We start from the raw sequence: 40,900 nt of genomic DNA on the forward strand, positions 1-40,900 counted from the left end.
ACCCCGCTGCGGCTATGCCCGGCGGGGTTCTCTTGCCTCTGATGGTCGGCATCTTCAACGCCTGGTTGATCGGCATTTTCAGCGTCGCCTAACACACTGGTCGGCCTCATCTCCTCGTTCGCGCAGTCCACCCTCGAATCCCAACTGGGACTTCGGGTGCCATGGCTGCTCATCGCCGTGATCGTGCTCGCGCTCAATTCGGCGCTGGCCTATTTCGCGGTGGATCTGGCCGCGAAGGTGCTCGGCGTGCTGCTCGTCGGCGAGGTCGCCATCCTGATCGCCATGGCCGTCTCGGTGCTGGTGCACGGCGGCGGTCCGGACGGTATCCCGGCCGCTCCGATCAACCCCGTCAACGCCTTTCAGGGCGTCGACCCCGGATTCGGCCTGTTCTTCGCGTTCTGGTCCTGGGTGGGTTTCGAATCGACGGCCATGTACGGCGAGGAGTCCCGCGATCCCAAGCGAATCATCCCCATCGCCACCATCGTCTCGGTCGTGGGCATCGGCCTCCTCTACGTCTTTGTGTCGTGGATGGCAGTGTCCGGCAACGGATTACAGCAGTCGGTCGAGATCGCGCAGCACGATCCGTTCGGCCTGATATTCAACCCACTCGGGCAGTTCGTCGGGCAGTGGGCAGTGCACGTGGCCGCCTGGTTGATGATCACCGGCTCCTTCGCTTGCGGGTTGGCGTTCCACAACTGCGCGAGCCGCTACCTCTACGCGATCGGCCGCGAGGGTATCGTCGCGGTCCGGCTGGGCCGCACCCACCGAATCCACCGCTCGCCGTATATCGCCTCGCTGGTCCAGACCGGTTTCGCGGCAACGGTCGTGCTGCTGTTCGCCGCGTTCGGTCAGGATCCCTACTCGAGCCTGTACTCCCTGACCGCGGTGCTCGGCACGGGCATGATCCTGATCGTGCAGGTGGCATGCTCCTTCGCGGTGGTCGTCTACTTCCACCGGCGCCGCCCGGAGGCCCGGCATTGGTTCCGCACGCTGGTGGCGCCGCTGGTGGGCGGCGTCGCGATGACGGTCGTGGTCGCGCTGCTGTTCGTCAATCTCGGCGCGGCGGCGGGCGCGGCGGCGGGGACGCCGTTCTTCCGCGCGATTCCGTGGCTGATCGCCGGCACCGCCGCCCTCGGCGTACTGCTGGCGCTGTACCTGCGTGCCAGGCGGCCCGAGATCTATGCCCGGGTCGGCCGGATCGTCTTGGCGGACGCGGTCGAACGCGCCGGGCGGCCCGAGCCGGAGTCGCCCGCCGAGGCGCCCGTCGCCGACTAACTGCGCGGCGCTGCGTCAGCGACCCACTAACCGCAAACTCGTCGCTAACGCAGTGCCTCTCGTATTGTCGTCGACACTCACCCGGCCCACACAATTCGCGTTGCATCCATTCCAACCAGATTGGTGGGCCAATTTATCCCGGGTCACGGAGGCCCACCACAGTTGCGCTGAGCGGCATACCAATAGCCTATCGTCGAATAACCAAGGTCGTCCCACCAGGGCCCAGTTCGACGTCTCAGCACCTCGAGTCGACCAGATGGATCCATTCCGGATCCTCTTTCCGAGAGGACCATTCAGCATGTCTGGAACCTTAGTTGCTCCTATCGAAACCGGCGGCACGGAATTCGTCCCGGTGCCACCCGACGGACAGCACCGTCGAATTGCGAACATGCAACAGATGATTCATCGATATCTCGACGACATCGTGGACAGCGGAACATCCTTGCTCGGCGAGTACACCCACCGACTGGAGCGACAGCTCGGCACGCGCTGGGGCAATCGCTACGGGGTCGCCACCTCCTCGGGCACCGAGTCATTGCACTTCTCGCTGCGTATCGCGGGCGTCGGTCCCGGCGACGAGGTGATCGTGCCCAATATGACGTTCGTATCCACGGCCTTCGCGGTCAACGCCGCGCACGCCGTGCCGGTCTTCGTGGATGTCGAGCCCGGCTCCTGGCTCATCTCGCCCGAGGCGATCCGCAGGGCGATCACGCCGAGAACCAAGGCGATCATCCCGGTGCACCTGTACGGCCAGGTCGCCGACATGGACGACATCATGGCGCTGGCCGACGAACACGGTCTGGCGGTCATCGAGGACTGCGCTCAGGCGCACGACGCCACCTACCACGGCCGTCCGGCCGGCTCGTTCGGGGACTTCGGCTGTTTCTCCATGTGGGTCGGCAAGAATATCGGCGGCCTGGACGACGGCGGATTCGTCATCGTGCGCGACGAGCAGAATCTTGTTGCCATGCAACGCATGCACAATCTCGGCCGCGACCGCACCGTTCGCTATCTGCACCACTGCTGGGGCACCCGATCACGGCTCAGCGAACTCAACGCCGCGATCCTGGACTATCAGCTATCGATGCTCACACATTGGAACGTCCAGCGCCGGATGATCGCCAAAGCCTACGACAGGGCATTCGCCCAGCTTCCGCTCCAGACGCCGACCGTACTGCCGGGACGCGAACACGTCTATTACAAGTACGCCGTGCACACCGAGCACGCCGCCGAACTGGAGTCCTATCTGAAAGACCGCGGCATATCGACCGAGCGAATCTACCCGTACCTGCTCTCCGAACAACCCGCGTTCGCGGATCTTCCGCATCGTGTCGAGCCGACACCGGTCGCATGCGCGAACAATTCCAAGCTGCTGTGCCTGCCGATCTATCCCGAATTGACCTACGGCGAACAGCAATTGGTGATCGCCGGCGTCGTGTCCTTCTTCGGTAATCGCGTCTGATCGAATCCACCACCGACAGTCGAGGAGCAGATTCTTGCGAGAGACAATGACTTCCACGTTGCACCGCCTGGGCGACAATTCACCGAACCGACCGCTCATGCGCGCCGTTGTCGCGGATCGAGAAGGAGATCCCGATGTCCAGAAACTGGTCGAGATCGAGCGCCCCGAACCCGGGCTGACCGAGATCCTGGTGCGCGTCCGCGCGGCAGGCGTGAACCCGATCGACTGGAAGATCCGCGCCGGGAACGGGATGGAGCCTGTCGCGTTCCCGGCGATCATGGGCTATGACGTCGCCGGTGTCGTAGCGCAGTGCGGCACCGGCGTCACGCATTTCGAAGTCGGCGACGAAGTGCTCGGCATGCCGAAATTCCCGGTTCTGCCCGGCGCATACGCCGAGTATGTGACCGCACCGGCACGACAGTTCGTGCCCAAACCGGCCAATATGAGCTTCGACGAGGCCGGCGGGCTGCCACTCGCGGCGCTCACCGCCTGGCAGGGCCTGATCGACACCGGCAGGCTCACCGCCGGACAGCGAGTGCTCATCCACGCGGCCGCGGGCGGCGTCGGGCACCTGGCGGTTCAGATCGCGAAGAGCCGCGGCGCGTATGTGATCGGGACCGCGAGTGCGCCCAAGCACGACTTCGTGCGCGGTCTCGGTGCGGACGAGGTCATCGATTATCGCGGTGCCGACTTCGTGGAGGTGCTGGCCGGCAACCCGGTCGACATCGTGTTCGATCCGATCTCCGGCCCATACAGCGCGCGTTCACTGCGTGTGCTCGAGGACGGCGGCGCGCTCGTGTCGATTCTGGCCGTGGACGAGTTCGCGGCCGCCGAAGCGCAACGGCGCGGAATCTCGACCGGTTTCACCCTGGTCGAGCCCGATCGGCTCGCTCTCACCGCGATCACCGACCTGGTGATCGCGGGCAAGCTGAAGGTCGTGGTCGATTCGGTGTTCCCGCTGGCCGAGGCGGCGGCAGCGCATCGGCAAGCGGAACTGAGCCAGACGTCGGGCAAGATCGTGCTGCGCGTCGATTAGCGGCCATCCCGTCAGTCATCAGGCCACCTGGCTTCAGGGTGGCCTGATTTCTCCGGAGTGGTACTGCGCCAGAGCGCGTCGCGGCTCTCGCGTGTCGATAGCGATCGGGAATACTGGCCCGCATGGACCAGGTCGTGGTGGGCGGCGAAACGGTGTCGGCGGCGGGCATGCCTCCGCGGGACTCCTTCGCCGCGTGGGAGGCCGTGCTCGCCGATGACATGACCGCGTGCTCGCTACAACCGATCGGTACGGGCCCGTTCAACTGGTCGTTCACCCCGCTCTACACCTCGGAAATGTCGACCGTCGCGATCAGCAACGCCGCGCCCCAGCTTGCCCGGCGCACCGCACGCCACATCGCCCGTGGGGACCGGCCCCAAGTCGTCGCACTGCTACCACTCGCCGGATCGTGCGAGATCATGATCGACGACCAAAAGCTCTCGGCGCCGGTCGGATCGATGTACATCATCGACGACCTGCACCCACAGATGGAGCGCAATGGGGTGTTCCAGTCTCTGATGATCCGCGCCGACCGCGAGCTCGTTCTGGCCGCCTCCGGATTGGGCGAGGATCAGTTCCCTTCGGCCGTAGTGCTCGACGGAACCGCGCACGGAGCGCTGGTCGTCGACTATTTCCGGCGGCTGGCCACCTTGCCGCCGTCCGCGGAGGCAGCGCCGGCGCTGCTGCGCGCCGGAATCGATCTGCTCGGCGCAGGTTTGGCGCTGGGACGCATCAGCCGGCCGAGCGAGGACGCCATGCGGACCATGGAGCGCGAACGAGTGCTGTCGTTCCTGCATCGGCAACTCGGCAACGCGGCCTTGGATGTGGAAACCATCGCTGTCGCCTGCCGGCTCTCACGGCGCACAGTGCACCGGTTGCTCGCCGAGCCCTGGGGAGGCCCGATGCGCCTGCTTCGGCGGTTGCGGATCGAGCGTGCCTGCACGCTCCTCACGCAGTACCCGGACAAAACCGTGGCGTCGGTGGCGCATGTGTGCGGGTTCAGTAGCGATCGGCACTTCTATCGCGCGTTTCGCGCCGAGACCGGGATGAGTCCCGCCGAGTTCCGCCGGCAGGCCGTGTCCGGCGGCTAGACCGACCTCAGCTGCCATCTACCGACCGCGCGTGCCACGCGCGGTCGGTAGTCTGGTGCGTCCTCGCGCTCGACGTAGCGTCCGGCACGGTCGAATCGGCGTTCCAACGTGTTCACCGACTCGCTCGCGGACCCCGCGCCGGCGGTCACTAAACGAATTCGCCTGCACCCGAATGTCTTTCGGCTCATCGGCCGTACCGGCGCAGATCAGTCTCGCCGCCCGACCAGCAGCAGCTATGAACCAGTTATCAGACCTCGAATGAGGCATACCGGACGCGGATACCGCCGAAGTATTCGAATTCGCCTCTAACACAGCGGCAAACGAGACATCTCCACTCGACTCACCCGCACACACTTGCTCGACGTGAATAGTCCAGCAACGTTGTAGCATCTTGCCGGTTTCGGATTACACCCAGAAGATGCAGGAGGATTCGGTGAGTATCGACCACAGCGCGACCGACGTTCCGCCGGGCAGTCCAGCAATCGCTCCGATCACAGATCCGTCGGTCATCGCGGAGGGGATAGACCTGTACCGCACCGTGTTCCACGCGCCCGCGTCGGAATGCACGATGGCGCCGCGGCTGCTCGCCGCCATGGCCGGACAGGGTGGATTCGTCCTCGGCGCTCATATCGGGGATACCCTGGTCGGTTTCGCCTACGGCTTCACCGGCATCACCGGCCGGGCCACGGGCGCGCACCTATACCTGCAGCTCATCGTGGTGCACCCCGCGTATCAGAACCTCGGCATCGGACGACGTCTGATGGCGGCGATCGCCCACCATGCCCGCGTGATCGGCGTCCACCGCGTGCGCTGGGCTTTCGACCCGCGGAACGCACGAAATGCCCACTTCTATCTCGATGTCATCGGCGCGCAGGGGCGGTGGTTCGTCCCGAACATGTACGGCACGCGGCCCAGCCATCGCGTCATCGCCGAATGGGATGTCAGCCCGTCCCGGGCCCGGCTCGAGACCACCGACCGGTACGACGACTGTCTCGAACTCGTCGAATGCGGGACAGCGGGTCGACTTCCGAGCCGATCCAGCGAACTGTTCTACACCCGCCTGGGCGAATTGCTGTCCGCCGGATACGAGCTCGTCTCCTGCTCCGTCGAGCAGCGAACGCCGCGCTGGTATCTGCGACGCGTACCGCAGCTCGAATCGCTGAGTGCCTCATGACTTCCCGACCGCGTCGTCCGACCGGCTGAACGATCACGGGCAGGCGGTTCCAGGCTGATCACCGCATACTCGGGGTGCCGAGGTCGAGCGCCCGAGGAAGCCGCTCGGCCTAGGTATCCGACAGCTGGATGTGGACGTAGCGCAGGCCGGGGTCGCGTTCGTCGACGATCACGATCCGGGCGATCGACTTGCCGTCGGGTCGCTGATAGTCGTCCGCGACGCGCAGCAACATCGGCGAGGTTTCCAGGGGCGGGCCAGCGATCGTGGTTTCCCCGACCTCGAACGCGCGCTCCGGCGGCGCCGTGATCGTCGAAGCGGACAGCAGGTGCCGCACGCCCTCGGGGTCCGTCGAGAGCGTGAGCCGATAGAGGGTGGTGCGGTCCTCGTCCTTTCGCGTACCGAGGACCGTCGCGCCCTCGGGTAGCACGATGCCGCCGAATTCGCTTGCCTCCGCCGCGATCTCGGCAGGATCGGAATCGCCGCACGCCGTCGTCAGCCCCAGGGCCAGCGCGCCGGCGGTGAGGATGGTGACCGCGCTACGCGCCATTCGAGGACTCCCGATACTCATCCGAGCCGATCAATTCCGCTGCCGACCGGGATCTGTTCGTTCCCCGTCGCGGCTGTCCTTCGAGCCCGGCAATTTCATGGCACCATCGGAGGGGACCGGCCCCGAGTACTTACGCACGTCGCTGGTGCCCTCGATATCGTACTCACGCGCCAGACCCGCCGTGTGCAAGCCCGCCAGAGTCTCGTCGGAGACGGTGACGAAGAGGATTTCGGTCTCTTTACCGTCGTCCCAGTTGTACCGATCGTAGAGGTGGATCCGGTATTCCACCTCAACGTTCGGCGCGGCGCCCTCCGCCCCCTCACGTGTGATCACTACTCCGGTCGCCGACAGCCAGATGCCTCCCATGGCGAAGAACCAGTCGTCGTTCATGCTCTTCTTGATGTAGAAGTCGCCGTCCCATGGCGTCTCGAATGTGATCAGCCGGTCGTAGTCGGAGGCCGCGACCGCGGCCGCGGCGATTCTTCGGATCTCCTTCGCCGCAATCCCATTGGCGTAGGTATTGGCCTCCGGAACGTCGTGCAGCACCGAGTCGACATTGACATCCAGGGTGTCCCCGGTGTTGTCCAGGTAATGATCGAGATGCGCGGCCGCGTGCGTGTAGCCCAGCGCGTCGGCCGCGTCGACGACCGCGGCCGCGATCTTGGCGTACGCGATATCCTCGCCCCTGCTGTACCAGGGTTCCGAATCCCATTCGCCCGCACCGGCATCGGACTTCGGCTTGGCCGGCGCGCCGGGAATCGGCGCCGGAGGCGGCGGCGCCTGCGGAGGCGGCCCTGGTGCCGGATTCGGTGTGGGTGACGGAACCGCCGGTGCCTGCGGGGCGAGCCCGGGTGACGGCTTGGGCGTCGGACTGGTTACTACCATGTCGATCTACTCTTATCTGGCTGCTTCAGACGGCAAGTACGCCGTTGTCCGACACCGGCTTGTCCTGCCACCACATGTTGCTGCCGTACCCGTAGTTCAGGACGTGCGCACCGGGCGTGACTTTCGCCGGAACCTCGAAATCCGCGGCGGTGAACTTCGGCGCGTTCCGGTCGGGCGTATAGCTCAGCGCCGACGACACCTGATCGAGCAGGTCGGTCATCGTGTCGTGCCGCGCCTTCACCGATCGCTTCAACTCCTCGGCCGCCGTGACGATCTGTGATCGCTGCGAACCGCGCATGGGGAGATCGATCAGCTGAGCCCACACCCCCAGCGGCAGTGTGAATCGCAGAAAGGTCATCGGCCGGGTCAGCCCGCTGCTCAGCTCGACGGACTGGTTGTAGACCAGGCGTTCCAGACTGGCACCCGCGTGCCCGACGATCTTGGATACCGCGTCGAAATCCCAGCTGCGCCCGGCGATGGTCTCGCCGAGTGGATTCGCCTTGTCACCGAAGGCCTGTGAGCCGAGTCTGGTCCAGCCGGTTTGCAGCCAGTTCGTGCCGCCGACGATGTTCTCCGACGCCGTGTGGTCGTTGATGCCGAGCAGTTCGATCCGCTCCCCCACGGTTTGCAGGGCTTCCCAATCGCCGACCAGCGGGTCCAGGTAGTCCGCCGCGGGCTTGATACCGATGGTGCGGCTCAACGGTTCGTCGAACGGAGCGATCAGGTCGATCCCGGCGGTCACCACGTTGCGGACCTTCGCGGGCGCGTCCTCGACCGGGGCCAGATAGGGCAGATTCAAACCGCTGAACCGTTGCGGCTCAGCCGATTCGGCGGGCGCACCGGACAATCCGACGCTCTGGATCGCCGCGAGCGTGGCCGACGAGCCGGAGTCGGTGGTTCGGTATTCGCGTTTGGCGCCGCCGAGCCGCGCACCCAGGGTGGCGACCGTGGTCACATCTTGTTTGTGCGCGGTGGCCACCGCGTTCTGGAACTTCTCGAACGCCGGGGCCAGGGTGCGCATGAGTTCGGCCGCTCCGCTGGGCAGCACCACACCCGGCAACTGCCGCGAGGCGTTCGACGAGAACGTCGTCGCGACGTCGTGCAGATCCAGCGCGAAGCCGGTCAGCTGCTGGTGGATGACATTCAGATCATCCATGTGCCCCCCTCACCTCATGGCATTCCGCCCTGTACGAAACCAGAGCATAACTCGCTATGCTCTGGTTTCCAAGCCCGATTCAGATCCGTGCTGCGACGAATTCCGCTGCGGCAGTGGCATGTCGGGCATAGCGCGTGTGCACGTTCCAGTCGGTCCCCTTCGGGTCACACACCGGATCGTTGTCGTTGCAGACATCGAAGGTGCGCTCGGCGTAGGTGCCGGTGATCTCCTTGCCCAGCTCGCGAATCGGGTTGCCGAACAACAGCACCGCGGCGATCCGCGGCTCGAGCGCGTTCGGCACGGTCGCCACGATCGGGCCGCCGACCTTCGCGCCCTCGCTACTGAACCCCAGCGAGTTGTCCACCACATTCGCGCCCTGCGAATACCCGAGGAGGACGAAACGCTGATCCGGGCACGCGTCGGCCTGTGCCACGACATGCTCGACCAGATCACGATTTCCGGCCTGCACCGACGCGGGCTGATCGAAACTGGCCGGATAGTCGACCCGGTAGGCGTTGGTCGAGACGTCGAGCGTGTCGGCGATCGCCGAGTACACGGGATTGCCGACCACGGTGCCCAGCTTGAATTTGCTCCACGCGCCGCCGGGCTCATTGGTGCCGCGCGCCGCGACAACGTGGATGTCGGCGCATCCCGCCGCCGCGGCCGTCGGCGCACCCACGGTGGTCAGCGTGGTCGCGGCGAGCATCGCCAGCGCCGCGATCAGCGTCGCCGACAGCAGGGGCCCACGCGGTCGGATGATTACCATGCCTTTGCCTTTCGTCGAACTGTCGGCAAACGGTAGGCCGGACCGGGCCACCGAACGGCGTCCGAGCACCGGCGCTGGGTAATTCATCATCCGCCCGTCGATGGATTACTCAACCCACACAAAACGGCGCGAGACCGCGCATCGCGACCGCGCCACCCGCCTAGGTTGAGCCGATGTTCACGCTACGGTTCGGCGTTCGGACCAGGATCTCGGCGATCGCGCTGATCCCCAGCCTCACCCTGCTCGTCCTCGGCGCGCTCACCGCGGGCGATCTGCTCCGCGACAGCCACCGCATCCGCGACTGGGCCGAGGACATCGAGCGGGTACGTCCGGTCGCGACCGAACTGCTCGCCGCGGTCCAGCACGAACGGCTGCTGTCGCTGCGCCGCTTGACCGGCGACGCCGAACTACCCGAGCTACCGACGGCACGACTACGCGTGGACCAGGGCTTCTACGCACTCGCCCAGGCAGACTCGTTGCGGCACGTGCAGGCGAACATCCCCGAACAGCACGCCAAGTTCGCGGGCGCGATCACCGCGGTGCGCGCGGCGGTCGACAGCCGCCGGATCTCACCCGCCGACGCCTACGCCTTCTTCAACGCCCCCTACTCGCTGTTCAACGACGGATTCCGCCGGGCACAGCAGGCGGCGCCGGACCCGATGCTGGCGACCATGGTGTCCGAAGCGGTGCGCCTGCTCAGCGCGACCGAGGCCATGTCGCGCGCCAACGCGGTGGCCGTCGCGCTGATCGGCTCGAACGGACGCGCCTTTCCGCTCGACGAATTCCACACCCGGGTCGGATTCTATCGGGCCGAGATCCGCAATCTGGCAACCGAATTCGGCGAGCCACGCAACGCCGCCCTGGTCGAGTTGACCGCCGGGGACGCCTGGCGGCGGCTCTCGGAGATGGAAACCGCCGTCCTGGAACGGATACACAGCAAATCCAGCACGACACCGGCCATCGCCTTCGACGACTGGCAGGCGGCGGCCACGGAGGTCGGCGATCGGCTACTGGCCGTCTACTCCGGTCAGCACCTGTACGCGAGCGACAGTGCCGCCGCGGCGGCACGCCGCGCCGAGCGGTCGGCCCTGCTGACCGCCGCCATCGTGGCGACCGGCAGCGTGGTGGCACTGTTGATCGCCGTATTGCTGGCCAATCGGATCATCCGGCGGCTGCGGCGATTGCGCGACGCGACCCTGGCCGTCGCCGACCGGCAGCTCCCGGCCGCCATGCGGCACGCGAAGACCGGAGCGGGCTCCGAACTCGACGCGGCCGCACCCAAGTTGAACTTCGGCCGCGACGAAATCGGCGACGTGGCCAAGGCTTTCGAGTACGCGGCGTCCGCGGCGCTGAAATCCGCGGTCGACGAAGCACGCACCCGCGAAGGCGTGCAGGCGGTCTTCGTCAATATCGCCCGGCGCAGTCAACTGGTGGTGCACCGCCAGCTCGAGATACTCGACGATGCCGAACGCGGACAGGCGGATCCGGCGCTGCTGGACATGCTGTTCAAACTCGATCACCTGGCGACCCGGGAGCGCCGCAATGCCGAGAACCTCCTGATCCTGGGCGGCAGCCGACCGGATCGGCAGTGGCGCAACCCGGTTCCGATCATCGACATCCTGCACGGCGCGATCGGCGAGACCACCGACTTCACCCGCGTGCGTCTGGGCACCATCCCCGAGGTGTCGCTGATCGGCGCCGTCGTCGCCGATCTGGTGCATCTGATCGCCGAACTCGTCGACAATGCCACCGGCTTCTCCCCGCCCACCGCCCACGTCGAGGTCAGCGGCCGCTTCCACAGCAAAAGGCTCGTGCTCGAGATCTGCGACCGCGGCGTCGGCCTGAGCGCGGCCGATTTCCATCGCTACAACGAATTGCTCACCGAGCCGGCCGAATTCGGGCTGAGCCGGCTCTCCGAGGACTCCCGGATGGGACTGTTCGTGGTCGCCCGCCTGGCCAGCGCACACGGTGTCACGGTGCGGCTGACCGAGTCCGAATACGGCGGCGTCCGTACCGTCGTCCGCGTACCGTCCACTCTGCTCGTCCTCCCGCAGCGCCCAGCCGTCGCCTACTCCGGAAAGCACCGCCAATGACCGGCTTTCGACCGACGCTGCCGCGACGCACCCTGCTGGGCGCGGCCCTGGCCCTCGCGGCGACCGCCCGTACCCGGGCCCGCGCCGAACCACTCCCCAGGCTCGCCGGACCGGCCACACTGGCCGCCGATGTCGCGGCGATGGTCGATCTCGGCCCGCGCTACCCGGGCAGCGCCGCCCACGACGCGCTCGTCGATCACATGCACGCGACCTACCAGCGCCATGGGCTGCACGTGCAGCGCGACCGATTCACCTTCTCCCGCTGGACATCCGAAGCGCCGGCCCTGACAGTCACCAGCGGTGGCGCCCCCGGGTTGATCCCGGTCGCCGCTCCGTACCCGAATTCCGGTGCGACCGCACCCGGTGGTGTGTCGGGGCAGCTGATCTACCTGCCCGGCCTGACCGTGCCCGAACTCGTCCATCCGGGCAAGACCGAAAGCCTCTCCAGCGCACAGGGTCTGGTCGACCGACTGGTGCGGACGGCGCTCGTCGCGGTGGGGGACGTGCGCGGGAAGATCGTGGTGGTCGACAATCCGATCCCGCGATTGACGCTCGGCGTGTTCGACTCCGTCACCAGGTACCGGCACGATCCCGAAGGACTCTGGCGCCCCGGTGACGATTACGCCCGGGTCTGGCTCACCCTGCTCACCGCCACCTCGCTGACCGCGTTCCGCGAGGCCGGGGCGGTCGGCGCGGTGCTGATCCTCGACGCCGCACCCGAGAACGCCCTCGGCCAATACACTCCGTTCACGCGCGGGTACCAGGATCTGCCCGCGGTGATCGTCGACCGGGTGCAGGGCGCTCGCCTGCGCGGCGCGACGGGCGCGCATGCCGTCCTCGAATTACGGGCCGAACGGGCCGAGGCGAGCAGTGACAGTCTCGTCGCCGTACTGCCCGGGCGCGGTGGATCCGGCGAGGCGCTGATCGTGCACACGCACACCGACGGCATGAACGCGTTCGAGGAGAACGGCGCGCTGGCCCAGCTGCGCCTCGCCGAATACTTCGCCGGGCGGGGCACCGACCGGGATCTCGTATTCAGCTCGGTCACCGGTCATTTCGGGCCCGGACTACCGGAGACCGCCGGATTCGTCGAACGGCATCCGGACCTGCTCGGCCGGGCCGTCGCCTCGGTGACGATCGAACATTTCGGCGCGACCGAGTGGATCGACTCCCCCGCCGGCTACCTGCCGACCGGCCAGGTCGAACCGACCGTCGCCTTCCACAGCGATACCGGCATCCGTGCCGCCGCCATCGCCGCCACCGAGCAGACCGATCTGCGCCGCAGCGCCCTGCTGGCCCCGATCGGCCCGACCTTCTTCGGCGTCGGCGCCGGACTCCACACCACCGGACTCCCCGGTGTCTCCTATATCGGCGGCCCCAACTATCTCTGCGCCGATATCCCCGACGGCCACCTCGACAAATTCGACGAACACCGCATGGCGGCCGAACTCACCTGGACCGCCCGCCTGCTCGAACTCCTCGACCGAGCCCCCGCCACCGAGCTCCGCACCCGCGTCTAGTGGCTGACCACCGATGTGCCGAAGGAGCGCAGCACCGGCGCGTCCGCCTCCCGCACCGGCCAGCCCGGGTCGCCGTCGGTGGCGAAAGAGACCCAGGCGCTGTGGATTTCGTCGGCCAGGTGTTGGGGTGGGTGGTCGCCGGTGAGCTGGTGGGATACGGCGAGGGTGTCGAAGACGAACGGCAGTTCCAGGGCGTGGCAGGAGCCCAGTTGCAGGACCTCGGTGGGCCAGGTGAATTCGTAGCGGTAGCAGGTGTCGACGGCGGCGGCGAGGAGTCGCGCGGGTTCCCGGAAGAAGCGGTCGGTCAGGATCTCGCAGTACAGGTCGCCGGGTTTGGCCTCCGAGTGGCGGTATTTCGCGAGCACGCCCGGGCCGATACCGGCGCGGTCCAGCAGCAGGGGCAGGGTTTGCGCGTCGATCGCACCGGCGAGCCCCATCGGCACGGCGAACAGCCGGAATTCCTCGGCATTGGTCCCGACGAGCAGCGGCACACACCGACCGGGCGCCGCGGCGAGCACGTCGAGCGGGACACCGGACACGAGGTCGCCGTCGATCACCGGAAACATGCTCATGATCGCGGACCCGCCCGAGATCACCGAGGCGCCCCAGCGGGCCGGATCCGGATCGGCGGCCAGGTTCGCGCCGACCTCCGCCTGCGCGGCCAGCAGCCGTTCCGACGGCAGCGCGCCGAACTCCGCGGCGCCGGCGCGGACCCCGAGCAGTTGCGCAGCGGCCGCGGTCACCCGGGCCGAATCCGCCGTCGTCGCCACCGCGGAAGCGTTGCCGCTCTGCAGGATCGCGCGATGGAACAGACCGTGAGCGGACTCGGCCGCGAGCAGGCAGGCCACGCTGATCGCCCCGGCGGATTCGCCGAACACCGTGACATTGTCGGGGTCACCGCCGAAGGCGGCGATGTTCTCGCGCACCCAGCGCAGCGCGAACAGCTGGTCGTGCAATCCACGGTTGTGCGGCGCGTCGGGCAGCACGGCGAATCCCGGCATGCCCAGGCGGTAGTTGATCGAGACCAGGACCACGCCGTCGCGGGCGAAGGCGGTGCCGTCGTAGAGCGGATACGAGTTCGCGCCGCGGGTGAACGCGCCGCCGTGGATCCAGACCATGACCGGCAGTCCGGCACCGGACGGATCCGGGGTCCACACACTGAGGTTGAGACAGTCGTCGGCCTGGCGCTCCGGAACTCCCAGCAACGATTGCACCTGCCGGGGATAGGGCAGTTGCGGGGCGGCCGGGCCGTGTTCGGACGCGTCGCGAATGCCGGACCAGGGGGCGACCGGCTCCGGCAACCGGAATCGCGCCGGGCCCACTACCGGTGCGGCATAAGGGATTCCGAGGAAACGCGTCACTCCCCCGCTGGTCCGGCCGCGGATCCGCCCGCCGCCGACCGACACCACGGGCTCGTCGATTGCCATGCCGACCTACTCCCTACCGATCGATCGATCGGCTCCGGTGATCAGGGTCACAGATGCCGGGGTAGGCTGTCAACCCGACCGATCGCCACGAGGAGTGCAATGCCAGGGATCGACACGCGCGAGGTCGCGCTTCGGCAGCGCCGGCTCGCCGCCGTGAGCCCCGCCCTGCCCGAATCGGCCGTCCCCGCCGGAACCCGCGGCGCGATTCTGCGCGCCAGCCTGATCCTGTTCGCCGAGACCGGTTTTCACGGTACATCCATCCGGCAACTGGCCGCGAGCGTCGGGATCACCACCGCCACCCTGTACGCGCATTTCCCCTCCAAAGACGACGTACTGGCCGAGCTGATCACGGTGGGACACGAGCAGATGTGGCGCGCGCTCGAGGCCGCCGCGGCCGAGCACACCGACCCTGCCGACCGCCTGGTCGCCCTGGTCGGCGCCCATGCGCGCATGCACATCGATTACGCCGCCCTGGCCGTTGTCATCAACAACGAACTGCACGTCCTGCCCGCCGCCCGCGCGGAGGCCGCCCTCGCCCAGCGCGACAAGTGCTTCCACCTGCTGGCCGATACGATCCGCGCCGGCGCCGCCGACGGCCGGTTCGAGGTCGACGCCCCGCCCCTGGCGGCCGTCGCCATCGCCAGCATGTGCATGCGCATCGCCCACTGGTACAATCCCGCCCTGGCCTACACCCCGGACCAGATCGTCGACCAGTACACCGGCTACGCCCTGGACCTGCTCCGCGCCCGGCGCACTAGCCCCACAGCGCGGCCATGACCTCCGCCGGCGCGGCCGGCGGGCGCCCTGCGCGCCGGCCCAGAGCGGCCGCCCCGGCAACCAGGTGCTCGTTGGCGGGCCGCCCCGGTCCGGCGTAGTCCTCGAGGCCGACCCGCACGTGGCCGCCCGCGCGCACGGCAGCCTCGGCCAGACCCGATTCGACGACGTCACCCCCGGGAACCCCGACCATCCAGGGAAGTCCTGTCCCGCTGAGCATCTCGACGTATGCCCGCCAGCGCCGCCGGCGTCGGGGGAAGTCCGAACAGCGCGGCCGGTCCGCCGAAGTACAACTGGATCTTCGTGCGCTCGGGCAGGCGACCGGCGCGGCGATGGGCGAGCGTCAGCCGCAGGAATCCCGGCTCGAAGACCGAGACGTGTAGGGGGAGATCGACCTCGCGGCACCTGCCGAACACGTGCGCGGCACCGCTGGATTGGCCGCCTTGGAGGTCGACCCGTTGATCGCGGCCTCGATCACCAGCGGTCTGCCGGACCCCATCAGGCGGGGACGGCATCCCAGAGGACCGGCACCTGAAGTGCGGAGTTCACCGATGTGCAGTAGACGTAGGAGGTCGTACCCGGCGCCGCGGCGGCGCCGTTGAGCAGCTGGCCGTTGGCGCACTGCGCGATGGCGATGAATGCGCCGCCCGTACAGGTGATTCCGGCGGTGTTCTCGTCGTTCCAGGTCAGGGCGCAGTCCAGCCAGTCGGGGGCGACGCCGTCCAGTACGCCGTCGTCGGCGGTCGCGGCGCCGGGGGCGAGCAGGACCGCCGCGGCGGAAAGCGCAAAGGCGGCAAGGAATTTCGTCTGCTTCATGCGAAGCATATTATGCTTCAGCATAATCGGCGTCGACCCACCGAAACTCGGGGCAGCTCAGTTCAGGTCGACCACGACCTTGATGTCGTCGGGCTTCTTGTGCACCGCCTCGGCATAGTCGTCCATGGGCACCCGCCGGGTGATCAGCCGCTCCAGCCAGTCGCGAGCGGCGGCGGCAAGGGCATCCGCGGCCTGCTCGTAATGGCGGCGGGCGGCATTGACGCTGCCGAACACCACGGTGTTCTCCAGCACCATCTGCTTGTTGATGGCGTCGGTGGCGATGCTGTTGCTGCCGGTGCCGCTGGAGATCCCGGTCAGGCAGATGATCGCGTTGGAGGTGGTGACCTCACCGAGGTCGAACACCAGCGGTCCGTGACCGGTGCACTCGATGACCACCTCGGGCGCGATACCGACATCGGCGACATCCCCGATGTGGAAGGTGGCCCCGAGGTCGGCGACCAGTTCGGGTTTGCCGCCATCGCCGTTGCGGTCCAGCACGTGGACATCGAGCCCGCGCTGCACCCCCAGCAGCGCCGCCAGCAACCCGATCGGGCCGGCGCCGGTGATCAGCACGGTGCGGGGCGGCACGGGAATGCGGGTTGCGAATCGGTCGGTCTGCTCCCATGCCTTGGCCACGACCGAGGTGGGTTCCATGAGCACGCCGCAGTCACCCAGACCGGGGTCGAGCCGGATCGCGAACTCCGGTTCGACCCGCCAATACTGCGACCCGAAACCATTGCGCGCCTTGATCCCCCGCTCGGTGTACTGCCCATTGCTGCAAAAATCCCAGTTCCCCTGCGAGCAGGGCGGGCACGGGACCGGATCGGGATGGCGGACGATGCCCGCGACCAGATCGCCGGGCGCGAATCCGCTGCCCGGCGGCGCCTCGATCACCTCCCCGAGCGATTCGTGCCCGATCACCAGCCGATCGGAGCCGGGCGGCAGCCAGCCGTAGCCGTGGTCGACGATGTCGACATCGGTGCCGCAGATGCCGAGCAGTTTCCCGCGGACCAGCATCGCACCTTCCGCTGCAGTGGGTTCAGGAACCTCGCCGACGCGGAGCTCGTCGGGCTTTCCAGGTACCGCGGTGATCGCCTTCACGGTTGCCGCCTTTCTCATCGGGAGATCTACGGTTCGAAAATCGCTGCGGGACAGGGCGGTTCAGTGCGGGCGGCGGGGCGACTCGCACGTCGGTGTGCTGATCGCGCACGATCAGGTCGGCATCGCCTGGCCCGACGCCCAGGAAGACCAGGATGTCGAACAGCAGCAGTTCCACCGCGGGCCACCACGCCTGCGCCTCCGCGCCACGCCGGGCGAGCGCCGCGACCCGCTCGGCGGCATGCTGCCGCACCGCTCGGCGATCCAGATTCCCGACCAGGGAAGCCAGTATCTCCGACAGCTCACGCACATCCGCCGCGAACGCCTCCCGCGTGCCGGTGTCCATGGCGATGGCCGTCCGGGTGACGGTCAGGCAGCTGTTGCTCAGCAGATCCAACTGGGCCGCCGAATCGCATTCGCGGGCAATGGGTTCCCGTTGCCCCCACCAGACCGGCGCCCGCACCGCGGCGACGGTCGCGCGGTCGCGCGCCTCGCTCAACTCGGCCAGCTGGGCGTAGGCCGCGCGCAGCGGTCCACGCGCCCAGTCCAGCGAATCGCCCGGCCCGGCGGCCATGGCACGAGCGGTCCAGGCCAGGGCCGCGGACAGGTCGGCCAGAATCGCCGACTCCGCGCGGCGCAGCAGGGCCAGCGGATGCGCGGGGAACAGCACCTGGCTGAACACCAGCGCGACCGCCGCGCCGAACAGCGCGTCGATGACCCGCGCGAACCCGGCCTGCGTGCCGGTCACGACCGCGACGATCGCGTTCACGCCCGCCTGCGCCATGATGATGCGCTCGCCGCCGATGATCAGCGCGGCGAGCAACGACAGGGCCACCGCCAGCGCCACCGCCCGCACGCCGTGACCGAGCAGATCCGTTGCCCAGCTGGCGATCACGACGCCGAGGATGACCCCGATGACGAAACGGACCGCGTTGCTGCCGCGCCCGCCGCGGTCGGCGTTGAGCGCGACCAGGGTGGTGATCGGGGCGAAGATCGGCGCCTGATGCCCGGTGACCGCCGAGGCCAGCCCCCACGAGACGGCCGCCGCGGCGGTCTGCTGGGCCACCGGCCACAGCCCGCGGCCCACTCGCACGCCGGCCGCCGACAGGGCCGGGGTCAGTTTGTGCGCCAAGGTCATCCGGGCGAGCCCACGGCGCGGCCGGGACGTGGGCCGGTGTGGTGGGTGCTGGTGAAGCGCTCCCGCAGCGAATCATCGATCTGGTCGTAGTTGCGGTCTTTGGTCTCGGGCACGAACCGGGTGACGAACAGCAGACCCACCAGGCAGATGACGCCGAAGATGAGGAAGGTCTGCCCCTGTCCGAGGGCATTGGCCAACGGCAGGAACGCCTGGCTCACCACGAAGTTGGACAGCCAGTTGACGGTGGTCGCGGCGCTGGAGCCGGACGCGCGCAGATGCGGCGGGAAGATCTCGCCGACCAGCACCCAGAACACCGGCCCCAGACCGCCCGCGAAGGCGGCGATGTAGAGCACCATGAACACCAGCGACAGCTTGGGATTCGAGGCGAAGATGAAGGTGAGGCCGAGCAGCGTCACCGTGATCATCATGCCGAGCAGGGACATGATCAGCAGCGGGCGACGTCCGAACCGGTCCACCGCGCCGATCGAGACCACGGTCATGACCAGGTTGATGACACCGATGAACACCGAGTACAGAATCGCGTTGGAGGCGTTCAGCCCGGTCTGTTCGATGATCGTCGGCGCGAAATAGATGATGGTGTTGATCCCGCCGAACTGCTGGATCGCGGCCATCGCGAGGCCGACGATCAACGCCGGGCGCACCGCGGGCGCCAGCAGTGCGCGCATACCGGGGCGCTGCTTCTGCTCGGTGTGCTGCTGTTCGCGCTGCCGTTCCCGATACCGCTGCACCAGCTTCTCGGTCAGTTCCGGTCCGGCGACGCGGGTGACGATGTCGCGGGCCTGCTCGGGGCGACCGTGGGTGAGCAGCCAGGCGGGTGATTCCGGGAGCACGAACAGCGCGCCCAGGCACAGCACCGCCGCCGGGATCACGCCGACCGCGAACATCGACCGCCAGCTTCCGCTGCCGGAGAACCCGAGGTCCACCAGGTAGGACACCACGATGCCGACCGTGATCAACAGCTGGTTCATGGTCAGGATCCGGCCGCGGATCTCGGCCGGAGAGATCTCCGAGAGGTACACCGGTACCGTCGCCGAGGCGGCGCCGACCGCCAGGCCCAGCACGACACGGGCCAGCAGCAGGACCCAGTACCCGGGCGCGAGCACCGCGATCAGGGTTCCGATCATGAACAGCACACTCTCGCCCACGATGGTCCAGCGCCGGCCGAAGCGATCCGCGATCCGGCCCGCCGACAGCGCGCCGACCATCGCGCCGATCAGCAATACGCTGACGATGCTGCCCTGCTGCGCGGCGTTCAGGCCGAACTCGTCGCTGATGAAGAGCAGGGCGCCGGAGATGACACCGGTGTCGAAGCCGAAGAGAAACCCGCCGACCGCGATGATCGCGGCCCAGCGGACGACTTTACGCATTCCCGCGGACGGAATGTGCTCGAGCGGGCCACGTACTCCCGTACTTTCGGAGAACCCCTGCATCCGCTCACTCCCGTCACCGGCGAAAGCTGCTCGAGTACAACGCTGGGAAACTCTATTCCACGCCGCCGCGGCATTCCCAGGAAATGCTCAGACCGTTATCTGAACAATTGCCTGGGCATTGTTAGACTGCGCCGGGCGGAAGGAGACGAAATGCGCGATCGCGCTTATTTCGGCAGCTACACCACCGGCGCCGCGGGCGGGCGTGGAATCGCCACCGCCAGTATCGATCCCGGTACCGGGAGCCCGGTGATCGACGACATCGTCGCCGTCGCCGACCCGTCGTACCTGGCGATCTCGGCCGACCGCCGGTGTCTGTACGCGGTGAACGAAGGCGCCGGGCCCGGTTCGGTCACCGCCGTCGACCTGCGCGCCGACCCGCCCGTCGTCCTGAATTCCGTTGCGGTGCAAGGCATCGGCCCCACACACCTGTGTCTGAGCCCGGACGGACGGCATGTGCTCACCGCCAATTACATGTCCGGCAGCGTCAGTGTGGTGGCCGTGCACGAGGACGGCCGGCTCGGCGCGCTCACCGATGTCGTACCGCATCACGGCGCCGGGCCCGATCCGGATCGGCAGGCCGGACCTCATGTCCATCAGGTACTGATCGATCCGAGCGGGCACTGGGTAGTGGTAGTAGACCTCGGTGTCGACGCGGTGTATGTCTATCGGCTCGTCGACGGCACTTTGCACCAGCATGCGCGCGTCGCCATGACACCGGGCAGTGGTCCCCGGCATCTGGTGTGGCACCCGGACGGCCGCCGCGCATTTCTGGCCAATGAATTGAATTCCACGGTCACCGTCTGTGAATGGCGTGCCGAGACCGGCGAATTGCGCCCGGGAAAATCGATTCCGACCGACGCGGCCGATCACGGCGCTCCGTCGGAACCGGTACTCGCCCACGACGGTCGCCGCCTCTACCTCGCCAGCCGTGGCCCCGACACCATCGTCACCTTCGAGATCACCGGCGACGAGCTCACCCAGGTGCACAGCGTGCCCTGCGGCGGTGCCCTCCCCCGCGATCTGCACCTCGCCCCCGACGGCACCCGCCTCTACGTGGCCAATCAGACCTCCGGCACCGTCACCTGGCTGGACCTCGATCCGGTGACGGGTCTGCCCGCCGCGCCGAGCGGCGCACTGGATTTCCCGGCGGCCACGGCGGTGCTGTTCAGCGAGTGACGAGCGCCTGGCCGAGCCCGAGCGCACAGATCGCCGCCGCGAACACGAAGGGGAAGGCAGCGCTGGCACCTGCGTGCTGGGTCAGGGTGGCGCCGGCGACCGCCGCGGCCAACGTCGCCCCGACCTGGCGGGTCGCGTTGAGAATGCCGCCGACCGAGCCGACGGTCTCGGCCGCGGCGTGATCGACCGCGAAACCGACCAGGGCGGGCAGCGTCCAGGAGACGCCGAGGCCACACAGCAGTAAGCCGACGCCCAGTAACAGGGGCCGATCATGATCGGCCATGGCGACGGCGACCAGTCCCAGACCGGCCGGGAACGCGGTGAGCCCCATCCGGATCGGACGCAGCGACCCGAAGGCGGCCACGAGCCGCCCGGTAATCAGCGGATTCACCGCCACCAGCAGCGTCATCGGCAACAATGTCACCCCCGTGGCCGTGTCGAGCAGCAGTGGGAGGGCGAAGAGCACCGTCGTGAGGGCGTAGTTGACCGCCGCGCCCCAGCCGAACGCGGTCCACACGGCCCGATTACCGCGCAACGCGCCGGGGATCAGGGGCGCGCGCGAGGTCCGGTCGGCGGCGGCCGTGGCGTAACCCAGCCCCAGGGCGAGCAGACCGGACAGCACGGCCGGAATCCAGGATCGCTGCCCGGCTTGGGTGATCGCGAGTGTCGCGGCGGCCAGGGTGGCCGCCAGGCCGAGGTGCGGCAGCCAGGAGAGGGCGCGCGCTCGGCGCGGGATCGCGACGCGAGTTCGACAGAGCAGCAGCACGATCAGCGCCAGCGGGGCGTTGACGACGAATACCGCGGGCCAGCCGGCGACCGCGATCAGCCAGCCACCCAGGACCGGGCCGATCGCCATCGCGGCGCCGCTGATCGCCGCCCAGGCGCTGATGGCGCGGCCCCGGGCCCGGGGCTCCGGGTACAGCGCGGTGATCAGGCCCAGCGAACTCGGGACGATCCCGGCGGCGAAAAGTCCCAGCAGCGTTCGGAATACGAGCAGGACCACCAGGGTGGGCGCCAGCGCGCAGGCCAGCGATGCCGCGCCGAAGCCGAGCACTCCCCAGGCGAAGACCCGGTGGTGGCCGAAACGATCGGCGAGACTGCCGCCGAGGACCAGCGTCGAGGCCAGGGCCAGGGTGTAGGAGGTCGTGGCCCAGCCCACGCCCACCACCCCCGTGTGCAGGGTCGACATCAGGCTGGGACCGGCCACGGCGAGCGCGGTCGTGTCCAGCAGCACCATGAAGTAGGCGAGGGAGACGCCGACGAGTGACGCGCTGGTTCGGCGTCGATCGGCGACGGTTGCGAGCACGGACATGAATCTCCTTGGATGCGGCGGAATTACGCGGCATCAGCGTCCGCCCGCACCACCCGGAGCTCGACCGGTCACACCGCACGGGCATTCGGAATATCCGAATGCCCGGCTAGAGTGCGCGGGTGGACCTCGATCAACTGCGCACCGCGCTCGCGCTGTCGCGGCATCGCACCGTGAACAGGACGGCCGCCGCCCTGGGACTCGCACCGTCCTCGGTCTCGGACCGGATACGCCGGCTCGAGACCGAACTCGGCGCGCCGCTGTTCCTGCGGGACCATACCGGTATGCACCCGACCGGCATCGGCGCCGGCTATCTCCGCGCGGCGGCCGCCGCACTGGGCACTCTCGATCAGGCGGCCGAGATGGTGCGTGCCGCACCGGGATTCACCGTCGGAGCGCAGGCCTCGATCGCGAACGAACTGCTTCCTGCCATTCTGGACGAACTCCGCGTCGACCACCCCGACATCCAGGTGCGACTGCGGCCGGAGACCGACCGCGGCCGCCTCCTCGAGGCGCTCGAACGCGGTGACCTCGACGCGGTGGTACTGCTCGATACCGGTGCGCGCGTAGGCGATCTGGGGTTTCCGACACCGACCACGCCCCTGGAGTTCCTGGATGTGCGCGAGGTCGCCATGACCGTGGTCGTCGCGCCCGGCCATCCCCTGCTCGGACATCCGGTGTCCATGGACGAGATCCACCGCGCGGGCAGCCTGATCGGCCGGGAACCCCGCTGCGCCTTCTGGATGGCCACCCAGCACTGGCTGGGCCCCGATGTCGATCTCACGGCCGTCGGCGGCCTGGCTCAGGTCCGCGATTGGGTCGCCACGGGCCGCGGCATCGCCCTGCTCCCCACATTCGCCGTCCGATCCGACCTCGATTCCGACCGCCTCGCGGCCGTCGACATCCCTGCGCCACCGCTGGGGCTGCGGCTGGTCTGGCGCGAGAACCACGACACCCCGGACCGTCTGCGCCCCTTGCTGTACGCGCTCAGCAGGGCCTGAGCCGCCCTACTGCCGCAGGGGCACACCGACATCATGCAGGTGCCGCAGCGCTTCGCGATAGGAGGCGATGAGCCCCGTTTCGTGGTACGGCACACCGATTTCGGCGCAGTAGTCGCGCACGATCACCTGGGCGCGGCGCAGATTCGGGGTCGGCATGCTCGGGAAGAGATGGTGTTCGATCTGGTAGTTGAGGCCGCCGAGGGCGATATCGGTGAATGCGCCGCCGCGCACGTTCCGCGAGGTCAGGACCTGGCGGCGCAGATAGTCGGGGCGCTCGTCGCCGGTCAGGGTCGGCATGCCCTTGTGGTTCGGAGCGAAGATGCAGCCCATGTACACGCCGAACAGGCCCTGGTGAACGGCGATGAACGCCAGGGCTTTGTCCGCGGGCAGCACCGCGAACACGGCGGTCGCGTAGGTGGCGAAATGACCGAACAGCAGCGCCCCCTCCTGGATTCGATGCTTCAATGCGCGGTTCCGCAAGGCGCGCACACCCGCGAGATGCAGGTTCAGGCCCTCGAGGACGAGCAGCGGAAAGAACAGGTACGCCTGTGCGCGCCCGATCAGCCGGGGCAGGCCGCGACTGGCCCGCGCCTGCCGCTGGGACCAGAGGAGAACATCGGGCGCGACATCCGGATCGAGTTCCTCGTGGTTCGGATTCGCGTGATGACGCGTGTGCTTGTCCTGCCACCACCCATACCCCAGGCCGATTCCGGCATTGCCGACCAGCCGCCCCGTCAGCTCGGTCGGTCGGCGCAGCCGGAAGACCTGCCGGTGCGCGACATCGTGCATGACCAGTGCGACCTGGGCGAAGGCCACGGCCAGCGCGGCGGCGACCGCCAGCGTCCACCACGAGTCGCCGACCAGGACGAACGCGGTCCAGCCGCTCACGAACGCGAGTCCGACCAGTCCGAGCCGAACGGCGTAATACCAGGGTCGCCGTTGCATGAGTCCCGCCGCGGAGACGCGGCGCAGCAGGCGGGCGTAATCGCCGTCGGCGCCACCGCGCGGCGACCGTGAACGGGAGGCGGGAATCACCGCGGGTGTGCTCATGCCCCGACGCTATCGGCGGTCGTCTCGTTGCTCGTAATACCTTGGTATGGCCTGGAATCCGTCTGCGGTGCTAGTCGAGAACCCCCACACCGGCCGAATCATCGGTGACTTGGGTCACAACATCGCCCCTGCCGAGCGCGCGACAATGAAGGTTAGGCTAGCTTCGCCTGATGTGCAGACAACAGAGGAGCAGGGGTTGATCGTGCGTAAGCGGACATTCGCAGCTGTGGCCACGGCCGTCGCGGCCCTCGGCCTGAGCGCCCCCGGCGCGGCGAACGCCGACGTTTTCGTCCCCCTCCCCGACGGGCAGAAGGCCGCACCCGGCGGCCTCATCACCCGCACCGGCGAAAGCGCCCTGGTATCACCGTCATTGGCGGCCAACGGCGCCGGGCGCGTGGTGTGGGTGACGGGCATGGTGCAGGCGGAAGTCACCGACACCCCCAAGGGCAAGGTCGGACCGGACAGCGGGCCGAGCAACGATCCCGGCACCAACAACTCCGCCACGTTCGGTGCATCCCAGCTCAATACCGGCTACATCATCGGCTGCCAGGTCAGCATCTCCGATGACGCCGTCTCGGCGAGCGCGTCCGTCGGCGCGAACCTCAAGAGCGGCAAGGTCAATGGCGCCATCGGCGTCGAGCTCGCGCCCGGCGAGGTGAAGTGGGTGCAGCTCGAGCGGGCCGACATCACCGAGCCCGGAACGTATTTCGTGAACTACGCCGATGTGGAGATATCCATCGAAGGCTGCGCAGGCTACGCGCAGGCGCGCGCGTACACCAACCTCGAGATCATCGGCGACAGCCACACCAAGACCACCCTCTACGGGCAGCCGTTCAGCATCGGCTGAGCGCCTCGACGTCCACCCACCAATCCTTACCGAGGGGCTACCTCTTCATGATCAACCGCAGAAGTCGCGGGGCGCTCGCCGGACTCGCCGCCGCCACGACGATCGGGCTGCTGTCCGCCGGAGCCGCCGACGCCGACACCTTCGTGCCGCTGCCGGGCGGCGAACTCACTCGCGACCTGCCCAACGGCATGACCATCACGGTCCGGCTGGTGGGCGAATCCGCCACCATCAACCCGTCGCTGGGAAACACTCCCCTGCACCGGAATACATGGGTGTCCGGCAGCGCACAGGTGGAATTGACCGGTGGCGACCGATCCAGCGTCGGCGCGAAGATCGCACCGGGCTACATCGTGGGCTGCCAGGTCGATATCAGCGGCGGCGCCGCCAAGGGCTCGCTCAACGGACGCACCGATTGGGAGGGCCAGAACCCCTCGGTGTCCACCTCCGCGGGCGGCTCGCTCCGGCTGGGCCCCGGGCAGACCGGGCGGCACATGATCCTCGACCTGGAGGCGCCCGACGACTACGGCAACGAGGAGCACAGCAAGGCCAACTCCTTCCGCGGCCCGACCGGCAGCGTCTCCTGGGCCGACGCCACCATCGCACTCGAGGGCTGCGCCGGATACGCCCAGGCTCGCGCCTTCGTTATTGTCAAAGTCCGTGGCGCGCAGGGCGTCTCGGTGGTGACCCTGTGGGGTCAGCCGTTCAGCCTCGGCTGAGTTCCCTCGAAACGCTCAGGGCCCCGGAGTAATCCGGGGCCCTGACTGCGTCGACACCGGGTAGCCCATCACTGGCAGCGCCGACCCATACCGGAGATGAAGGATGAGGATCTTCCCCGGCCGTCCTCGATCATGCACGCACGCGCCGACCCGCGCCACCGCAATAGGGTTCAGATTCCGGCGGCCGCGGCGATGCGGTCGGCGGTGGCCACCAGACCGTCGATGGAGTCGACGGTCGGGGTGCCCGCCGCCGCGCGGTTGCGCGGGTCGTCCAGGGCGCGACGCAGGACACCCTCGGCGATGATGGCGAGTTTCCACAGCGCCAGTGCGTGCCAGTAGTCCAGCGCCCGGGGGTCGCGGTCGGTGACCGAGAGGTATTCGCCGACGAGCTCGGTGCGGGCAGGGAACCCCGGAAGCGTGGACATGGCGAGGTCGGCGACGGTGGGTTCGCCGGGTTCGGGCCAGTAGGCGAGCAGGCTGCCCAGGTCGGCCAGCGGGTCGCCGAGGGTGCACAGCTCCCAGTCCAGGACGGCGGCGATGGAACCGCTCTCCGGGTCGGTGATGACATTGCGCAGGTTGTAATCCCCGTGCACCAAGCTGAGTTCGTGCTGTTCGGGAACAGCCGCGTGCAGCCGCTCGGTGAGCCGGTCCAGCAGCGGCAGCTCGCGCGTTTTCGACCTCTCCCACTGCGCCGACCACCGTTTCAGCTGGCGTGGCGCGTACGGTTTGTGACTGGCCAGATCGATCAGTCCGGTCGCACCCAGGTCGACCGCGTGAATGCGAGCGAGGGTGCGCGCCAGATCGAGTCCGGCGGCGCGCCGCTGCTGCTCGGTCAGCTGTTCGGCGCTGTCCATCCGGTCGATGACCGAACCGTCCACGAATTCCATGAGCACCACGGCGACCCCGTCGTGGGTGCGGACATCGTGGACGTGCGGAACCGGAACCTCGGTGTCGGCCAAGGCATTCAGGATCCGTGCCTCGCGCGCCACGTCGTGCGCCGAGGCCAGCAGCTCACCGAGCGGCGGGCGGCGCAGCACCCAGCGCCGCTCGGCGGCATCGGTGACGCGGAAGGTCAGATTCGACTGGCCGACGCCGACCCGGGCGGGCCGGACCGGGAGTTCACACGGCTCTCCCAGGTCCGACAGCCAGCCCTGGAACGCGGCCCCCTCGATATCGAAGGCCGCGCCGTCGGCGCTCGGGCGAAGTAGTCCGGGGCTCATCGGCTTCCTCGTGCTCTCTGCCTACGCGCTCGTGGCGGACCGGTATTTTCCGAGTTCGGCGCGCGCGATCGTGCGTTTGTGTACTTCGTCGGGTCCGTCGACGATACGCAAGGTACGAAGATGCGCGTACATGCTCGCGAGCGGAACGTCGTCGCTGACACCGGCGGCGCCGTACACCTGAATGGCACGGTCCACGATGCGCAGCGCCATTTCCGGCGCGGCGACCTTGATGGCGGCGATCTCGGTGCGAGCCGCCTGGTTGCCGACGGTGTCCATCATCCGGGCCGCGTTCAAGGTGAGCAGGCGGGCCTGATCGATGGCGATGCGGGCCTCGGCGATCCAATCCTGGATATTGGCCCGGGCGCTGAGTTTCTCGCCGAAGGTGGTGCGGGATTCCGCACGGACACACAACAATTCGAGCGCCCGCTCGGCCATGCCGATGGCTCGCATACAGTGGTGGATGCGCCCGGGGCCCAGCCGCGCCTGACTGATCGCGAAGCCCTCCCCCTCGCCTTTGAGGACATCGGTCACCGGCACTCGCACGCCCGTGAACTCGATCTCCGCGTGCCCCTCGCGGTCGTGATAGCCGAACACCGGCATATTCCGCACCACGGTGATGCCCGGTGCGTCGATCGGCATGACCATCATCGACTGCTGGCGGTGCTTCGGCGCGTCCGGATCGGTCTTGCCCATGACGATCAGGACCTTGCAGTTGGCGTGCATGGCGTTGGAAGCGAACCACTTTCGGCCATCGAGCACGTAGTGGTCACCGTCGCGCCGCATGCGCAGTTCGATATTGGTGGCATCGGAGCTGGCGACGGCCGGTTCGGTCATGGCGAACGCGGACCGGATGGTGCCCGCGAGTAGCGGTTCGAGCCAGCGCTCCTTGTGTTCCTGGGTGCCGAACAAGGTCAGCACCTCCATGTTTCCGGTGTCGGGCGCGTTGCAGTTGCAGGCTTCCGGAGCGAGCATCGGACTGCGGCCCATGATTTCGGCGAGCGGCGCGTAGTCGAGATTGCTCAGGCCGGGGCCCCATTCCGGATGTGGGTGGAACAGATTCCACAGCCCGCGCCGGCGCGCCTCGATCTTGAGCTCGTCGAGGATCTTCGGATAGTGGTGTGGGTTTCCGGCTTCGAGCATCTGCTGCTCGTAGACCGGCTCGGCCGGATATATCAGTTCGTCCATGAACGCGAGCAGATCGCGCTGGTACCCGCGGGCGCGTACGGACATGTCGAAGATTGCCATCGGAGTTCTCCTCGTTGCTAGCACCAGGGCCACCAGTCCGGACAGGACCAGGTGGGGGTCGGTGGCTTCGTCGTGGTGATCGGAGGTTTCGTCGTCGCCGACGGCTTCGTAGTGGTAGCCGGCGGCGTAGCAGTAGGCGGCGTGGTCGTAGGCCGCGTGGTAGTCGAGGTCGGAGGCAGGGACGTGGCCGGCGGATTCGATCCGCCGACGGCTCTGCCCGCCCCCGCTCCGGCCGCCACGATGGCCGGCACCTGCGCGGTCGGATCGATCGTCCCGTGCAGGGTGGGGGCCCAGCCGACGTTCGTGCCCAGGACATAGTCCTTGCCGGTTTCCCGGTTCCCGTTGAACTCGGCGACCAGGTTCACGGGCTGGCCCGCGACCATCGAGCCGGATTCGTGAATGACTCCGGCCCCGTCCTTGCCACCCGCCTCCTGTCCCGCGAAGTTCCACAGGATGTCACGATTCTTCGGCATGCCGCCGGTGAAGGAATTGTTCTCGGCGTAGATCTTCGACTGGGTGCCGACACCCCACTGGTAGTACCAGCAACAGACCGACGGCGGCACCACGTGCGAATTGTTGTACAGGTGCACCTTGCCGTAGTACACCGACGGCGAACGCAGCACGGTTTTGTCGAACAGGTTGTGGTGCATGGTTACTCGGGTGTTGGCGACACTCGAGCCACCGTCGTTGAGTACACCGAGCATCACCGGTTTGAAATTGTCGTGCAGTCGCGTCCACGAGACCGTGATCAGGTCGCTGCCCTTCATGGCGGTGATCAGTTCGTCGTGGTGCAGGTAGGTCTTGCCGTCCTGTTTTGTTTCGGTGGCCAGCGTGCGGGTGCCGTCACCGAGGGTGAGGTGGTCGAGCCAGACATGACTGCTGGCCTCCATCCGAATATTCGAGAAGTACGTTTTCCAGTCGTAGCCGGACCAGCGTGGAAAGCAGCCGTACGCGTCCTGGATCGACAGATTGCGGATGATGACGTTCCGCTTGCCGGTCAGCCCGAGTTCCAGACCCGTGATCTGGGCTCCGGCCAGGCCCACGATCGTCGTGTTGGAACCCACCTCCATGGTGATATCCGCGGATTGGTTGTTCTCCGAGGTTTTCCGGAGTTTCTCGATGGCCTTGATCGGCGCCGGACTGTTGGCGTGGTCGGGGTCCAGGGTGGTGCCACGCACCGCGTCGAGGTACGCCTGCTCGGTGTACCCGGGCGCGTTGTACGACGCGCACTCGGCCAGGAACTGGATGTGCCCCCGCACATAGACGATCTTGGGCGTATCGCCCGCGACGGCTCGGCGCAGCTCTTCCTTGGTGTCCACGGTGAAGACCTGATCCGCGGTGGCGGCGGACCCGCCGGTGGTGCCGCCCTCGGCGGCGGCCCAGCCGTCGTTCGCGGCGATCCGCTCCCGGCCGAGGCCGAGTTCGCTCTGCGCGGCCACGGGGCCGGATCGCACCACCCAGGTCATCAGCAAGGCCGGTAGAAATGCCAGCGCCAGTGCGCCTTTCATTCGACGGTTCATGCTCGATTCCCGGTGAAGACGACGCGGCCCACGGTCTTACCGTCGGCGAGGCGCTGCAACCCCAGCGGCACCTCGTCCAACGACAGCCGCTCACCGATCAAGGGCCGCACCCGGCCGCTGTCGGCCAGCCGGGTGAGCTCGGTGTGACAGTCCCAGACCGCGTCCGCGTCGCGTTCGCGATACAGCCCCCAGTGCAGCCCGAGGATCGAATAGTTCTTCACCAGTGCGTGATTGAGCGCGGCGGTCTGGATCCGCCCGCCGGCGAACCCGACCACGAGGATGCGTCCTTCGAAAGCGACACACTTGGTGGATCGCTCGTACACGTCGCCGCCGACCGGGTCGTAGATCACGTCGGCGCCACGACCGTCGGTGAACGCGCGCACCGTCTCCACGAAATCCACAGTGCTGCGGTCGATCACCAGATCGGCGCCCAGCGCCCGCGCTACTTCGGCCTTCGCCGGGCTGCCGACGACTCCGATCACCCGTGCGCCCGCGGCTTTGCCCAATTGCACTGCTGCACTGCCGACTCCGCCCGCGGCGGCGTGCACCAGCAGTGTCTCACCGGGTCGCAGGCCCGCGCGCCGGTGCAGTCCGAACCAGCCCGTCTGATAGCCGATCGTCAGTATCGCGGCCTCGGCATCGTCCAGCGCTTCGGGCGCGGGGAACGTCTCGTCGACGTTCATGACGGCCAGTTCGGCGCAGCCACCCCACGGCAGCACCGCGGTGCCGACCACCCGATCACCGATCGCGAACGCCGTGACCCGAGCTCCGACCGCGACCACCTCGCCGCACAATTCGACGCCGGGGGTGAACGGCAATTCCGGCCTGATCTGGTATTCGCCCCGGCACAGCAGCACATCCGGGAAGTTGGCGGCCGCGGCCCGGGTCCGGACCACCAGTTGCCCGGGCCCGGGAGCCGGCTCGGCGGTGTCGACCAGGGTGAGCACGCGCTCCGGTTCGCCCAATTCGGTTGCCCGCCAGGCTTTCATGTGGTTCCTCCGATGCGCTGACTGATCGCTGCGGAGTCAGACTCCCCGAAATTGATTCTGGCGTCAAGTTCAAATGTGGCTGCGAAACCGAGAGCAAGAAGACATCACAGAGTCAGTCGCCGAGCCGTAGGGCGTTGTACCAGAGCTGATTCATCGTCTCGACCAGTCGCTCGAAAGGCACCTCGTCCCCTTCGACGAACACCGTGTACGCCATCCGGCCGACCATGCTGGACAGCGCCCACGAGGTGATCAGTGGATCGAGCCGAGCATCGGCGAGGCCCCGCTCCTGGAGGTCGCGAATCATCGCGGCATTGCGCTCACCCAGCGCCGCGCCCCGCTCGCGCCGCAGCGTCCGGAACTTCTCGTCGACCTTCGACACCTGCTCGAGCACGGCCATCAGCCGGGCATTGCGCCGATACGACTGGAGATACTCACGATTGGCGGCGGCGATGAGCTCGCGGGGGTCGTCGTCGCCGATCGATTCGCGGACGTGCGGATGCAGCATCTCCTCGCGAATCTGGCGGACCACCTCGGTGAAGATCTCTTCTTTGCTGTCGAAATAGGTGTAGAAGGTGCCCGACGCCATCCCCGCCGCCTTGGGTATGTCGCTGATCCGCGCGTCGAGAAAACCGTCCCGCTCGAAGACCTCGCGTGCCGCGGCGATCAGCGCGGCGCGAGTTCGCAAGCCCCGCTTGCTCTTCGGGGCCGCGCGACCGGCTCGGTCCTCGACACCTGCTTCGGGGTTCACCACTGCTCACTGTCTTCGGGGTCCGGCTGACGTGCACGATCGTAACAGCGCACGACGGTCGCCGCCCGAATGTGTTGAATGTGACGCCAGATTCAAGTAGCGTTCCCGGGCATTGATCAGTGGCCCAGGCCACACCGGATCGCGCACTCTGATCTCCTGGAGATATCGATGACTTCGATTCCCGCCACCCCACCCGATCGCAGGAAACTGCGCAGACTGATGGCCGCCGGCCTGGTCGGCAGTTCGATCGAGTGGTACGACTTCTTCATCTACGGCACCGCCGCCGCCCTGGTCTTCGGAAAACTCTTCTTCCCCGACGCATCGCCCCTGATGGGGACCCTACTGTCGTTCAGCACCTTCTGGGCCGGGTTCATCGCCCGGCCGATCGGCGGGATCGTCTTCGGCCACATCGGCGACAAGTTCGGCCGCAAACCCGCACTGGTCGCCTGCCTGACCCTGGTGGCAGTGGCCACCTGTGCGATCGGCCTGCTACCCACCGCCGCCGCGGTCGGCGGGCTGGCCCCGATCCTGCTGGTCACCCTGCGCTTCGTGCAGGGCATCGCGGTCGGCGGGCAGTGGGGCGGTATCACGCTGCTGCTCACCGAGACCACCGAACCGCACCGCCGCGGCCGCGCCGGGACCTTCGGTCAGATGGGTGTTCCGTTCGGATTACTGTTGGGCACAGGCGCTTTCCTGCTCGTGGGGCACTTCGTGACCGGTCCGGATTTCCTGTCCTGGGGATGGCGCGTGCCCTTCCTGGCCAGTGCCCTGCTCTTCCCCGTCGTACTGTTCATCCAACTCCGGATCGAGGACTCCCCCGAGTTCCGGCGGCTACAGCACCGGGCCGCCGACGCGGCGGCCACGGTCGCGCAAGCTCCGATTCTGGAAGCGGTGCGCGGTCATTGGAAGCGAATCCTGCTCGGATCCGGGCTGCTGTTCTCGAGCAATGCCGTCGCCTACATCGGCATGGCGGGCGTGCTCGACTACGGTGTCCGCGACCTCGGGCTGGCACGCGACGACCTGCTGATGATCTCGCTGGCCGGCGCCGCGGCCGGCATCGTCGTCATCTATCTCGCCGGCTCGCTCTCGGATCGGATCGGGCGACGGCCGCTGCTGCTGACCGGCGCGATCCTCATGACAGCCTGGGCTTTTCCCTACTTCTGGCTGGTGAATACCGGATCGCTGACCGCCATCCTGGTCGCGAATCTGGTGGGCGGCAGTTTCGCCTCCAGCGTGGTCTACGGCCCGCTGGCAGCGTATCTCTCCGAGCTGTTCGAGCCCCGGATCCGCTATTCGGGTGTGACACTGGCCTACCAGCTGGCCTCGATCCTGATCAGCGGCGGGACACCGTTCCTGATGACCGCGCTGCTCGCCGCCACCGGTGGTACGACAGCGGTCTCCGCGTTCCTGGTCGCCATGGGGTTGTGCACCCTCGCGTGCGCCTGGGCGCTGCCGGAGACGGTGGTGGTCGCGCGGCCGGTTGCCGAACCCGTCACGCCCTGAATCCGATTCGAGCACAGGAGCCGACGTGCCCAGTATCGCCGACCGACTACACCTGCACGCCACGACCAGGCCCGACGCAATTGCGCTGCGCACCCTGGAGGAGGCAATCACCTACGGCGAGTTGGCCTCTCGTAGCTGCGCCTACAGTCATCTGCTGCGCGCGGCCGGCATCGGTGCGGGCGATCGGGTGCTGCTGGTAGCGCCCACCGTGCCCGAGTTCGCCATCGCGTACCTGGCCACGCAGTACCTCGGAGCCATCGCCATCACCATGAACCCCATGGCCGTCGCACCCGAAATCGGATATGTGCTGGACGATTCCGATGCCACAGCCGCCGTCGTGTGGCACGAGACCCGCACGGCCACCGAGCAGGCCGCAAGCCGGCGCGCCCTTCCGGTGCTCCGGCTCGCACCCGGAGTCGGCACCGAATCCGGCACGCCCGCAACCGCACCCGTGCAGCGGCGCGACGACGACACCGCTGTTCTGCTCTACACCTCGGGCACGACCGGCGCCCCGAAGGGCGTGCAGCTCACCGTCGCCAACCTGCTGGACACCGCCCGGATCTTCAGCACCCAGCTGCGGCTCACGCCGGACGAGCGGTTCGGCACCGGGCTGCCGCTGTTCCATGTGTTCGGTCAGGCGGCCGGACTGCTCACCGCGCTGCACACCGGATGCTCGCTGTCGCTGCTGTCCCCGTTCCAGCCGCGCGCCATGCTCGAGCTGATCCGGGAGCACCGGCTCACCATGGTGTCGGGCGTGCCGACCATGTGGAATGCCATGCTGCACGACGCCGTCGACTTCGGCCCCGACGATCTGCGCAGCCTGAAATTGGCGGCGTCGGGGGGCGCGGCGCTGCCCGGCGAGGTGATCCGGGCGTTCACGCAGCGATTCGGCTGCACCATTCTCGAGGGCTACGGCCTCACCGAGTCCTCCAGTGCCGGAACCTACAACCCCCTGGACCGGGAACAGCGGGTGGGTTCGGTCGGCATCCCGCTGCCGGGCACCGCGCTGGAGATTCGCGACCCCGACGGCACCGTGCTGCCCTCCGACGCCGTCGGCGAGATCTTCCTGCGCGGCCCCGGCATCATGAAGGGCTACTGGAATCGCCCCGAGGCCACCGCCGCCGATCTGGTCGACGGCTGGCTGCGCACCGGAGATCTGGGCCGGGTCGATGCCGACGGCTACGTCTACATCGTCGATCGCGCGAAGGATCTCATCATTCGAGGCGGATACAACGTGTATCCGAGCGAGGTCGAGGACGTGCTGTACCGGCATCCGGACATTCTCGAAGCCGCGGTGATCGGCGTCCCCGACGAGCGCTACGGCGAGGAGGTCGCCGCGCTCGTGGTGGCCGCACCGGGCAGCGCGCCCGATCCCGATGCGCTGCGGAGGTGGGCGAAGGAGCGGCTGTCCGCCTACAAGGTGCCGCATCGATTCGCCTTCGTCGGCGAACTGCCCAAGGGTGCCACCGGAAAGATCCTCAAACGCGCGATCGATCCGGCGCGATTCCCCGAATTGTCCGCCCGCGCGGACCATTCCTGAACGGAGCACAGCATGCCGAGCCTGTCGAGCCGACTGGTCACCGCGCAACTGCGGCGGATCGAGCAGAAGAGAGTTCTGACCGACACCGAGTTGTTCCATCGCGCGATCGAGTTCCGGCGGCGGCACCCCGCGTCGGCGGAGCCGCCGAAATCGTTGCGCCGCAAGGTGTCGATCGTGCCGCAGATGCTGTGCGGGTGGTTGTGCTATCGATTGACTCCGCCGAACTCGGCACCCGGGCCGGGCACGCTGTATCTGCACGGTGGCGCGTATGTGGCCGAGATCCAGCCCACGCACTGGTGGGCACTCGCCGATATCGCGCGCCGGTCCGGTATCGAGATCACGGTACCCATCTATCCGCTCGCCCCCGCGGCGACCGCCGAGCGGACGGTGGCGACGGCCACGGATATCGCCGCGCGGGCAGCACCCGGATTCACCCTGATGGGCGACTCCGCGGGCGGTGGCATGGCTCTCGCTGTCCTGCAACAGCTTCGGTTGCGGCGCGCGCCGCAACCGCGCCGCGCCGTGCTCCTCTCCCCCTGGCTGGATGTGACGATCCCCGACCCCGCCGCAGCGGAGTTGGCACGCACCGATGTCATCCTGGATATTCCGGGACTGCTCGAGGCGGGCCGCCTCTACGCGGGCGACCTGCCGGTCGACGACCCCCGCGTCAGCCCCATCCACGGCGAGCTGACCGGTCTGGCTCCGATCGTATTGTTCAGCGGCACAGCCGAACTGCTCAACCCGGATGCCCGCCGGCTGGCCGCCGCGGGCACCGGCATCGACTACGTCGAATGCCCCGGCGGCCAGCACTGCTACCCGCTACTGCGCACCCGTGAAGGCAAACAGGCGCGACGGCACATCGCCGAACTGCTCCGCACCCCCGGCTCAGCTGGTGGCGGCGAACGGAGTTCCGGTCGCAACCGCGGTGGCACGGTGCGGATGTGACCACAGGCCACGGCGTTCCAGGATCGGAAGCACCCCCTCGCCGAACCAATACGCCTCCTCCAGATGCGGGTAACCGGAGAGGATGAAGTGGCCGATGCCGAGTTCGGCGTACTCGGTGAGCCGGTCGGCCACTTCCCCGTGGGAACCCACCAGCGCGGTTCCGGCACCACCGCGTACCAGGCCGACGCCCGCCCAGAGATTGGGGGCGATCTCGAGACCGTCGGTGCGACCGGCGTGCAGCGCCGCCATGCGCCGCTGTCCCTCGGATTCGCTCTGCGCCAGCGAGGCCTGCACGCGTTCGATCTCGCCGGGCGCGATGCCCGACAGCAACTTGTCGGCCTCGGCCCAGGCCTCGGCGGCGGTGTCCCGGCTGATGACGTGGATGCGCAGGCCGTACTCCAGGCTCCGGCCCTCGACGGCGGCCAGACCGCGAATCCAGTCCAGCTTCTTGCCGACCGCGTCCAGCGGCTCACCCCAGGTGAGATAGGTATCGGCGTAGCGAGCGGCGACCGGGCCCGCGGCGGGTGACGAACCGCCGAAGAACACCGGCGGAATCGGATCCGGCCTGCTGCTCAACAGCGCCTGCCGGACCCGGATGTGCGCGCCGTCGAAGTCGATCGGCTCGGTATTCGTCCACAGTGACCGCACCACATCCAGGAACTCGCCGGTGCGGGCGTAGCGCTGGTTCTTGTCCAGGAAATCGCCGTAGGCCTGCTGCTCGCGCGGCTCACCGCCGGTGACCACATTCAGCAGCAGCCGGCCGCGCGAATGCCGCTGATAGGTGGCCGACATCTGCGCGGTCAGGGTCGGGCTGACCAGCCCCGGCCGCAGCGCGACCAGGAACTTCAGCGTCTCGGTGGTTTCCACCAGCATGGCCGTGGTCAGCCAGGCGTCCTCGCACCAGGCGCCGGTGGGGGTCAGCACGGCCTCGAAGCCGTTGTCCTCGGCGGCGGCCGCGAGCTGATTGAGGTAGCGCAGGGTCGCCGGGCGATCGCCGGACATGAACGAGCCGTGCCCGCCCGCGACCAGCCCGCGGGAATCGCCGTAGGTCGGCAGGAACCAATGGAAGGACAGCGCGCTCATTTCTGGAACCTCCGATCGACGAACTTCGCGAAATCGACCTTGCCGGGAATGGCTTTGGCGTCGGTGAACGCGTCCGCGATCTGCTGCTCGGACGCGACGATCGCGTCGGTCAGCGCGATCGGCTCCTTGATCGAACGGGTCCAGGTGACCTGCGCGGCGGCCGGGCTGATCTGGGTGAGTTCGGCGTACTCGGCACTCCACTCGGCGACGTTCTGCTGCGACCAGGTGGTGGCGGCGGCGTAGCGCCGCAGGAAGTCCTCGATGGCCTGCGCCTTACCCGCGTCGCCGAGCGCCTTGTTGCCGCTGACCCAGAAGTTGTTGCCGTTGGAGACGGTATCGGCGGCGATGATCTGCCTGGCACCCGATTCCTGTTCGGCGATGGCCGTATACGGATCCCAGGTGGCCCAGGCCTGCACATCACCGCGTTTGAGCGCGGTGTAGCCATCGCCCGGCGAGAGGTACACCGGTTCGATGTCTTTCAGGGTCAGGCCGTTGCGCCCGAGCGCGAGCAGCAGCAGGGCATTGGCCGAGCTGCCCTTGAACACCGCGACCCGCTTGCCCTTCAGCTCGGCGACCGAACTGATCGGCGCGTCCTTCCCGACCAGAATCGCGTCGCCCTTGCCGGTGGCGGCGAGCGCGCCGACCACCTTGACGTCGGCTTTGGCCGCCGCGCCGAAAATCGGTGGGGTGTTGCCGGTTTGGGCGAGATCGATACCGCCAGCGCTCGCGGCCTCCACCAGTGGCAGGCCCGCGGTGAAGGTGGAGAACTCGAGCTTGTAGGGCAGGTTCTCCAATTGGCCCGCGGCTTTCAGCAGCACTTCGATGGAGATCGCCTTCTGGTCACCGACTTTCAGGGTGACGGTGCTCAGGTCGACCGGGCCGTCGGCCCGCGGCGCCTGGTCGCTGCCGCAGCTCGTCAGCGACAGGGTCGCGACCAGAGCCAGGGCAGCCGACAGTAACAACTTCTTCACAGGGGTTCTCCAATTACTACTGCTCGACGCCGAGCAGTTCGAGCAGGCGAGCCGCGTAGGCCGCGCCTTCGGGAGCCGCGTGAGCACGCGGCCGGTCCAGGGGGATGTCGATCTCGTGCGCGAGGCGTCCGTCCTCGAGTACCAGGACGCGATCGGCCAGGGTCACCGCCTCGGTGACATCGTGGGTCACCAGCAGCACACCGAAGCCGTGCTCGGCGAACAGGCGCAGCAGCAGGTCGTGCATCGCGATCTTGGTCAGCGCGTCCAGCGCGCCGAAGGGTTCGTCGAGCAGCAGCAGGGCCGGTTCCGCGACCAGGGCGCGGGCCAGTGCCGCGCGCTGGGCTTCACCGCCGGACAGGGTGATCGGCCAGGCGTCACCGCGATTCGCGAGACCGACCTCGTCGAGTACCGCGCGGGCCTGATCGAGTCCCCCGGCACGGCGACGGCGGTCGGGCAGTCCGAGCGCGACATTGCGCGCCACCGACAGCCACGGCACCAGCCGCGCCTCCTGGAAAGCGACCGAGACACGGCCGCCGACCTCGACGTGGCCCGTGTGCTCCCCCGCCAGACCGGCCAGCACCCGCAGCAGGGTGGACTTACCCGAGCCGCTGCGCCCGACCAGGGCGACGATCTCGCCCTGACGCAGGTCCAGGTCGACGCCGCGCAGCACCGGCCGATCGCCGAAACTCTTTCCGACATCCCGGATTCGGAGCAGCCGATCGGTCGCCGGGGCGCTCATCGCCTGCTCCAGCGCAGTGCCCGGTGTTCGACCGCACGAACCAGCGCGTCGGTGAGCAGGCCGAGCGCGCCGTAGACGAGCAGGCCGAAGATGACGATGTCGATGCGCAGGAACTCGCGCGCGTTGTTGACGATGAAGCCGAGTCCGGCACTGGCGTTGATCTGTTCGGCGACGATCAGCGAGAGCCAGGCGATGCCGAGGCTCTGCCGCAGGCCGACCAGCACCTGGGGTAGCGCGCCCGGAAAAACGATGGCGCGCAACTTCTCCCACGCGGTCAGGCCCAGAACCTGGGACAGCTCACCGAGTTTGGGATCGAGCTGGCGGATGCCCGCGTAGGTGTTGAGATAGAGCGGGAACGCCACACCGAGCGCGATCAGGAAGATCTTCGGCTGTTCGTCGATGCCGAACCAGATGATGAACACCGGGATCAGGCCGAACAGTGGCACCGTGCGCAGCATCTGCATGGGCGGGTCGACCAGGTACTCCCCCACCCGGCTCGACGCCGCGAGCACCGCCAGCAGTACGGCCACGGTCGCGCCGAGCGCGAAACCCAGCAGTACCCGCTGACCCGAGACCGCGAGCGCGTCCCCGAGTTCACCGCCCTGCCACACTTCGATCCCCGCGTCCAGAATCACCGACGGCGCCGGCAGGATCTGTTCGGGCAGCGCCCCGGTCGCCGACCCCACCTGCCAGGCCAGCAGCAACGCCAACGGCGTCACCGAACGCAACAGCCACGGGCTGCGCAGGACCTGTCGCCCACGCCGCGGTGCGGTGGCGGCCTGTCTGTCAGCTGCTGTCCAGCCGATCGCGAGTGTCATAGTTCTCCTGGGACGGATACGGAACGACTGGCAGTATCACCGGCCCGGACCACCGGAAACACCCTTCCGATCACCGTGACCGCAACTCCGCACAGCAACGATCCCCGCCGGTCCAGACCGGCGGGGATCGGCGTTTCAGCGATTCAGATACCGAAAGGCGCTGCGTAGCGAACGGTTCCGCCGGGAATCGGACGACCGGACAGACTCAGCGCCATGAGCGCCTCGTCCGGGACATCGATGCTCAGTCGGATGCCGTGCAGGCTCGCGCGGCCGAAACCGAACCGCGGATAGTAGGCCGGGTGCCCGAGGACGACGACGAAATCCTCACCGTGGTCCGTTGCCGCGGACAGCGCCGCGCGAACGGCGGCCGCACCCGCGCCGGTGCGCTGGTATTCGGGCGGTACGGCACACGGGCCGAGGCACAGTGCCGGGGCATCGCCGATATGGCAGCGGGTGAGCAGCGCGTAACCGATCGGCGCGCCGTCGATGCCGGTGCTCAGCATCGACAGGCCCTCGATCCACGCTGGATCCGCGCGAAGCGCGTCGACGAGATCGGCTTCCTCGGCCGTTTCGAAGGCCGCGAGATTGATCCGGCGGACGGAGTCGATATCGGAGGGCTTTTCCGGACGGGTCAGCCACTGATGGTTGCTGGACATGGTCGAAGTCTCCTGGACTGTCGTGTCGAAAGAATGGGACACAGAATTCGAGGAGGACCGCTGTCGGCCGATGTGAACGCGAAAAGGTTCAGCGCGTGGGGCGAGCGACGACAGCGATCTGTGGCGCGGTCATCAACTCACCTCCAGGTCATCGATTCGGCTGAACACGAACTCGATCAGCCTAGCCAGTCGCCTCCCTGTCCAGCAAGAGTTATCGTGGGCATCACACCGCCGATATGGAACCTACGGTGTCGATACTGCGGGTCTCGTATGATTCCGTCATGCCGAAACCAGGACAGGCGGGAGGGCGGCCCCGCGACAGTCGGGTCGATCACGCGATCGCCGAGGCGGTGCGCGCGCTGCTGGCAGAGCACGGCTACGCGGCGCTCACCGTCGACGCGGTCGCCGCCCGCGCGGGGATCGGAAAGGCCGCCATATACCGGAGATTCGCGACCAAGCAGGAAATGATCTTCGCGGTGATCCTGCACGGCATGAGCGAGAAGCCACCGGCCGACACCGGCACGCTGCGCGGCGACATCACGGCCCTCGCCGCCTGGTTCGGCGACCGCATCGCACACGCCGACGCCGGGGTGATGGCAGGACTGGTGGCCGACATCCACGCCGACCCCGCCCTGCAAACCCGTTTCACCGACACCTATCTCACCCTGGAGCGCTCCATCCTGGCCGCGCTCATCGATCGCGCCATGGCACGCGGCGAGCTCCCCACCCGTCCCGATCCCGCCCTGGTGCACGGCCTCCTACTCGGGCCCCTGTTCACCTGGCAGATCATGCTCGGCGAAAGTGCCGCGCGCACACCGCAACTCGCGCACACGGTGGCGCACATGGTCACCGACGCCCTGTCGATGGGCGTCATCCCCCCGGCGACGCCCTAGCCGTCGGCGAAATCGCCACGGACGCTTGTCATCCTGCGCACACCTGCTGGGCATCGACGCTTCGCCACCATACGATACCCCTGGTACCGGAACTGCCGGTTCCAGATCAGAGTGTCAAGTACCACCGCACAGGAGGACTCTCAATGAACTTGTCAAGCCATAACGACACCCAAAGCCGGTCTGTCGATGCTGAATTCGCGTCCGTCTCGCAGCAGGGCCCACAAG

At 67.9% G+C, this 40,900-nt stretch carries 38 protein-coding genes; 16 read left to right on the forward strand and 22 right to left on the reverse strand.

Annotated features, from left to right (window positions below):
• The first annotated feature begins 108 nt into the window (after window positions 1–108).
• The 5 genes from ACFVMC_RS32565 to ACFVMC_RS32585 all read left to right on the forward strand — a co-directional run bounded on the left by ACFVMC_RS32565 (window position 109) and on the right by ACFVMC_RS32585 (window position 6,035).
• Window positions 109–1,275: an APC family permease gene (locus tag ACFVMC_RS32565; RefSeq protein WP_379216793.1), complete on the forward strand. Its 1,167-nt coding sequence runs from the start codon at window positions 109–111 to the stop codon at window positions 1,273–1,275.
• 256 nt (window positions 1,276–1,531) lie between these two features.
• A complete protein-coding gene (locus ACFVMC_RS32570; RefSeq protein ID WP_379216728.1) occupies window positions 1,532–2,737 on the forward strand; it encodes a DegT/DnrJ/EryC1/StrS family aminotransferase in 1,206 nt (401 codons plus the stop codon).
• Window positions 2,738–2,783: 46 nt separating this feature from the next.
• Window positions 2,784–3,773, forward strand: coding sequence for an NADP-dependent oxidoreductase (locus ACFVMC_RS32575; protein ID WP_379216730.1), 990 nt, complete (start codon window positions 2,784–2,786; stop codon window positions 3,771–3,773).
• Between the two features lie 122 nt (window positions 3,774–3,895).
• Window positions 3,896–4,861 (forward strand): helix-turn-helix domain-containing protein, encoded by a 966-nt coding sequence (locus ACFVMC_RS32580; protein WP_379216731.1) that lies wholly within the window; start codon window positions 3,896–3,898, stop codon window positions 4,859–4,861.
• A 433-nt stretch (window positions 4,862–5,294) separates the two neighbouring features.
• Window positions 5,295–6,035: a GNAT family N-acetyltransferase gene (locus ACFVMC_RS32585; protein ID WP_379216733.1), complete on the forward strand. Its 741-nt coding sequence runs from the start codon at window positions 5,295–5,297 to the stop codon at window positions 6,033–6,035.
• Window positions 6,036–6,144: 109 nt separating this feature from the next.
• Here the strand turns inward: ACFVMC_RS32585 and ACFVMC_RS32590 are convergent, their stop codons facing one another.
• The 4 genes from ACFVMC_RS32590 to ACFVMC_RS32605 all read right to left on the reverse strand — a co-directional run bounded on the left by ACFVMC_RS32590 (window position 6,145) and on the right by ACFVMC_RS32605 (window position 9,389).
• The gene (locus tag ACFVMC_RS32590; protein WP_379216734.1) at window positions 6,145–6,582 is read right to left on the reverse strand and encodes a hypothetical protein; all 438 of its coding nucleotides are present in this window, start codon (window positions 6,580–6,582) and stop codon (window positions 6,145–6,147) included.
• A gap of 30 nt (window positions 6,583–6,612) precedes the next feature.
• Entirely contained in the window at window positions 6,613–7,467 is an 855-nt protein-coding gene (locus ACFVMC_RS32595) for a hypothetical protein (RefSeq protein ID WP_379216735.1), read from the reverse strand.
• A gap of 25 nt (window positions 7,468–7,492) precedes the next feature.
• Window positions 7,493–8,623, reverse strand: a complete 1,131-nt coding sequence (locus tag ACFVMC_RS32600; RefSeq protein ID WP_379216737.1) for a hypothetical protein — start codon at window positions 8,621–8,623, stop codon at window positions 7,493–7,495.
• A 79-nt stretch (window positions 8,624–8,702) separates the two neighbouring features.
• The gene (locus tag ACFVMC_RS32605; protein WP_379216739.1) at window positions 8,703–9,389 is read right to left on the reverse strand and encodes a cutinase family protein; all 687 of its coding nucleotides are present in this window, start codon (window positions 9,387–9,389) and stop codon (window positions 8,703–8,705) included.
• A gap of 173 nt (window positions 9,390–9,562) precedes the next feature.
• Here ACFVMC_RS32605 and ACFVMC_RS32610 point away from each other — a divergent pair, with 173 nt between their 5' ends.
• Window positions 9,563–11,482 (forward strand): nitrate- and nitrite sensing domain-containing protein, encoded by a 1,920-nt coding sequence (locus ACFVMC_RS32610; protein ID WP_379216741.1) that lies wholly within the window; start codon window positions 9,563–9,565, stop codon window positions 11,480–11,482.
• Window positions 11,479–13,002, forward strand: a complete 1,524-nt coding sequence (locus tag ACFVMC_RS32615; RefSeq protein WP_379216743.1) for a hypothetical protein — start codon at window positions 11,479–11,481, stop codon at window positions 13,000–13,002. Before ACFVMC_RS32610 ends, ACFVMC_RS32615 begins: the two co-directional genes overlap by 4 nt.
• Here the strand turns inward: ACFVMC_RS32615 and ACFVMC_RS32620 are convergent.
• Window positions 12,999–14,429: a carboxylesterase/lipase family protein gene (locus tag ACFVMC_RS32620; protein ID WP_379216745.1), complete on the reverse strand. Its 1,431-nt coding sequence runs from the start codon at window positions 14,427–14,429 to the stop codon at window positions 12,999–13,001. The genes ACFVMC_RS32615 and ACFVMC_RS32620 overlap by 4 nt on opposite strands.
• Before the next feature lie 99 nt (window positions 14,430–14,528).
• Here ACFVMC_RS32620 and ACFVMC_RS32625 point away from each other — a divergent pair, with 99 nt between their 5' ends.
• On the forward strand, window positions 14,529–15,206 hold the full coding sequence (locus ACFVMC_RS32625) for a TetR/AcrR family transcriptional regulator (protein ID WP_379216747.1): 678 nt from the start codon (window positions 14,529–14,531) through the stop codon (window positions 15,204–15,206).
• Here ACFVMC_RS32625 and ACFVMC_RS32630 read toward each other — a convergent pair.
• From ACFVMC_RS32630 to ACFVMC_RS32650, 5 genes are all read right to left on the reverse strand, one after another.
• A complete protein-coding gene (locus tag ACFVMC_RS32630) occupies window positions 15,184–15,396 on the reverse strand; it encodes a 3-keto-5-aminohexanoate cleavage protein (protein ID WP_379216749.1) in 213 nt (70 codons plus the stop codon). The two genes, ACFVMC_RS32625 and ACFVMC_RS32630, sit on opposite strands and share 23 nt — an antisense overlap.
• A gap of 305 nt (window positions 15,397–15,701) precedes the next feature.
• Window positions 15,702–16,019, reverse strand: a complete 318-nt coding sequence (locus ACFVMC_RS32635) for a hypothetical protein (protein ID WP_379216751.1) — start codon at window positions 16,017–16,019, stop codon at window positions 15,702–15,704.
• A gap of 57 nt (window positions 16,020–16,076) precedes the next feature.
• A complete protein-coding gene (locus ACFVMC_RS32640; RefSeq protein WP_379216752.1) occupies window positions 16,077–17,036 on the reverse strand; it encodes a glucose 1-dehydrogenase in 960 nt (319 codons plus the stop codon).
• A gap of 22 nt (window positions 17,037–17,058) precedes the next feature.
• The gene (locus ACFVMC_RS32645; protein WP_379216754.1) at window positions 17,059–18,255 is read right to left on the reverse strand and encodes an FUSC family protein; all 1,197 of its coding nucleotides are present in this window, start codon (window positions 18,253–18,255) and stop codon (window positions 17,059–17,061) included.
• Entirely contained in the window at window positions 18,252–19,643 is a 1,392-nt protein-coding gene (locus ACFVMC_RS32650) for a sugar porter family MFS transporter (RefSeq protein ID WP_379216756.1), read from the reverse strand. Before ACFVMC_RS32650 ends, ACFVMC_RS32645 begins: the two co-directional genes overlap by 4 nt.
• 213 nt (window positions 19,644–19,856) lie before the next feature.
• Between ACFVMC_RS32650 and ACFVMC_RS32655 the strand changes: the two genes are divergently transcribed.
• Window positions 19,857–20,882, forward strand: a complete 1,026-nt coding sequence (locus ACFVMC_RS32655; protein ID WP_379216757.1) for a lactonase family protein — start codon at window positions 19,857–19,859, stop codon at window positions 20,880–20,882.
• Here ACFVMC_RS32655 and ACFVMC_RS32660 read toward each other — a convergent pair.
• Window positions 20,872–22,194, reverse strand: coding sequence for an MFS transporter (locus tag ACFVMC_RS32660; protein ID WP_379216759.1), 1,323 nt, complete (start codon window positions 22,192–22,194; stop codon window positions 20,872–20,874). The two genes, ACFVMC_RS32655 and ACFVMC_RS32660, sit on opposite strands and share 11 nt — an antisense overlap.
• Before the next feature lie 119 nt (window positions 22,195–22,313).
• Here ACFVMC_RS32660 and ACFVMC_RS32665 point away from each other — a divergent pair, with 119 nt between their 5' ends.
• Entirely contained in the window at window positions 22,314–23,192 is an 879-nt protein-coding gene (locus ACFVMC_RS32665) for a LysR family transcriptional regulator (protein ID WP_379216760.1), read from the forward strand.
• Between the two features lie 6 nt (window positions 23,193–23,198).
• Here ACFVMC_RS32665 and ACFVMC_RS32670 read toward each other — a convergent pair whose 3' ends face one another.
• Entirely contained in the window at window positions 23,199–24,242 is a 1,044-nt protein-coding gene (locus ACFVMC_RS32670) for a fatty acid desaturase family protein (protein WP_379216762.1), read from the reverse strand.
• Between the two features lie 172 nt (window positions 24,243–24,414).
• Between ACFVMC_RS32670 and ACFVMC_RS32675 the strand changes: the two genes are divergently transcribed.
• Together ACFVMC_RS32675 and ACFVMC_RS32680 are read left to right on the forward strand one after the other, a co-directional pair.
• Complete coding sequence (locus ACFVMC_RS32675) at window positions 24,415–25,089, forward strand: MspA family porin (protein ID WP_379216764.1); 675 nt, start codon at window positions 24,415–24,417, stop codon at window positions 25,087–25,089.
• Window positions 25,090–25,136: 47 nt separating this feature from the next.
• Window positions 25,137–25,805, forward strand: a complete 669-nt coding sequence (locus ACFVMC_RS32680) for an MspA family porin (protein WP_379216766.1) — start codon at window positions 25,137–25,139, stop codon at window positions 25,803–25,805.
• A gap of 170 nt (window positions 25,806–25,975) precedes the next feature.
• Here ACFVMC_RS32680 and ACFVMC_RS32685 read toward each other — a convergent pair whose 3' ends face one another.
• The 5 genes from ACFVMC_RS32685 to ACFVMC_RS32705 form a co-directional block, all read right to left on the reverse strand.
• Complete coding sequence (locus ACFVMC_RS32685; protein WP_379216768.1) at window positions 25,976–27,025, reverse strand: phosphotransferase family protein; 1,050 nt, start codon at window positions 27,023–27,025, stop codon at window positions 25,976–25,978.
• A gap of 21 nt (window positions 27,026–27,046) precedes the next feature.
• A complete protein-coding gene (locus tag ACFVMC_RS32690; protein ID WP_379216770.1) occupies window positions 27,047–28,270 on the reverse strand; it encodes an acyl-CoA dehydrogenase family protein in 1,224 nt (407 codons plus the stop codon).
• 17 nt (window positions 28,271–28,287) lie between these two features.
• Entirely contained in the window at window positions 28,288–29,790 is a 1,503-nt protein-coding gene (locus ACFVMC_RS32695; RefSeq protein ID WP_379216772.1) for a polysaccharide lyase family 1 protein, read from the reverse strand.
• Window positions 29,787–30,779, reverse strand: coding sequence for an NADPH:quinone oxidoreductase family protein (locus ACFVMC_RS32700; RefSeq protein ID WP_379216773.1), 993 nt, complete (start codon window positions 30,777–30,779; stop codon window positions 29,787–29,789). The genes ACFVMC_RS32695 and ACFVMC_RS32700 overlap by 4 nt, the downstream gene beginning before the upstream one ends.
• A 112-nt stretch (window positions 30,780–30,891) precedes the next feature.
• Window positions 30,892–31,527, reverse strand: coding sequence for a TetR/AcrR family transcriptional regulator (locus tag ACFVMC_RS32705; protein ID WP_379216775.1), 636 nt, complete (start codon window positions 31,525–31,527; stop codon window positions 30,892–30,894).
• A 168-nt stretch (window positions 31,528–31,695) separates the two neighbouring features.
• On the opposite strand from ACFVMC_RS32705, the gene ACFVMC_RS32710 reads away from it, so the two are divergent.
• From ACFVMC_RS32710 to ACFVMC_RS32720, 3 genes are read left to right on the forward strand one after another with little or no spacing between them, the layout of a single operon-like run.
• On the forward strand, window positions 31,696–33,030 hold the full coding sequence (locus ACFVMC_RS32710; protein ID WP_379216776.1) for an MFS transporter: 1,335 nt from the start codon (window positions 31,696–31,698) through the stop codon (window positions 33,028–33,030).
• Between the two features lie 25 nt (window positions 33,031–33,055).
• Window positions 33,056–34,570 (forward strand): long-chain fatty acid--CoA ligase, encoded by a 1,515-nt coding sequence (locus tag ACFVMC_RS32715; RefSeq protein ID WP_379216778.1) that lies wholly within the window; start codon window positions 33,056–33,058, stop codon window positions 34,568–34,570.
• 12 nt (window positions 34,571–34,582) lie between these two features.
• Window positions 34,583–35,515 (forward strand): alpha/beta hydrolase fold domain-containing protein, encoded by a 933-nt coding sequence (locus ACFVMC_RS32720; protein WP_379216780.1) that lies wholly within the window; start codon window positions 34,583–34,585, stop codon window positions 35,513–35,515.
• Here ACFVMC_RS32720 and ACFVMC_RS32725 read toward each other — a convergent pair.
• The 5 genes from ACFVMC_RS32725 to ACFVMC_RS32745 all read right to left on the reverse strand — a co-directional run bounded on the left by ACFVMC_RS32725 (window position 35,456) and on the right by ACFVMC_RS32745 (window position 39,782).
• The gene (locus ACFVMC_RS32725) at window positions 35,456–36,598 is read right to left on the reverse strand and encodes an LLM class flavin-dependent oxidoreductase (protein WP_379216782.1); all 1,143 of its coding nucleotides are present in this window, start codon (window positions 36,596–36,598) and stop codon (window positions 35,456–35,458) included. The genes ACFVMC_RS32720 and ACFVMC_RS32725 overlap by 60 nt on opposite strands.
• Window positions 36,595–37,569: an ABC transporter substrate-binding protein gene (locus ACFVMC_RS32730; RefSeq protein ID WP_379216784.1), complete on the reverse strand. Its 975-nt coding sequence runs from the start codon at window positions 37,567–37,569 to the stop codon at window positions 36,595–36,597. Before ACFVMC_RS32730 ends, ACFVMC_RS32725 begins: the two co-directional genes overlap by 4 nt.
• A gap of 16 nt (window positions 37,570–37,585) precedes the next feature.
• Window positions 37,586–38,308, reverse strand: a complete 723-nt coding sequence (locus ACFVMC_RS32735) for an ABC transporter ATP-binding protein (RefSeq protein ID WP_379216785.1) — start codon at window positions 38,306–38,308, stop codon at window positions 37,586–37,588.
• Complete coding sequence (locus ACFVMC_RS32740; RefSeq protein WP_379216787.1) at window positions 38,305–39,126, reverse strand: ABC transporter permease; 822 nt, start codon at window positions 39,124–39,126, stop codon at window positions 38,305–38,307. Before ACFVMC_RS32740 ends, ACFVMC_RS32735 begins: the two co-directional genes overlap by 4 nt.
• A gap of 143 nt (window positions 39,127–39,269) precedes the next feature.
• Window positions 39,270–39,782 carry a GNAT family N-acetyltransferase gene (locus ACFVMC_RS32745; protein WP_379216789.1) on the reverse strand — a complete coding sequence of 171 codons (513 nt, stop codon included), beginning with the start codon at window positions 39,780–39,782 and terminating at the stop codon, window positions 39,270–39,272.
• A gap of 281 nt (window positions 39,783–40,063) precedes the next feature.
• Here ACFVMC_RS32745 and ACFVMC_RS32750 point away from each other — a divergent pair, with 281 nt between their 5' ends.
• Window positions 40,064–40,675 (forward strand): TetR/AcrR family transcriptional regulator, encoded by a 612-nt coding sequence (locus tag ACFVMC_RS32750; RefSeq protein ID WP_379216791.1) that lies wholly within the window; start codon window positions 40,064–40,066, stop codon window positions 40,673–40,675.
• The last annotated feature ends 225 nt before the right edge of the window (window positions 40,676–40,900 follow it).

Source organism: Nocardia sp. NPDC127579 (assembly GCF_042672005.1).
In the GTDB taxonomy this organism is placed as follows: domain Bacteria; phylum Actinomycetota; class Actinomycetes; order Mycobacteriales; family Mycobacteriaceae; genus Nocardia.

Coding starts and splice junctions, on each gene's coding strand:
- ACFVMC_RS32640 (WP_379216752.1), bottom strand. CDS start 17,036: ATGCTGGTCCGCGGGAAACTGCTCGGCATCTGCGGCACCGATGTCGAC.
- ACFVMC_RS32645 (WP_379216754.1), bottom strand. CDS start 18,255: ATGACCTTGGCGCACAAACTGACCCCGGCCCTGTCGGCGGCCGGCGTG.
- ACFVMC_RS32695 (WP_379216772.1), bottom strand. CDS start 29,790: ATGAACCGTCGAATGAAAGGCGCACTGGCGCTGGCATTTCTACCGGCC.
- ACFVMC_RS32655 (WP_379216757.1), top strand. CDS start 19,857: ATGCGCGATCGCGCTTATTTCGGCAGCTACACCACCGGCGCCGCGGGC.
- ACFVMC_RS32725 (WP_379216782.1), bottom strand. CDS start 36,598: ATGAGCGCGCTGTCCTTCCATTGGTTCCTGCCGACCTACGGCGATTCC.
- ACFVMC_RS32635 (WP_379216751.1), bottom strand. CDS start 16,019: ATGAAGCAGACGAAATTCCTTGCCGCCTTTGCGCTTTCCGCCGCGGCG.
- ACFVMC_RS32600 (WP_379216737.1), bottom strand. CDS start 8,623: ATGGATGATCTGAATGTCATCCACCAGCAGCTGACCGGCTTCGCGCTG.
- ACFVMC_RS32650 (WP_379216756.1), bottom strand. CDS start 19,643: ATGCGTAAAGTCGTCCGCTGGGCCGCGATCATCGCGGTCGGCGGGTTT.
- ACFVMC_RS32605 (WP_379216739.1), bottom strand. CDS start 9,389: ATGGTAATCATCCGACCGCGTGGGCCCCTGCTGTCGGCGACGCTGATC.
- ACFVMC_RS32580 (WP_379216731.1), top strand. CDS start 3,896: ATGGACCAGGTCGTGGTGGGCGGCGAAACGGTGTCGGCGGCGGGCATG.
- ACFVMC_RS32575 (WP_379216730.1), top strand. CDS start 2,784: ATGACTTCCACGTTGCACCGCCTGGGCGACAATTCACCGAACCGACCG.
- ACFVMC_RS32595 (WP_379216735.1), bottom strand. CDS start 7,467: ATGGTAGTAACCAGTCCGACGCCCAAGCCGTCACCCGGGCTCGCCCCG.
- ACFVMC_RS32615 (WP_379216743.1), top strand. CDS start 11,479: ATGACCGGCTTTCGACCGACGCTGCCGCGACGCACCCTGCTGGGCGCG.
- ACFVMC_RS32620 (WP_379216745.1), bottom strand. CDS start 14,429: ATGGCAATCGACGAGCCCGTGGTGTCGGTCGGCGGCGGGCGGATCCGC.
- ACFVMC_RS32670 (WP_379216762.1), bottom strand. CDS start 24,242: ATGAGCACACCCGCGGTGATTCCCGCCTCCCGTTCACGGTCGCCGCGC.
- ACFVMC_RS32710 (WP_379216776.1), top strand. CDS start 31,696: ATGACTTCGATTCCCGCCACCCCACCCGATCGCAGGAAACTGCGCAGA.
- ACFVMC_RS32610 (WP_379216741.1), top strand. CDS start 9,563: ATGTTCACGCTACGGTTCGGCGTTCGGACCAGGATCTCGGCGATCGCG.
- ACFVMC_RS32740 (WP_379216787.1), bottom strand. CDS start 39,126: ATGACACTCGCGATCGGCTGGACAGCAGCTGACAGACAGGCCGCCACC.
- ACFVMC_RS32720 (WP_379216780.1), top strand. CDS start 34,583: ATGCCGAGCCTGTCGAGCCGACTGGTCACCGCGCAACTGCGGCGGATC.
- ACFVMC_RS32735 (WP_379216785.1), bottom strand. CDS start 38,308: ATGAGCGCCCCGGCGACCGATCGGCTGCTCCGAATCCGGGATGTCGGA.
- ACFVMC_RS32680 (WP_379216766.1), top strand. CDS start 25,137: ATGATCAACCGCAGAAGTCGCGGGGCGCTCGCCGGACTCGCCGCCGCC.
- ACFVMC_RS32745 (WP_379216789.1), bottom strand. CDS start 39,782: ATGTCCAGCAACCATCAGTGGCTGACCCGTCCGGAAAAGCCCTCCGAT.
- ACFVMC_RS32630 (WP_379216749.1), bottom strand. CDS start 15,396: ATGGTCGGGGTTCCCGGGGGTGACGTCGTCGAATCGGGTCTGGCCGAG.
- ACFVMC_RS32590 (WP_379216734.1), bottom strand. CDS start 6,582: ATGGCGCGTAGCGCGGTCACCATCCTCACCGCCGGCGCGCTGGCCCTG.
- ACFVMC_RS32690 (WP_379216770.1), bottom strand. CDS start 28,270: ATGGCAATCTTCGACATGTCCGTACGCGCCCGCGGGTACCAGCGCGAT.
- ACFVMC_RS32660 (WP_379216759.1), bottom strand. CDS start 22,194: ATGTCCGTGCTCGCAACCGTCGCCGATCGACGCCGAACCAGCGCGTCA.
- ACFVMC_RS32750 (WP_379216791.1), top strand. CDS start 40,064: ATGCCGAAACCAGGACAGGCGGGAGGGCGGCCCCGCGACAGTCGGGTC.
- ACFVMC_RS32700 (WP_379216773.1), bottom strand. CDS start 30,779: ATGAAAGCCTGGCGGGCAACCGAATTGGGCGAACCGGAGCGCGTGCTC.
- ACFVMC_RS32685 (WP_379216768.1), bottom strand. CDS start 27,025: ATGAGCCCCGGACTACTTCGCCCGAGCGCCGACGGCGCGGCCTTCGAT.
- ACFVMC_RS32625 (WP_379216747.1), top strand. CDS start 14,529: ATGCCAGGGATCGACACGCGCGAGGTCGCGCTTCGGCAGCGCCGGCTC.
- ACFVMC_RS32570 (WP_379216728.1), top strand. CDS start 1,532: ATGGATCCATTCCGGATCCTCTTTCCGAGAGGACCATTCAGCATGTCT.